Consider the following 56,595-nt stretch of genomic DNA (forward strand, 5'->3'; position numbering starts at 1 on the left):
CTGCAAGATTGTTCAAACGCCAAATAACCACTTTCTGTGGTCTACAGCAGAGTTTGAAGCCTGGGCCACTGCTCGCAAAAGTCTCCTGATGGAGTCGTTTTATCGGGAGGGGCGGAAGCGGTTTGATATTTTGATGGATGGCAAGAAGCCAGTCGGTGGACAATGGAACTTTGATAAGGAAAACCGTAAACCGCCAAAAGGCAAAATTTCGCCGCCGAAGCCACTGAGATTTGAACCAGACGAGATCACGCAAGCCGTGATGAAAACAGTACAAACGGCTGACTATCAAACCTTTGGCGAGTCTGATAGCTTTAGCTGGGCGGTGACTAGAGAGCAGGCGTTGCAGGTGCTAGACAATTTTGTGCGCGATCGCCTTACCACTTTTGGCCCCTACCAAGATGCCATGGTCACCGGTCAAGACACGATGTGGCATGCGCTACTCTCACCCTATCTAAACATCGGACTGCTGCAGCCCATGGAAGTGATTGAGGCGATCGCCACTGCCTATGAGTCCGCTGCCGATTCAGACCAGCCCATTCCGCTCAATAGCGTAGAAGGCTTTATCCGTCAGGTTCTTGGCTGGCGCGAATATATGCGCGGTATCTACAACCACGTAGACGCAGACTATCCCGCTCGCAACTACTTCGAGCATATCCATTCTCTACCTGACTTTTTTTGGACTGGCGACACCCCGCTAAATTGCCTTCACCAAACCATCGATACGCTCAAACGCACTGGCTACGCCCACCATATTCAGCGGCTGATGATCCTGGCCAATTTTTCTTTGATCTCTGGGCTTTCACCTCAAGCAGTAGAAGATTGGTTCCACGCCGCCTTCATTGATGGCTATGATTGGGTGATGCAAACCAACGTGATTGGCATGGGTCTTTTTGCCGACGGTGGGGTGCTAGCCACCAAACCATATGCCTCTAGTGCTAACTATGTCAACAAGATGAGTGACTATTGCAAAGGATGCCGCTATGACAACAAAGCTCGAACCGGGGAGAATGCCTGCCCATTCAACTTCTTCTATTGGGATTTCTTGAACCGTCATCGGGAGAAACTGAGTTCTCAGGGTCGAATGAACTTTATCTTGAAGAATCTAGATCGGATGACAGCAGAAGAACTATCTGAAATTAAGCAGCTTGCTAACCGCTGGCGTGAGGATAATTGAGTCCACTCACCTCTTAGACATCTATTACTCAGACATCTACAACCCAGACATCTATAACAATGAACAGTTCCTTAGAAACTAAGATTACTGCAGTAGGTCTTACTCTACTCATAGCGGGTCTAGCGGGCTGTGGTACTCGGGCTACAACCGGAGAAGATTCACTAGCAACAGAACTGTCAGCAGATGAGACGCCTGCTAGCGTTGTCGCTGTAGAAACAACAGAAGAGGCAGCAGGCTATCTTTTTGCGGTGACGGTGCGTAGTCTTGATACGGGATGCGATCGCTATGCCAACTGGTGGGAAGTCGTCACCGAAGAGGGCGACTTGATCTACAGGCGCATTCTTGCTCACAGCCATATTGAAGAGCAGCCCTTTACGCGATCGGGTGGGCCGATTGACTCTGACCTGGTGAGGAATCAGCCTGTGATTGTACGGGTTCATATGCACCCTGATGGCTATAGCGATCGCGCGATGGCTGGCACCGTTGGTGAACCCTTTAGTCAAACTACACTCCCAGCCGATTTTGCGACAGAGCTGGCCGAAATGATGCCCTGGCCCAAAGGCTGTGCATTTTGAAGCTTGACTAAGCAGATTGACTAAGCAGCCTGTTAATCAGGCGTTTCGTTAACCGGAAACCGGTTAAGCAAATAGGCAGCTTGCCTAGCACTGCTGCGAACGTCTTCAGAAAGATAGGGAACGTGGGGAATCTGAGAAAGAAAGTCTAGAGTCCGACGCAGCAACCTGACGATATCGCCTTCGTCGAGGCTGGTATTGTTACAAAGCTCTTGCCAGTCCGTTTCTAATGCCCACTGTTCTACGATGGCAATCAAGTCTTCTTCTAGCCAAACTGGAATCTGAATATCCTGTCTTCTTTGTTCTTGAAAAACACGCCGCCTAAGACCACGCAGGCCGCCTAGCGCGTCTAACACCGGACGAGTAGCGTGATAGCGAATCCAGGTGTCGGGGCGGTTGTTTTCCATCAAGATGCCAGCACAGGCAGCGGCAAACTGCTGAGGCTCTAGCGCGTCAAATTCTCCAGAAGCCAAGGCCATGCCTAGCCAGAGTTCGTTGTCGCCACGAATGGCCGCGCACATCTGGCCCATCTCAGTGGGGGCGTTGTCTTCTAAACACTCAAAGTTTTCGAGTACTTGCATGAGGCTAACGAATTCTAGCCAGTAGTGATGCGTGTGGTCCTCGTATTTTTGCAGGCGATCGCGTCTCTCTGCTTGCAATCGAAGCAATCGCTGCTGCTGCTTGACCACCGCCTTTGGATTTTCCAGTTGCGCCACCGGATTTTTCGCCAGCCTTTGCGCGACGGCTTCAGCCTTTTCTTGCTGTTCCTTGACTTCAGGGGCCTGCGTCTCTATTGTTGGAATTTCGGGTATTTTCGCAGCCACAGCAGCAGAGGCTTCGTCACCTTTACGAGATTTTCCAGGTGAATGGATCAACTCTACAGGCGGCGTCAGATCGTCTGCTGAGCGAAGGCGATTATCCGCTTGACTAGTAGATTCCTCATGTATCGCTACTACGTCCTTTACCGTCGCCACATACCAGCGATTGTTCGCCCCTAGACAGATCAAGAAAGGAAACTGGCCAGGCCCTGGCACTTTGCTAACTAGTACGGCAGGTAGGGGCGTTGCTACCTTAATATTCTTACCTTTCAAAGAAAGAACGGTTCCTGCCATCGCAAAAGAGATAGCAACCGGATCGCTGCTGCCCAGTCTTTCTTCTGCTTGCTGTCGCAGGATTTTCAACAATCTTTCTTCTTCTCGTAGCCAGCCGCGTAGCTTCTCATACTCTGCTAGTGCTGTCTCATCGATATAGGCTAGCTGATCTTGCAGCACAGCGATGTCTTGTTCTAACTTAGTAATTGCACCCTTTTGAGGAGCCAAATGCAGCGTTGCGAGATACTGCCCAAAGCTTCTCTCAATTAGCTCTTGGGCTTCTTCTACCGTATGAATCTGCAACAGATTTAGCACCATGCCATAGCTCGGCGTAAACTGACTCACTAACGGATCCGGCGGCGCAATGGCTAGTCCAGCGGCTTCTTTTGCGCCTTCAAAAGGAGATTCCACAGTAACCACATGGCCTTCTATGTCCATGCCTCGGCGACCTGCTCGTCCCGACATTTGCAAGAATTCGGACGCATGCAGCAGCCTGTGACCGTTGTCAGTCCGCTTAGAAAGGCTCGCAATCACCGTCGTTCGCGCCGGCATATTGATGCCCGCTGCTAGCGTTTCAGTCGCAAAGACAACCTTGATTAGCCCTGCTTGAAACAGCTCTTCTACCAGACTCTTCCAAGCCGGCAAAATGCCCGCATGATGAGCGGCAATGCCACGATACAGCGGCTCTAGCTGATTAGCACGGATCGCTTCTGGATTGCGATCGACAAACCTATCGATTCGCCGTTTCAACAGCTCGGCTTCAGCAGCACTGACCAGGTTCATGCTAGCGACGGTCTGTACAGCGTTGTCACACCCCTTTCGGCTGAAAATAAAGTAGATAGCGGGCAGCATGTCCTTGGAGCGAAGCTGACTGACAACGCCTGGAAGCGTCGCACCTGCTTTTTGTTTCTTTTGACCGCGCTGTCTACGAGGGGGTTTGCGATAGTTCTTCAGCCGAGGATGAATGCCCGTTTGCTGATTGTTCAAGAGCGGAAAGATGCCCTTTTCTACTGCAAAGTGAAAGTTGAGCGGCACCGGACGATAGTCTGAGTAGATTAGCTGAGTCGGGCCGTGAACTTCGTCGATCCAGTCAGTCAGTTGGCCGCCGTTGGCTACGGTAGCAGAAAGCCCTACTAGCTGAATTTCGGGTGGGCAATAGATGACGGATTCTTCCCAGACGGTGCCCCGCTGCCGGTCGTTCATGTAGTGGCATTCGTCTAATATGACTACTTGTACATCCTGCAGTGAGGTTCCCACTTCACCGATGGTGGTGCCATAGAGCATATTACGAAAGATTTCTGTGGTCATCACCACTACAGACGCATCGCGATTGACAGAGCTATCGCCTGTGAGCAACCCGACATTTTCTTCACCAAACTCTTGCTGAAAGTCTCGCAGCTTCTGATTAGAGAGTGCCTTTAGTGGCGTAGTGTAGAAAACGCGGCGTCCCATCTCTAGGGCACGGTGGATAGCATATTCGCCGACGAGAGTCTTGCCAGAACCAGTGGGCGCACAAACGATGACTGACTGACCCTGGTTTAGAGCCGCGATCGCGTCCAACTGAAAATCGTCTAACTGAAAGGGAAATAGGGTTTCAGGCGCTAACACGAAGGCATCTATCAATAGAGGAACCTCTCTATTGTGTCAGCCCCTGGAAAAGTCGGCGAAAAGTCCGCAAAAAATTAGCTCTCGATGTGAGTATCTAGCAGAATATCCGCATTCATCAGCCTAGAAATAGGGCAGTTCTCCTTGGCACTCTTAGCTGCCTTTTCAAAAGCATCTTTGCTATCAGCTGGTATTTTGGCAGTGATATCCAAGTGGATCTGAGTTACTTCAGGCTCGTTGCCTGCGGTACTAAGCGTTACCTTTGCAACCGTGGTAAGCTGCTCTGGCTCAATGCCAGCGCTGCCCATTTCATCCGCTGTCGCCATCGTAAAGCAAGCGGCATGAGCAGCGGCGATCAGCTCTTCTGGGTTCGTGCCAGGATTATCTTCAAAGCGAGTGCCGTAGGTATAGACAGACTCGGTTAGCACGCCGCTTTCGGTGGTAATTTTGCCTGTACCGGTCTTAGCGCTTCCCTGCCAAACAACTGTCGATTTGCTATCCATGAAAATTCCTTAGACTCCTTAATTTAATTGGCAGATGCGGGCGACAAAATCATTTCAAACTGTGCAGACTGTCTTGTCTAGCCCTTTCGGCTGGCCACTCAATCAGCCTTTTCATCAGTAGAGCAGTTGCTAGCTAAGCGACCATCCATCGTTGGAAAGACATCAGCGGCCAAACGTCCAGCGGCCAGATACCAACAAGATGCGTAGGTTTCACACGATCGCCACACCGTCGTCATCCCGTTGTCAAAACCACTCGGTATCTTGAGGATGTTCCTCGATAAAGCCGTAATTCATGACAGTTGATCGCTCCGAACATAAGTCTAGTCAGCCCTCCTCGCGAAGAGGCGCTAAGCTGGCCAAGTCATTGGCGTTGGTACTCTTGGGTGCAGGCACGGCGACGGCTGGCACCTACGCAGCCACCTCCACAGCCATAAGTCCACTAAGTCGAACTGCCGCCGAAAATTCTGCCATCGTTGAGCCGTCTGCCGCCGCCGTGCCCGTCAGCCTGACAGTCCCAGCCGAAGCAACCTCTGTAGCTGAAGTCGTTCAGGCGGTAGGACCCGCAGTGGTTCGCATCAACGCATCACGGACGGTGACTCAGCAATCGCCTAATGTGCCCGAGAGCTTCCGTCGTTTCTTTGGCGACCAGATGCGCCCACAAATACCTAGAGAAAGAACGCGAAGTGGCGTCGGTTCTGGCTTCATCGTCAGTGAGGACGGTCAGATCTTGACTAATGCTCACGTGGTAGAAGGCGCTGATACCGTACAGGTGACGCTGAAAGATGGCCGTACGTTTGAAGGGACAGTGCTAGGGAGCGATCCGGTGACGGACGTGGCAGTGATCGACCTAGAGGCCAACGATCTGCCGACGCTGGTGGTGAGTGAGGCGGAACTGCTGCCTGGAGAAGTTGCGATCGCCATCGGCAACCCGCTCGGGCTAGACAATACCGTTACTGTGGGCATCGTTAGCGCGACTGGTCGCACCAGCGGTCAAGTCGGCATTCCTGACAAGCGCGTAGACTTCATTCAGACGGATGCGGCGATCAATCCAGGTAATTCCGGCGGCCCTTTGCTCAACGCTCGTGGCGAAGTGATCGGCATGAATACGGCAATCATTCAGGGTGCCAACGGTATCGGGTTCGCCATCCCGATCAACGACGTACAGCGCATCTCGACTCAGCTAGTCGCTAATGGCCGAGTAGACCATCCCTTTATTGGTATCAGGATGGTGAATCTGACTGCTGATGTGCGTGACTCTATTAATCAAGATCCAAGTAACGGCTTTAGAGTTTCGGCTGACAGCGGTGTGCTAGTAGCAGACGTTGTGCCGGGTTCACCTGCAGCAAGAGCAGGCATGCGGTCTGGCGATGTCGTTAGCCAAGTAAACGGTACCGTCATCTCGACCGGGCAAGAGGTTCAGCAAGCGGTCGAAGACAACGGTCTAGACAGAGAATTGCGATTAGATATTGACCGCAATGGCGATACTAGAACGCTCTCATTGCGCCCACAGCCGCTACCTACCCAGAGCTAAACCGCTGAAGCTGGATCGCTGAAGCTGGATCGCTGAAGCTTTAGACAGCAGCGTCCTCTTCCCATCAGATCAAACTTAATTCCCACACTCCCAGCCGTGACCTGCTCTACCAGCGTCACGGCTTTTCTATAGCGTTGGTCACTAGCTGAGATATAGCAAGGAATAAGCAAACACCTCTCGGAAGTAGATCAAAGTGTTCACACAGGTGACATCTGCACGGCGTCTGCATGATAGAGGAAAATTAGTGAAAAAGTGGCTTTGGATAATCTCTGCAGTTGGTTTAATAACGATTGGTTGTAGCGGCCTACAGGCTGGTAGTTCATTGATTTCATCTCCAACTGTCAATCGGATTGTTGGTGAAAGTGACACCGAATCTGAATCTGCCGAAGCTGAAGTCGAACAGAATGAACAACGAGCGAAACAAGATGCTTTTCTATCTGGATCTAGCGAAGCTGAGACTGAGACAGTTCATAGCCCTGAGCCACTGACTGAGCTAGAAATCCGATACGACACGCCTAGTTTGAACAGTGTCACTCTCTCTAGAGGTCCGATAGAAGTCAAAGTCTCTTACACCGCTCGCGAAGACATTACACCAGAGAATCGTCCGCTATTGAGATATGAGATTTTTCATGAGGGCGAATTGAGTGTAAAAGACGCTGCGATCGCAGTCGGCAGCGGTAGTGTCTTGATTGGAGACTTCGATCAAGATGGGGGAATGGAGGTCGCCGTACAGGCGTTTACTGGGGGGGCGCACTGCTGCCTATCCACGACTGTCTACAGTTGGAATGGTCGCAATTTTAACAAGCTCAGTTTAGACGAGATGCTGGGCGGAGAATTTGAAGATATTGATGGCGATGGTTCGTATGAGTTCGTCACTATCGACAGTGATTTTCTCGCAAAATTTTCTAGCTACGCAGGCTCAGTAGCACCGCCCATGATCTTTTCTCTAGTCGATGGTGAGTTTATCAATTCAACTCAAGACTATCCAGACTATATCTACTCAAAAATTGCTGATCTTGAGCATCGAAATCAACAGCAGATGAATGCTCATAGCCTGCTTGCCGCCTACGTAGCAAGTAAGAGTTTAGTCGGCGAAGTAGAGTCGGGCTGGGCGTATATGCTCAATCACTACAGCCAAGATCCAGCGCTGGGTCTTGGCATGAGCATCCGCGATCAAAATGGTGAGGTAGTTGATCGACACCCCAATTTTCCTACTGCACTCGAAGCATTCTTGATAGAACAAGGCTATTTATGATGACAGGCTGTTTGTAACGAGGTAATCCACCTCGTCCCCTTTAGTTAAGTTTTCCTCGCACTCCCGTCGCGTTTCTCCTTCACTACTGAAGCGCGATGGGTTTCTTGCGATCGCATCCAAACATACGAAAAATCCCTCGCACTGAATCAGCTAGCTGACCCATCTATTCAGTAGTATCAGGCATTTCCTTTGTACTTTTGGACTCTCTAGGCGGGGAAAACTGTAGGCAGGCGTCTACTGTCGATCAGCTTCTCCTCGCTAACTAGGGATCTAAACTATGCATCTGCTTTCAGCCGCGAAGATCAAACAGCATCTGATGACGTCACCAAAAGCACTGCTAAGTACGTTCATTTGTCTGTGTATCAGCGGCTGGATAGTCTTTTCCACCCTGCCTAGCCTCGCTGTACCCATCAGCGCCGTACCCAACCCTCAGCAGCAAAACGGCACCTGGGTAACTGACATGGCCAACATGCTCAGCGACAGCGCCGAAGCTGAACTTAACTGGATGATCACCGCCTTAGAAGCGGCTGACGGCACAGAGATTGCGGTGGTCACCGTCCCAGATACCCAGCCGTCTCCGACGCCCAAAGCTTTTGCCACCGAACTTTTCAATACTTGGGGGATTGGCAAAGCAGGTGAAGACAACGGTTTACTATTCTTGGTTTCTAAAGGCGATCGCCGCAACGAAATCGAAACTGGCTATGGTATCGAAGGGCGCTTGCCCGATGCCAAAGTAGGTGCAATTCTCAACCGCGAAGTCACCCCTCAGTTCAAAGCGGGCAACTTTGATGCTGGGATTATTGCAGGCACTAGGGCAATGATTGTGGCCCTCAACAGTGAAGTTGATGTGACCTATACATCCTCGCAGCCTCAGTCCACCTCACCACCAGCATCCGACCCTGGCTCACAGACTGCCTCTCAACCTATCTCTCCACAACCTACCTCTCAACCGGTACAGCCCGCACCTAGCCCTGCGCCTGCCAGTCCAGAGCCGCGATCAGTTAATAGACCATCAAACCAAGGCTCCTTGGGCGGAGTGACGCTAGCTTTGATGCTGATTGCAGCAATACTAAAAATATGGCTAAAGTCGCTGTCTCAAAGAAAGCACCCAGAAATTGCGATCGCACCGACTGGAACAACCAGATTACGTGAGTCAGGCAATCCCATGGGCAACTGGTTTTATCGAATATCTCCTAAAATGCCTGGTAAAAACGGAAAGAGCCTGGTAGCTTGGATGACGCCAGAGCTAACTATTCGCGGTAGCGAAAGGCCTATTCAAGGTGGCTTTCTAGATGCCTATCACATGCACAAGCGGTTAGTCCATACAGGATGGTATGCCTTCTGGCTGTTGTTTTTGCTATCTATATTTACCTGGCCTTTCACCGGAATAAAAATCGTTTTTGTTCCAATTTGCTTTGGACTATGGCTAGGCTATGAGCTTTTCTTGAGCGCTAAATGGGATAAATACTTTTCTATTTCTCTCGCACCGAACCCGATAGTGCATACGATTGCACAGCTAACTCGCTTAGCACTTCTGTGTTTTATTGGCCTGTTTCTGGCGGTGTTCACAGGTCCACTCATTCTTCTGGTACCCCCTGTGTTAATTGGCTTTCTAGGGGCTTATGCGATCATGCTAAGGCTGTTGCGATCGCCCGCTTACCAAAGCGCTGTTGTCTGCGGAGACTGCGCTCATCCAATGCTCCCCCTAGACTTCGAACAGCTATATCCCTTACTAAGCAAAGCGCAAACGGTCGAATTCGGAATTAAAAGCAGAATGTACGAAGCATGGCATTGTCCATCCTGTTCTACCCATGCTCATATAGACGAGAGCAATACGCATCTTGTCTCTTTTAATTGCAAGAATCCTAAGTTCACGACCTGTGAAGTCGCTGCATGCGGTGCGCTAGCGGTAGAGACGACCTCCAAAGTAACCAAGTACGCCACAACCTATTCCACTGGCACCCGCCAGACTACTCAAAAATGCCACGCCTGCGGTCGTACAAAGAACACTTACTCCACGATCCCGAGAGTTCAGACTTCTTCTAGCAGCAGCTCTAGCTCTAGCAGTTCTAGCTCTAGCAGTTCTAGCAGTAGCTCCGGTAGTTCTGGCGGCAGCTACGGCGGCGGCTCTAGCGGTGGCGGCGGGGCTGGCAGTAGCTGGTAGATAGTCAGAAATCATATTTCAACAAAAACAATGAACTCAAATAGCGCAATTCCAGAAGAGTGGGTGCCTGCGGTTTTAGAAAAAGCTAGCAGGCTGTACCAGCAGCAAAATCAGTCCTATTCGCTAGAGCAGCTACAGGCGGCTGGATCAGAGGTCGAGATTCCAGCAGAACTGATGCAGCAGGCCCTCAAAGAGCTAAAAGCTGAGCAAGCAGCCGCTGAGCAAGCTCAACGCCAGAAAAAACAAGTGCTGAAAATAGCAGGGGTTGCGGCGATGGGACTGGCGATCGCTACGGCGGTGTGGATAGGCGGCGTGTACAATTCGCTAAACGCGGCGCGTTCTACCGTGGACGGCAAATGGGCACAGGTCGAGAACCAAATGCAGCGGCGAGCCGATCTAATTCCCCAGATCACTCAGGTTGCTCAAAATTTTGCGAGTCACGAAAAAGACGTGATTTCAGCGCTGAGCAGTGCTAGAGAAACTTTTTTATCAGCGCAGACGATCGCCGAACGCCAGGCCGCAGATGAGCAGATGAAAAGCGCGATCGCCCAGTTCCAAACCTTTGCAACCAACAGCCAGCAGCTTCAGTCCAGTCAGCTATTCGTTAATTTGCAATACGAAATTGCTGGCACCGAAAACCGCATCGCCACAGAACGCATGCGCTACAACCAGGCAGTCGCTGACTACAACCAATCCGTCACAGGCTTCCCAACGGTTATAGTCGCTAGCCTGCTGGGATTTGAGCCTCAGTCTTGACTTCCTGTCTAGGGAGCTATTACTCTTATACGCCTCGTGATCTGTCAATGCTAGTCTTCTGAGGTCGAGACCTGACGCTGCACTAGGCAACCAAATCTGGAAAAACCTTCTGCACAGCCGGATGCACTAGCCGATGGCTTTGCACGTTTAGCGCCGTTTTCAATCCCTTTCCGACTATAGAGGGCTGGTCTAGCGCCTTCATGCCAGAGGCTGCTAGCTGCAAAACGTAGGGCAGTGTGCTGTTGTTCAAAGCCTGCGTCGCTGTCCAAGGAACGGCACCTGGCATATTAGGTACGCCGTAATGCACGACACCGCACTCGGTATACACTGGTTCGCTATGCGAAGTGACCCTCAAGGTCTCAATGCAGCCGCCTTGATCGACAGCGACATCTACAATCACTGACCCAGTCCGCATATCACTTACCATTTCTTTCGTCACCAGCGTCGGCGCTTTGCGGTTGGGCACTAGCACTGAACCCACTACCAAATCAGCATCGGTCACAGCGGCGGCGATGTTAGGCGCATTGCTATACAGCAGATTCACTCTCGATCCAAATAGGGTCTCTAGATAAGACAGACGCTCTACGCTAATGTCGATTACGGTTACCTGAGCGCCTAATCCCACCGCCATCTTTGCGGCTTCTGTACCCACTACACCGCCGCCTAGAATGGCAACTTTACCTGCACTGACCCCTGGTATACCGCCAAGCAAGACGCCTCGTCCACCCTGCTGCTTTTCTAGAAAGCGCGCACCGAACTGTACAGATAATCTGCCAGCAATCACGCTCATAGGCATAAGTAATGGCAGCGTGCCGTCTTTTTCCACGCTTTCATAGGCGATCGCACTCACCCCACTTTCTACTAGTCTCTCTGTGAGCTGCCTACCAGCGGCCAAATGCAGATAGGTAAAGAGCAGTTGCCCGTTTTGAATCAGCTCATATTCTACCGGTAAGGGCTCTTTCACCTTGACCACCATTTCCTGCTGCCACGGCCCCGTCGCATCCGGCGCGATCGCCCCACCCGCTTCTACATAGTCCTCATCGCTAAAGCCTGCACCGACACCTGCTTGGGTTTCAACTACGACGCTGTGGCCGCGATCGCACAGCTCTTTTACACTTGCTGGACTTAGCCCCACCCGAAATTCCCTGTCCTTAACCTCTTTCGGAACGCCAATATCCATTGCTTCAATTCCTATGTGATCGGTAAACAAGAATTTATTTTAGACAACTCCATAACTAAGTACCCCTCGAATCAAACGATCCAAGGGGTAACTCAATGTATTAGGGGCGATCATACACACCAATCGCCTACAAGAATTGTCTAATAGAGCACTTACTGAGCGCCTGCTATCAAGCCGGTTAGTAGCGGCAGATTCGCGCTCAAAAAGTATGCAAAAATAGCACCACCGATGCCACCGATTAGAAAGCTGCCAGCGAACTCGCTCCAGCCTTCATCAGTGCTCAAAGCCTCAGGTGGTCTATAAGGCAGCGTATTCCGAGAAATCTCAGAGCTGACATTCGCTCCACTATAGATAGACAAACAGACGGTCAAAATCAGCACTAGACCAATAGCGGCAAGCAAACCCGCAATCCCAAGCACGTCGGTGTCCCTAAGTGGACCCAACAGCGCAAACGGGCCATACAGCAAATAGCCGTGGGCCATGCCGACTTCCAACCCTCGTCGCTGAGCGGAAAGCCCAGTGCGATAGGCCGGTAAATTCTCAAGCAAAGCTCTAGACAACCCAGACGAGTTTAAAGGGGTTTCTAGATTGCCAATTTGAGGATCGCCCGCGTAGGGCTTAATAAAATTCGATGATGCTGGCATATTTAATCTTTTAGTTCTCCAAACTTACTCAACACAGCTGCGTAATCACTAAAACAGACTACAGACTTGAAAGTCTGTCAAAGCCTACGGATGTAATAGCAAATCGGGAAAGAACCGATTGAATTCAATTAGGATGCCCGCTGCAACTACCGACGCAATAGTAGCCATTACAGGAGCGGTCGAAAGATAGCGCAAAAAATTGCTGCTCATAGATACTCCTCCTTGGAGTTCAACTGCTTAGTTCTATTAGAACTTCTGTATCTCTATTCTGTGATCCCCTGATAGAAAGACATTTGGTAAACCTAAGTACGTGCTTACACTGGCAAGCTAGTCAACCTAGGCTACCAAAAAGACTTTGCTAGCGAGGTGAAACTGTAATCTCGTCTTTCTTAGCAAACATTGCGCCAGACACAATTTCTTTGAAAGCTAATAGAGGCCAAGCAAACGCACCTAGAGTGCATTTAATAGCTAAAGGCACATCGATCACAATCTCCTTCTCCTCAGGGGACTTTTCACTGCGAACGGCAATGACATAAGACCGACCAGCCCAGCCAATCCAACCAGCAATCAGCAAGAACAATAGACTAGGAATCAAAAACTCACCTGCATGGGCTAGATCACCATCTACAACTAAATGAGGAAGTCCTTCAGGACCGCACAGAAGGCTAGTCCTGCCATAGAACTCAAAACGGGCTTTAGCTGAATCTGTAGGAGCGGCAGCGGCCCGCTTTTGGAAGGCGGGTGACTCGTTACAGGGAACTAGACCTGACACATCGTCACCTGCAATTCCGGCGGTTGCTGGCGCAGCAAAACCGAGGGAAAGGCAGAGAACTAAAGCCAGAGCAAACAATCGTCGCATATATAGGTTTCCTCTCTCATTAATAGAAGCTTTGGAGTAAGCTTATCTATTGATGAAATGCTTTCAAGAGCACGATGCCTTCAGGAGGTTTCATCAAAAATCCACAAGCCTAACCCAGCTTGTAGGCAATCATACTCCTCGGATGAGAGCCCCGTAAAGAAAGCGCTGCAACGCTTTACATCCCGATACATTCATCAACACATTATGTTAGGAACACTGGCATAGCCTGTCAAAACGTCTATCAAAAGACAGAATTTTCCTCGATTGAACGCCTGGACTATGGTTTCTAAATTCTCTTCTTTCGCTAAAAAACAACCTGCTAAAGAGCAGCTCATAGAACAAATCCAAACAGAACTACTGCAGTTAGAGCAATCTCAAACAACTGTTTTGGCTATCGAGACCAGCTGCGATGAGACAGCCGTAGCGATCGTGCGAGGCAGAACAGTATTGAGCAGCGTAGTATCCTCACAAATTGAGACTCATCAGCGCTACGGCGGGGTCGTTCCAGAGGTAGCTTCTAGGGAGCATGTGGGTGTGATTGGCGATGCGATCGCCCAGGCACTAGCTCAATCAGGACTAGCCTGGGAAGAAGTAGATGCGATCGCCACGACCTGTGCGCCGGGCCTAGTTGGCGCATTGATGGTAGGTATCACCGCTGCTAAAACTATAGCGATGATTCATGACAAACCGTTTCTAGGCGTTCATCATCTAGAAGGACATATTTATGCGTCTTATCTAAGTGATCCAAATCTGCAGCCGCCTTTCCTGTGCTTATTAGTATCAGGCGGACACACCAGTTTGATTCAAGTGCGCGATACGGGCGATTATGTGATCTTGGGCAAAACTCGCGACGATGCGGCAGGTGAGGCGTTTGATAAGGTGGCTCGGCTGCTTGATCTAGGCTATCCGGGCGGCCCGGTAATTGATCGATTAGCCAAGCAAGGTAATCCGAAGGCTTTTGCGCTACCAGAAGGGAAGATTTCGCTGCCGGGCGGTGGTTTTCATCGCTACGACGCCAGCTTCAGCGGCTTAAAAACAGCGGTACGACGGCTGATCGAAAAGCTGCAGGCCGAGGCGCTAGCCCAAGAAGGCAAAGTCGAAAAAGGCAAAGACCAAGAAGGCAGAGTACCGACAGCGGATGTAGCAGCGAGTTTTCAATTCACAGTGGTCAAAGCATTAGTTAAGAGAGCGATCGCCTGCGCGAGCGACTATAAGCTAGACACCATTGTGGTCGGTGGCGGGGTAGCGGCTAACAGCGAGCTGAGAAAGACATTAACTCAGGTCGCGACAGAACGCGGCATCAAAGTGCTCTTTCCACCCATGCAGTACTGTACAGATAATGCAGCAATGATCGCCTGCGCGGGAGTAGCACAGTTCGATAGAGGAGCGCGATCGCCGCTCACGCTGGGTGCCCAGTCAAAACTGCCGCTTACAGACATCAGCGAACTCTATGTAGCCGGACAAAAAGCCCTAGGCTGAAGGGCTGCTCGAACGATCTGTGCCACCCTCTCTGGCTGTTCAACCATAGCCATGTGGCCACAATTAGGTATCTCAGAGACCATTCGGCCTTGGGCAAATCCTGAATGAAAACTAGCCAGGTAGTCAACATAGCGCCGGGGCATGATGGTGTCTTCAGTAGCCGTAATAAAATGAAGCGGCTGCTCAAGCTGGCTGACGACTTGTGGCAATAGATAGACCTCCGCTGCGGTAGTAGATTCTAGCAGAGCACCTTTGGCAGCTTGTGCGTTGGCCCTGACGAAGTCGCGAACGCGCTGTTGACCCCAGCTAACCGATAGCGGCTGCTGAACCATCAGCCGGGCAAACGCTCTAGGCAGCAGCGGTAGCTGAGCTAGCCAGCCAGGTCGAAACTTCAGCATCTGCTGACCTGCCGTCCGAAACTTTTCAAATTCATCCTTAATATAGATACCGCCGCCAGCGTTGATACAAATAACGCCTTTGATCCGATCCGGTAGCAGATAGGCCGCCCAAAGCGCGACACTGCCGCCTAACGAATGCCCCAGCAGCCATACCTGATCGAGCGCTAGATGGTCGAGTAGAGATTCTAGATCTTTGGCGTAGGCGGCCAGACTGTAAGTAGACGCCTGATATGTTGCTTGCTTTGGACCATCGCGCCGCCCACGCAAAAAACGGCCCGCTGGTAAATCGATTGTCTGTAAGTTCGTTCCTGTCTGTTCATCGGACTGGTCACTGGGCTGTTCACCAGACTGGTCATCGGGCAAATCGGTAGGTAAAACTGACTCGCCAAACCCACGCATGTCATAGGTCAAACAGGGATAGCTTGTAGAAAGAGCTTGAACCAGAGGCTGCCAGTAAGTCCGGCTCAGCAGCCAGCCATGAATAAAGACTAAGGGACAAGCCCCTTCTTCAAGCTGGTCAGGCGGAAAATTGGTTCGCGCATCGGCCTTTGGATAGGTAAAGTCATAGGCGTGAGGAACGCCTCTAATACTCTTGGTCAGCATACTTCTATGCTAACGCCTCAGCGTATAGTCTCTGTCGAGACGCTGAGGACACTTTCATTGGCTAAAGCGTTACGAAGCGTGCCTAATCAGCTCATTTGCCCATCAGCCTTTGTCGTACGCCCTCTGCAATTTTTTGGCCTAGGTACTCTGGGATTACGCCTTCATTAGGCCCTAGTAGATAGAGAATTAGCCGGGTGCGGCCCCGCCAAACTAGCAGATTGGCGTTGAGCACCAGCAGATCTTCTTGCCAGATGGTGTACATCACCTTGTAGAACAGCCCTGGTCGATTCTCTGCCTCAATTAGCAGCGCGGGTAGATGAAAAACCGGATCGATATAGAATTCGGTTTCGACATCGGTTAGGCCATCTCCTAGGTTGAATTCTACGTTCAGCATCTCTTCGACTTCGAACCGACCAGACAAGGCTTCACGAACGGCACGACTGACGTTTTCAGCGGTTTTGGAGCTGAGTTCTTTTCCCCCTCTAGAGACTTCTAGCTTTGCGAAAACCAGCATAGGGGGATAGATCTGGCCGTAGAGACTGAGGCTGTGAATAGTGAGGCCGTAGGCAGCTAGCACGCCGAAAATATCGCTCAGGAGAAAAGACTGATTGCGATAGGCAAATTGAAGAATGGTGCGATCGCCCGCTGGGTGCAATTCGATCACCGCTTTTTCAGTTCTAAAAAGCTGATAGGCCAGCCGTAGATTTTGGAGCTGTATCTCGCTATCTACAAACTGCTCATAGAATTGAGGAAACGCTCGATTGAAACGCTTGAGCAGTTCCAAGGTAGATGGTTCTAAACCAGTTGCCATAGCTGGGCTAACGCTTTTTAGCTTGTTATTTATAAGGCTGATGCTGGGTTTAGATTGCCCGGATCTATGCGGATTAAGCAGTTTCTACAGAGCTGCCTTGAGGTTTTTCCTATACGACAACGATTATTACGTTCGATCAACTAGAGCAATATAGAGACGACAGAGCGCTTACTGCTCACAATTCTCACCAGTGAAAGTAAGCTTAATAAGTGAGCACTCAGACGATATACTTTTATCGAGCGCTGCTTAATTCGATCTTAAATCTACTCAAATTGCCTGCATGGGGTTCTGGAAAAGCCTGTTCACCACCTCTGATGCTGCTACGGCTTCCAAGCAAACTGCTGGTGTCGGATACATTGCAGAAGCTAAGAACACAGACGACAGTCGTATCTTTTTTAGCGTAGATCGCACAATCGACCTCTATGAATTGGAAGAGCTATGTGACGCTGTAGGTTGGTCTCGTAGACCCATCCGAAAGGTACGCAAAGCAATTCAAAACAGCTTTTTAGTGATCACAATGTGGGAGCAAAAGAGTAACCGCAAACGGCTAATTGGATTTTCAAGAGCAACCTCAGATCACGCTTTTAATGCCACTATTTGGGATGTTGTTGTCCACCCTGATTTTCAGGGCAAAGGGCTAGGCAGAGCTTTAATGAAGCAGCTGATCAAAAAGCTACGCAGCGAAGATATCAGCAATGTGACCCTTTTTGCCGACCCAGATGTGGTCAATTTCTATAAACAGTTAGGTTTTATGCCTGACCCTGAAGGGATCAAAGGCATGTTTTGGTATCCAGATTAGTTTATTCGTTTTGCCAAAAAATAGTGTTCTCAGGGCAGATAAAGTTCAGTCAGGCTAACTACAGTAAAGGCATAGCTGCTTCTGGTTTGGCCTGTTGCATCAATAGGCACCTATGCTTACGTCCGCTAGCGCTAGCGGACACAGATGCGCTTTTTGCCCTAACCGACGCCAACCGTAGCTATCTGAGGCAGTGGTTACCTTGGTTAGATTCAAACCTAAATTCAAAAGATACCCGTGCCTTCATCAAACAGAAAATCGAAAAAGCGTATCTATGCCAGGAGCTAGTGTCTGCCATTTTCTACGACCACATAATCGTTGGGCTAATAGGGCTTCACGACATCAACTGGAGTAACCGATCAAGCAGCATTGGCTACTGGCTAGATGCCGCCCACCAAGGCAAAGGCGTGATGACTCTGGCCTGTCAATCCATGATAGATTACGGCTTCACAACGCTGAATCTTAATCGGATAGATATCTGCTGCGCTGTAGGCAACGATCGAAGTGAAGCTGTTGCTAAAAGGTTAGGGCTGACCTATGAAGGCACCCTAAGAGAAGCAGAGTGGCTGTACGATCACTTTGTAGATCTGAAGGTGAATTCTATGCTGCGCTATGAATGGGATTTTTGCCTTTGAGCTAGCTATAGCAATTCGCTAATGCATAGTGAACTGCTATGGACTTAGCGTTTATACGATCAGGACTGTAGCTTCTATAGATGGCTGAGGCAAATAAGATGGCTGAGGCAAATAGCTAAGACGAAATGCGGACTGCCATATGTCAAGATCTACGGTTGGCCAGACCTATCGACATCAAGCTATCATCTGCTGAGCCTGCTGGATCCAGCTAGCAACCATGCCCATATCAGGTGCTAAATCAGCTCGCCGAAAAAGCTGAACCTGTAGTCGTAATAGCTGTGGATGCAGACGCTGCACAGTCATCTTTGCTAGCTGCTGAGGCGTACTTATCCCGGCATGTAGTAGCAGGCCACAGTGCTGACAACCTACACTCGGAACTCTGGCTAGATTCGCTAAAGCCGTCCACTTATTGATGTGCTTAATATTAGTGCTCAGCCGCGTAGATAGCTGCTGTCTTTGGGCCACGCTATTTCCGTGGCGTAACAGATCAAATGTCGTCAAAATACCCAGCTCGTTTAGCTGTTGCACCTGCACCTTTGTTAGTCCAGGTAGCTGATCGAGAGGATGGTTGATAGATGTCACCATACTGAGCGCTATTCTCACCTATTTCGTCTAGTCTAATTGCTTTAATCATCTCACTCGCTGCCGAAAAGGCTAATAACCCATGCTAGTATGAAGGCCGGGATGTAGCGCAGCTTGGTAGCGCGCCTGCTTTGGGAGCAGGATGTCGCAGGTTCGAATCCTGTCATCCCGATAGCTGCCATCTAGTGCTATCTTGCGACTGATATAGTTGACTGTGCCAATTATTTTTATTGTCTACCGCCGCTTGAGCGATATAGGGCGGCTCGACATGATAAGGGTGAAAATCTGCCTATATATGAGAACTTATGAAGCTGTCTATTCGCCGCATCTTCGCGCAAGCACTAGCTGTTAGCACTCTAGGTATAGGGTTAATAGGAACGAAATGGCTAAGTGAGCCAGTTTTGGCTTTAACAGAAGAGCAAATTGTTCAGCAGCGTGAAGCAGTTCTCTCTTTTATTCTAGAAGATGAGGAAGGGCCTATCGCTGGGCCAGATGGCATTCTAGTCTTTGTGTCTTTGCAAAGTGCCAGCGACTACATTGCCGCCAATCGGCCCGAAGACACTGAGACTCTCAAAGTAATTCCAACGAACTTAGAGCGCATTCATCAGGTAGCTGAAGAAATAGAGGGAGAGCCGCTGCGGATCACCCTAGTACCTGAAGAAGCAGAAGTCGCCAATGCTCGCACCATTGATCCAGACTATCAGGGAGGGGTGCCTCTATTCTATGCCCAGTTGCCTAACGGAGCTTTCGCACCGCTATGGCAGCCCGATGGCGAACCAGTTTTCCCAATGTATTTTTCGCGTTCTGACCTAGACGAGTCTCTAGCCGGCTTGCCCCAGGAGGATCTAGGCATTGAAGTTGCGGTCATTCCACTTCAGGTGATCCTGCAAGAGATCCATACTAGTGATGATGAAATGCTCAGCCGGATCCGGCTATTGCCTCCTCAAGTGGTTGACGCTATCAGGGCTGCAGAAGCAGAAGAAGCTGAGAGCGCTACGCCGCCAGAGGTACCCGATGCTCAATCACCTGACGCTCAGTAGAAATTCCTCAATTCAGCAGGCATGAAGATGTCATACCAAATCCTGACTGCGTAAGCTTTGGAGCGTCGAAGGGCGTACTAATTAGCAGGCGTCTTTGCGACCAAAGACGACTGCAACTGTCTTGAAGATAATTTGAAGGTCAAGCCAGATAGACCAGTCGGCTTGATAGTCTAGATCCATTTCAACAATTTGTTCAAAATCTTTGATGCTAGAGCGCCCGCTGGTTTGCCACCGCCCGGTTATGCCGGGTTTGACGGCCAGACGCTGCCAGTGGTAACGATTGTAGTGAGTGACTTCGTGAATCACGGGCGGACGGGTTCCAACCAGGCTCATATCACCGACTAGCACGTTAAAAAATTGAGGTAGCTCATCTAGGCTAGTACGGCGAAGAAAGCGGCCAATCCGGGTAATGCGGGGATCTTCTTCATTTTTAAAGATCAGTCCTTCGGCTTCATTTTTAACAGTGTGCTTTTGAGCTTCGGCGTCTGGAATCATGGAGCGAAATTTCCAGATGCGAAAAGGACGACCTCTGTAGCCGTAGCGAGTTTGGCTGAAGAAGATAGCGCCAGGATGATCGATTTGGATGGCGATCGCAATCGGAACTAGCAAAATAGCAACGATGCCCAGTCCGACCACAGCGCCAACAATATCGAGTAGTCTTTTGACTTTACTGGTCACAGGCGGTAGGGGCAGACCCCAGGCGATATCTCTAGCTGCGATCGCCACCTCTCGCTGCTCAAGTGAAAGTTGTTGTTGCCTAAAGCGAGTCAATATGCCACCCAGAAATCCGCTTGCCTGCTGATAGTCTGCATACGAGCTACTGACTGATGGACCTTTTAGTTTTGTATGAACCATGCCAAAAACTGAGCTAACTACCCGGTAAGTCACGGTCATCATATAAATTTTGTCTAAAGGTTAGTGCTTTACATAAGTGACTTCTTAGAATCTTAGAGATCGCTCCTGCTCATATAAAGCTATCAACAGGATCGAACAGTCATTACTTGACACGACTTTCCCTCAAAAGAGCTCATCAGAGGAGCTTATCAGATAAGCTTCGTAGCGATTGCTACAGTTATTCTACTTCGAGTTTCTATTGACAATACGTCGCTAGGCAGTCATAGAGCTGATGAGCAAAAGACAGCTTGCTGCCATTATCAATCCGCCTCTGCTGACCGTTTGCCAAGAGAATGACAGCCTGATTATTAGCGCTGCCAAACCCGCTGTCTGGTTTGTCAATAGGATTGGTGACGATAGCATCTAGCTGTTTACCTTTGAGCTTGCTAAGCGCTGGGGTGACAATATCACCTGTTTGGGCCGCAAAGCCGATAATTCGCTGGCCGGGTGACTTTTGTTGAGCAAGCTGGGCGACGATATCTGGAACGGGAGACAAAGATAGGTGAGTAGGGAGCTCTGCTTTTGGCAGCTTGTAAGTGGCGCTATGGGTAGGACGAATGTCGGCAACAGCGGCAGACATAATTGTCCAGTCGGCTGACGGCTGCGCCGATCGCATAGCGCTTTCCATGTCAGCGGCGGCGGTGACGGCAATCGTACGGATAGGCGCTGGAATTGTGTTTGCCAGATCGCCAGCAAGCGGTCCATGCACTAAGGTCACCTCTGCACCTCTATGACTAGCAGCTTGCGCCAGAGCAATACCCATGCGGCCCGTCGCCGGATTACCGATAAACCTAACAGGGTCTAAGTATTCTTGAGTAGTGCCGCCGCTGATCAACAAGTGTTTCCCTAGCAGATCTCTTCGCCCTTTGGTGTGGGACAGGGAGTAGATCGCGGTGACGATTTCGCTCGGCTCTGCCATGCGTCCAGTGCCGATGCGATCGCACGCAAGTCGCCCTACATCAGGCCCCACCGAGTGATATCGCGATGCTAGTTGGCAAGTCTCTAGCTGCTGCCAGTTGCGTTGAACGGCAGCCTGCTGCCACATATCAGTGTTCATAGCGGGCGCGAGTAAGACTGGGCAAGTCGAGGCTAGAACCGTGTTTGTCAACAAGTTATCAGCCAGTCCATGAGCTAGCTTCGCTAGCGTATTCGCACTCAAAGGCGCGATCACAAAGACATCAGCCCACTCACCTAGCTCGATATGTAGAGGTCTCGCCTGCTTAGCAGACCAAAAGTCATCGTCGGTATAAACCGGATGTCGAGACAGCGCCGCAAACGTAAGCGCGCTGACAAAGCTCTGAGACTGCCGCGTCATCATTACTCTGACCTCGATTCCAGCTTTGGCTAGCGTCGAGGTCACTTCGCACAGTTTGTAAGCGGCAACGCCACCCGTTATGCCAATTAAGATCTTCGAGGGCTTACTAGCTGCCAAGCCGCCATTTGCTGGACTACCTTTTGCAGAAAGGCTGATTGAAGAAGAAGCCTGCAGAGACATGGACAAAAGTGCCTGATAAAAGCGCCTACGACTCGTCGAAAGCTTCGAGATCGAGTAGGTGCATGTAGGGTTCTACCAGCTCTGAACGCTGGAAAGCAACGGCTCGCAGGCGGTGCCAATCTTGTAGCCCTTCAAACGGAGTCGCGTATTCGTCTTGCTCTAGTCGCTGGGCTAGCTGCGCTACGTCTTCTGGTGTCATCTGGGCAATATCTTGTGACCAGATGTGATTGTTGGTCTGGGGGGCTGAGTTGACAGCGGCCTCGTTGTGTGCGCTAGTGTCAAGCGATTCGGTGGATTGCATGGCGGCCCATTCCCTACAAGCTGGTATAAACGGAGTTGGTGTAAAGCGACTAGCAAGCGGAAATAATGTATCCAATGCCAGCCAATATACGTGTTTCAAGTGTAATCTTTCTCGCGGCGTCTGATAGATTCTATTAACTAAATAGAGTTAAACGTTATAGAGATAAACAAAACCGACTGGCGACTCTAAGGGCATCTATAGAGACTTCGTGGCCCATATCAAATTCGTGATAGGTCACAGCCAGTCCCTGATTCTCTAACTGAGATTTGGTCTCTAATGCTCTAGCGATTGGGACGACAGGATCTTGTCTACCATGCATTAGTAAAATCGGACGTGGCGTAATACACGTAGGAATAGGCGCATGGCTGTAGCTACTGAGGATCAGCATGGCAGCTAAAGGTAGCTGCGGCGCGATATCTAAGGTCATTGCGCCGCCCTGTGAAAAGCCGCCCATGATGGTTTTTTCGAGGGGAATGCCAGTCTTTTCGGCCAGCGATCGCATCCAGTACAAAAGCCGCTGACGACTCTCGCGCAAATCGGCTTGCGCCTCAAAATCATGCGCCTTGCGAAAGTCATAGTTTGCCGGAAAGCTATACCAGGCAAGTCCTCCTGGCACCATCGGATGGGCGAACGGAGCATCTGGTAACAGCGCCCGAGTCGGCGAGCTGACCATGTTAATGGCATTGATTAGCCCAGCTACATCCTGCGCGTTTGCACCCCATCCGTGAAGCAAGACAATTAGCCGTTCGCCTGCACCTTCTGGCGTAATTGCGATCGCATCCAAACCCAACTGCTCTACCATCGTTCTAGTCTCTTTAACCAATCTCTCAGGCCGGTCTTTCAGGCCGATATCTCAGACCGATATTTCAGGTCAATCTCTTAGGCACAGACCCAGCCAATCATATAGCAACCGCCGGATGCTAGCCACTTCTCCCCGCTCCCCCCTTCGATCCTCAAAGGCTGTACTCTTTAAACCTGTCCCATAGCCACGAAGATAGCCCATGTCCCGCCTTGCCCTGCTAAGTGTTTCAGATAAAACCGGTCTGATTGAGTTAGCCAAGTCGCTCACCGAAGAGCTTGATTTTGAAATCGTCAGTAGCGGCGGTACTGCAAAGGCGATTAGCGACGCGGGTATTCCAGTCATTAAAGTTGCTGACTACACAGGCTCTCCTGAAATTCTAGGAGGGCGCGTCAAGACCCTACATCCCAAAGTTCACGGCGGTATATTAGCCAGACCAGACCAGGCAGCAGATCAAGGTGATCTGACCGACAATGATATTCGCGCCTTCGATTTAGTCGTCGTCAATCTCTATCCTTTTGAGCAAACAGTCGCTCAGCCCGCAGTCACCTTAACAGCAGCCATCGAGAAAATTGACATTGGCGGTCCAACGATGATCCGAGCAGCGGCCAAGAATCACCGCTATGTCACTGTGCTGTGCAACCCCAACCAATATGACGACTATCTGACGGTAGCAAAGGCAAACCAGGGCAGGCCATCCCAAGAATTTCGCGCTTCCTGCGCCCAGCAGGCGTTCTGGCATACGGCAAGCTATGACTGTGCGATCGCGCAATATCTCACCGAGCAGCAAACCCTAGTAAATCAGCCAGACGAAGCGGCTGCCCTACCCGCTAGCTACGCCATCAACGGTCATTTGAAGCAGACCCTACGCTATGGCGAGAACCCTCATCAGAGCGCAGGCTGGTATCAAAGCGGTGCGATCGCCAGCGGCTGGGCAGCGGCCAAGCAGCTACAGGGCAAAGCGCTCAGCTACAACAACCTAGTGGATTTAGAAGGGGCTCGCCGAATTATTGCCGAATTTCCAAATGACGAGCGTCCGGCTGCAGCGGTCTTAAAGCACACGAATCCTTGTGGTGTGGCTATCGCCGACTCGCTATCAAAAGCGTATCAGCAGGCTTTTGACGCCGATAATGTTTCTGCTTTCGGCGGCATCGTAGCGCTTAACCAATCAATCGATGCAGAAACGGCTCAGGCACTAACAGGCACGTTTTTAGAGTGCGTAGTGGCACCAGCCTGCAGTGAGGAGGCCAAAGCAATTTTGGCTAGCAAAAAGAACTTACGGATATTGTTACTGCCAGATTTGGTGACTGGGCCAAGGCAGACTGTGCGAGCGATCGCAGGGGGATTTTTGACCCAAGCTTCAGACGACTTAACCGCAAATCCGACTCAATGGACCATCGTCACCCAAAAGAAACCTAGCGAAGCCGAGCTGGCCGAACTGCTTTTCTCTTGGCGAGTCGTCAAGCATGTTAAGTCTAATGCCATCTTGATTACTCGCGATCGCACCACTCTTGGCGTCGGTGCTGGGCAAATGAACCGAGTTGGAGCAGTCAAGATCGCCCTAGAGCAAGCGGGCAAACAGTCTGAAGGTGCGATTCTAGCGAGTGACGGATTCTTTCCCTTCGACGATTCTGTTAGAACAGCCGCAGCCGCAGGCATCAAAGCCATTGTGCAGCCCGGTGGCAGCATCCGCGATGAAGCGTCAATCACGGCTGCCGACGAACTAGGACTAGTTATGGCTTTCACAGGAACGCGCCACTTTCTTCACTAGAGGCTTTCCGCACTGAGGGCCTTCAAGCCAAAAACTCCAGGGCAAGCTTTGGACTGAGGATTTCGACCCTTCGTTCTCACTTTGCCGACGAAACAATACATCTGACGTACGTATTCAAGAATGCCAGAAGCATAAAAAAGATGATCTGAGGCGATAGCTGTCAATAATACGCATGTCTACGTGTGCCCAGATCTTCATAAGTATAGAATGCTGCTGGCGCTGGGTGCCTTCATACGCTAGCTAGCCGTTTTGCGCTAGGTATCCCCAATGGATAACACGTTAGGTTTCTTCGCTATGTTGACCTATGTAGCGACTCTTCTACCGAGTAACTTCAGGGCCGTTTTTCCTGCCTTCAGGTACACCTTTCTCTACAGGACTCTTCTAAAGAATCGTCGTTCTATTGGTCTTTGGACTTTTGCCCTCTCGGTTTGTCATGCGTGTGTTGTGTTCTATCAACACCACTCATCCCTAGCGGACATAGAGTTCTACCGCAAAAGCATCAGCGGTCTTTTGCTGCTATTCATTTTCGCGCTGCTCGCAGCTACATCCAATAACTGGAGCATTCGCAAACTTCAAAAGAACTGGAAGCGGCTTCATTCGCTAACCTATGTAGCAGCCTTTCTAATCCCCTGGCACATCACCGCTAAGATGTCCGACCAGTGGTCTGTAGTCACCGCTATCTGCATGACCCTAGCCATCAACGTCATCTGCCTATGGATGTTTAGAAAATATCAGGAGTTGCTTGGGTGAGACAGTATTGGACGAATCGTTAGACAAATCTCACTGGCCTCGCCTATCACAGCCGATGCAAAAAACTCCAGAACAGAAAGCTCAGTTCCGAGTCAGCCACTTCTGACCATTCAATCGCTGCAGCGTGTATAGCACCATCAGATCTAATGTAATTCGGCGCTCATCGCCCATGAACTGCTCAACCGTGCTGGGCACTGCACCGTTAGAGGTTAGCGTGAACACTTTTTGACCTGAGATGTCTTCGTCAATAAAGGCAATGTTGAATTGGCGATCGCCTTCACTGGCCTCTGTCCACTGCCCTTGAACCTGCCAATAGGGATCGTCACCGCTCTGACCCATCACCTCTAGCTTGCGCTTAGCAAACTCTAGGTTCAGCTCTTCAATGCCCTCCTTTGCCATAGCCTCTTTCAAACTAGGCAAATAGTGCTGCTCCATAAACTCATTAAAAGGTTTGTCCTCAAGCTTAGGCGGCTTCTTCTTCTTCGCAGGCTTTTTATCTGCGGTTTTGTCTGCCGCTTTCTTATCTGCCGGCTTTTTATCCGCAGTTTTTTTATCTGCCGGCTTTTTATCTGCGGGCTTCGCCTTAGAGTCAGCGGCTGGCTTTTTATCTGCCTCACCCGAGCCTTCCGAGCCTGCGGTCTTACCTGCTGGCTGATTGCCGGCCTTAGCGGTGTCCTCTCCAGAAGACTCTTCTACTTTGGCAACGGGTTCGTCTGGCTTCTTGTCATCCGACTGTTCTAGCCCCTTCGCATCGGCATCAGGCTTTGCAGTTTCTGCAACCGTATCTTCAGGCTTCGCACCTTCTACGATATTCTCAGCGTTTTGGTTCGACGGGTTTTGCTCTTCTGCCATGCTATTTCGCTTCTAGTTCGCTAGGGCACTGCGCCATAATTATAATAGACCCGCCTCACTTCGAGTAAAACCAAAATTCAATCTCGGAAGTCGCTTCATCGAACCGGGCAGAATGAGTAACCTGAGCCGGAACGTGATACCACTCACCGATTCTATAGCGGGTTTCTTTCCCATTCATAAGGAGTACAAGCTCACCCTGTGTAATCACACCGACATTATCCGTTTCATGGGTATGGGGAGGGATGACTGTTGCTGCTGGATATGATGCAAATAGCACGTCGCAGTCTTTCGCTTCCAATTTGAATGCGTCGAATGGTCCATCGAACTTTTGTAAAGACTGAAGCTGCTCTGGAAAATGCGTCATTTACTTTTCCCTTTTAGGCTGGCTGAAGCGTTTTTGCATGCTGGCGATACCACTCGACCGTCTTTTTTAGCCCTTCACGAAAATCGACTTGGGCTTCAAATCCAAAAGCCTGCTTAGCCCGCTCTGTGTCTAAGCAGCGACGAGGCTGACCGTTTGGCTTGTCAGCTTGCCAGACCAGATCACCTTCAAAGTCCATCACTTCACAGACTAGCTCTGCCAAATCTTTGATCGAAATCTCAGAGTTAGTACCTAAATTGACAGGAGCAGCATCTGAGTAGCGCTGAGTCGCCATCACGATGCCGCGAGCAGCGTCCGTGGAGTAGAGAAATTCGCGCGTGGGACTGCCATCACCCCAAACGGCCAGCGTCTTATCTCCGTTGACTTGAGCTGCGTGAACCTTGTGAATGAGCGCCGGGATAACGTGCGAGCTGCGCGGGTCAAAGTTGTCTTCAGGTCCGTAGAGATTGACAGGCAGTAGATAGATGCCGTCAAAGCCGTATTGCTGGCGATAGGCTTCGAGCTGTACAAGCAAAGCCTTTTTGGCGATGCCGTAGGGAGCATTGGTCTCTTCAGGGTAGCCTGCCCACAGATCGTCTTCTTTAAAGGGAACAGGGGTGAATTTGGGATAGGCGCAGATGGTACCGACGCAGACAAACTTTTCTGTGCCCGCCTGATAAGCCGCATGAATGAGCTGGGCACCCATCATCAGGTTGTCGTAGAACAGCTCTGCGGGCTTTTCACGATTAAGACCAATACCGCCCACGTGAGCGGCTAGATGAATGATCACATCTTGACCAACAACCGCGCGTTTACAGGCATCCATCTCAGTCAGGTCATAGTCGCGCGAGCGAATAACCTGGATCTGATCAGGGTTAGCCCCTGCTTGCCGCAGCTGATCTACTACCTGCTTGCCTAAAAAACCAGCTCCACCTGTGACTAGTATCTTCTTGTTTGCTAGTTCCATTGCCCTTTACCCCTGCCTTTGCAAAGCACTGCTTTCTATAGCTTTCCGCACTTTGCTTACTACACCACGAAAGGCTACAACCCTTGTCGTACAGCGCAAAGTGCCACAGCAAAGTGCGAATGCATCCGCGCTTTGCTATACATATGCGTACCATGCTATGAGCAGACCCACTAGAGAACACCACAGCTTGTGTGCAAAGTTTCATATACACAACTTATCTGCATAATGTCTGCAAGTGGACTGCGATCACATCGAAATCATCGATCGTGAGTCTTGCTAGTTTTGACTGAGGAACTAAGACATAGAGCCGATCATTTGGCGGCGAATAGTAGCTACGTTGAGACCGCCGTTGTTGCTGTTCATTGGCTGTTCACCAATTGCCTCTAAGTCGGCATCTACCATCAGCTTCACAAGTTCTTCAAAACTAACTTCTGGCTGCCAGCCCAAGACCTTATTTGCCTTACTTGGATCACCGATGAGCAGATCTACTTCAGCCGGTCTAAGGTAGCGCTCATCAAAAGCGACAAACTCAGTCCAGTCGAGGTTGACGTACTGAAAGGCAATATCTAGAAACTGACGGATAGAGTAGGTCTCGCCAGTGGCAATGACAAAGTCGTCGGGGACTTCATGCTGAAGCATTAGCCACATGGCTCTGACGTAGTCTTTGGCGTAGCCCCAGTCGCGTTTGGCATCCAAATTGCCAAGGTAGAGTTTCTTTTGCTGTCCGGCCACGATACGAGCGATCGCCCGAGTGATCTTCCTAGTTACAAAGGTTTCACCGCGACGGGGAGATTCGTGGTTGAACAAGATGCCGTTAGTCGCAAACATGTCATACGACTCACGGTAGTTAATAGTCTGCCAGTGAGCATAGACTTTGGCACAGGAGTAGGGACTGCGGGGATAGAAAGGCGTTTCTTCTGACTGAGGAACATGCTGAACTTTGCCGTACATCTCGGAAGAGCCAGCTTGGTAGTAGCGGACTTCGCTGCTGGTGCGCTGCTGGTAGTCGCGGATGGCTTCTAGCAGCCGCAGTGCACCCATCGCAACGGTATCTACAGTGTATTCGGGCGAATCAAAGCTGACGCGCACGTGAGACTGCGCGCCTAGGTTATAAACTTCGTTTGGCTGGACTTGCTCTAGGATGCGGCGAAGCATAGTGCCATCGTTGAGATCGCCGTAGTGCAAGAAGAGACTGGCATCTTCTTTATGGGGATCTTCATAGATATGATCGATCCGGTCGGTGTTGAAAGTAGACGTACGGCGGATGATGCCGTGAACTTGGTAGCCTTTGCTTAGCAGCAGTTCGGCTAGATAAGAACCGTCTTGTCCGGTGATGCCTGTAATTAGTGCCCGCTTCGCTTGGGTCATTATAAAAACGTTCCTCTATTTAATTAGGCTTAGATCAGCAGATATAGTGCTAAGTTTCGGACGCTACTTAGGACGTACAGCCAAAGCCTTGCCGTAAGTATGCCCAAAACTCAAATAGATAAAGAAAATTTGATGCCATTCACTTTTCTGCTTAACACTACAGGACTTAGCCGCTGGGACTAAGGCCCTTCTGTCAAGAGAATGTGATTTGTTGGCTGAATTGCAATGGCTAGATAAACCGCCAAAGAAGTGGCCAGGTAAATCTAGTTTTAAGCTCTGCGATCGCGCTCGATATCGTAAATAGCCTTCTCCCAGCACCACTGTTCTGGTCGATCAGGATTGCGATCGCTTACATCTTGTACTAGGCGCTGAGCCACAGAAGCATTGCCACCGACCAGTCTTAATAGCTGTTTGCGGGTGCTTCTAGAAACGCCTCTTTCACGGGGGAGGCTGGTGTGATGAGTGCCAGGCGCGCGCCGATTGATAGGCAAGCGATAGCCAGTAAGCCAGCTATAGACCGCTAGAAGTAAGGCGATCGCAATCACAATAGAAAGAAAAGACATATCACGTGAGTCGAAATATATGGCTTAGGTTAAGTCAAAAAACGTACAGCTGACATCCTTTTCAACACGGACGTGGAATTTCCTACAATCTTTTAGTCGCGGTTTTCTCATAGTGATTTTCTCCCAGAAGCTTGCCTAGGAGCTTATAAGAAGGCATAGAAGCACTAAAAAGGTGTAGAGCCGCTAAAACTAAATCACTAGGAGACTTGTTCTATTATGGTTGGTTCCGATATGGCTAGTTTGGATATTCCTCAATCCCGAGTCGAAGCTATTCTTTCTTTTTGGTTTGGCGATTCTACCGACCCAGACTACGGTCACTATCGCAAAAGCTGGTTCATCAAAGATCCAGCTTTCGATGAACAAATCCGTCAGCGATTCCTTACCGATACTCAAAAGGCCGCTGAGAGAGCCTATGAGAATTGGCAAGCACTCCCGTCAGCAGCGGTAGCGCTGATACTGCTGCTCGACCAGTTTCCCCGCAATCTCTACAGAGGTCAACCGCGCAGTTTTGCAACGGATGCACAGGCACTAGAAGTAGCTCAGCATTTGGTCAACGCTGGCCGCGATCGAGATCTAATGCCCGCACATCGTTTCTTTGTGTACTTGCCCTTTGAACACAGCGAGGATATGCACCACCAAAACCGCTGCGTTGAACTGATGGAGCAGATGATCGAGAACTTTCCCGATCTAGATCCAGGACTTAAAGGCGGTTTGGACTATGCAAAGCGTCATCGAGAGGTGATCGAACAGTTTGGCCGCTTCCCCCATCGCAATAAAATTCTAGATCGCCAAAGTACACCAGCAGAGATAGCTTTCCTACAGCAGCCAGGTTCGAGCTTCTAATCAGTCAGCACTACTGACGATTTGTGACGTATTCTAGCCAGATAGAGGCACACAAACCGATGTAGTGGGCAAAGATAGCGTTAATAACCGAGAAGACTACGGCAATATCTGCAGCGTTGATAAATGCTGATGAATCTTGAGTAGTCACACCGATTGCTACTTGCCTTAGTGAGCGAGTCCAAAGATCGGCAATCACGACTTCAGCACCAAAGATAGTGATCAACATACCAATCAAGCTGATAGAAATGCCGATGCGAATCGCTCTGATAGCGTCTTTGGGTTTGGGGCGCAGATCGGGATTGGTAGTACTGAGCTTGCGACCCAAAAGGACGTAGCGAAATCCCCAGAACGCGCTGATAAAGATAGTCAGAAGTCCTATTGTGGTAAATAGATCAGCAGAAGCGCTAGTGAATCCTGCATTTGGCTCTAATGCATTGAATATAAATAGAATGCTAGCAATAACGCCGACCACAACCTGTATCCACACGCTAGCCCACCCTACGCGCTTAAAATTCGCGGCAATACGGCGAATAGCGGGCGGCAGGGAGTAACCAAGTTCACCAGTCATAGGTGTGTTGCTCTAGTAGGAAGGGCATTAAGCTTATGGTAGTACGAATGACGGGCTGTGATTAGAGTTTGGGTATGGAAAGGTACAAGAACCAGGTAAGTGATCTGATTGCTCGATATCGGCATCGGGTGGACTACTTAGCGGTGCGGTTGGAGAAATCGCAAGGCTGTGAGATTCGGCTGCGAGGAGACGTGCCAGAGGCGCTGAGTGAAGGCGTAGCAATCGGTGGACAGGTTCGCGCTTGTTATCAGGGCGGCTGGGGATTTGCGAGCTTTAACCGACTGGGCGATTTGCCAGAGCGGATGGAAGATGCGATCGCGGCTGCTCGGTTAGTCGGCAACGACACGACTCGGCTGGCCCCTATCGATATCATCCAGACCACCTGCACGCTACCCCTGACCGGAACAGATCCGAGAAATGTTTCGTTAGCTGATAAAAAAGCGCTGTGCCATCACTACATCGACGTGATCAAAGGGCAGCATCCTGAGATTGCTTCGACAACTGTACGCTACGAAGACAGCTATCAGCAGGTTTTGATTGCGACTTCTGAAGGCACTTTGATCGAGCAGAACTGGACCGATCTAGAGATGCGATTTTCGGCAACGGCCAGACAGGGCGAGAAAGTCCAAACTGGACGAGAAACGGTCGGATCTCGGCGAGCTTATGAGGATGTATTAGGGCTAGAAGAGCAGGTCAAAGCAGCGGGCGATCGCGCTGTCAACGCCCTGACGCTGCCACCTGCCAAAGGCGGCATCTACACTGTGGTCATCGATCCGATTCTCAGCGGATTGTTTGTCCATGAAGCCTTTGGCCATTTGTCTGAAGCCGACATGATCTACGAAAATCCAGAGCTGCTAGAAACCATGTCGCTCGGGCGCAGGTTTGGACCCAAAGCGCTACAGATTTTTGACGGCGCTGCACCCGCAGGCCATCGCGGCAGCTATTTATATGACGATGAGGGCACACCCGCGACCACTACTCAGCTAATCAAAGACGGCGTATTGACAGGTCGATTGCACTCGCGCGAAACGGCAGGAGAACTGGGTGAGATGCCCACTGGCAATGCCCGCTGTTTGAGCTATCACTATTCGCCGCTAGTGCGGATGACCAATACCTGGATTGAGCGGGGTGACACGCCTGTAGCCGATTTATTTTCTGGAATTGACGAAGGCATCTACGCCCGCAACTGGATTGGAGGAGAGACCAACGGCGAGCTGTTTACCTTTACCGCTGGTGAAGCCTGGATGATTCGCGAAGGTGAAATTGCCGAGCCTGTACAGGATGTGACCCTTTCGGGCAACGTGTTCAGTACGCTAGCTAATATCGAAGCGATTGGTGACGACTTTTATTGGGACGAGTCAGGTGGCTGTGGCAAAGGCGGACAAAGTGGCCTGGCAGTCGGCTGTGGTGGACCCAGCTTGAGAATTAGAGACGTTGTGATTGGAGGGGAGGGTGAATGAGTCCTTCAAACACCTCAATAAGCTCCCCAGAGAAAATTGGTGAGACTGATAGCTTGCCGAATCTGCGTCTCTTTTTAGATACTGCTGATACGGCGGCTTGGGAAAAGTGGCTGCCGACTGGCATGTTCTACGGGGTAACGTGCAATCCGCTACTGCTAGAAAGAGCGGGCGTCGAATGTGAGCCCAGCGCATTAAAGTCCATAGCTCAAAAGGCTTTTGACTTGGGCATGCAAGAAGTTCACCTACAAGCCTGGGGCGATTCGGTGCCAGCGCTTTTGAACATCGGCAATCTGCTGAGCAGCTTTGACAAGCGGATTGTGGTCAAGCTACCCGCGACCCAGCCGGGTACGACGGCGGCCAAAATGCTGATCCGTTCGGGCATTCCGGTGACACTGACCGCTGTCTACTCTATTCATCAAGTCCTGATTGCAGCCGCTATTGGTGCGAGCTATGTCGCCCCTTATCTAGGCAGAATTGATGATTTAGGTCGAGACGGCTTTGCGGAAGTGGCGACAATGCAGCAGGTGCTAAAGGGTGTGGGCTCTACCACTCGGGTGTTGACCGCGAGCATTCGTAACGTGGAGGATATTCCTGAGCTAGCAGAACGTGGAGTGGATACATTTACGTTTTCTGATGCGATCGCCCAAGCGTTTTTCGACGTACCCGAAACCATTGCGGCAACTGCCGATTTTGAAAGAGCCGCTAACAGCAAAGCTATTAACAGTACTGTGTGATCTTTCAAGTGTTCTTCGGCGTTCTTTTGGGGAGCAATATCCGTGACTATCTACGAACAATCTGTCTTTATCCGTGCAAACTCCACCACCGTAGAACGCTGTTTTACAGAGCAGCACCTGATGCACCAATGGTTAAATCCGGCTTTGGTCTGTGAGCCGATAGGAGAGTGGCGAATGACCCTGGGCAGCGAATTTGATTTTAAGCTGAAGATTCCGGTGCTGGCACCTTCATTGCATAGCACTGTGATTGAACGGCAGCCGGGGCTGGTGGTTTGGGGATTTGATGGGTTTTTCGAGGGGCGCGATCGCTGGGAGTGCCAGCCCGAATCGAACGGAACGACACTGCTAAACCAATTTGAATTCACCATTCCCAATCCGCTAGTCAGCTTTGGCTTCAACCAGTTTGCAGCGGGTTGGACCAAAAAAGATATGGAAGCTCAACTACAGCGCCTAAAACAGGTTGCCGAACGCCTGTAGAAAAAGTGATATTCTCATGGCAAGCGCTAGCTAGCTGATACTTACCGTCATGAAATCTTTTGTTGCAACCACTAAGATTGCGCGTCCTCCAGAAGCGATTTGGGCTGTGCTGACGGATGCGACTAGCTATTCAGACTGGGCAACTGGCGTTCATCGTCTAGAAGGACGAATTGAGAATGGCGCAGTCTTGAAACTGTTCACGGTCTCTAAACCTGAACGCCCAATGAAGCTTGAGGTCAGCCATTTAGAAAGCCCTAAAACGTTTACCCTCAGCGGTGGTTTGCCGCTCAATCTCTTTAGAGGCGATCGCACCGTTACCTTAACCCCCCAACCCGATGGCACAACTGAGTTCAAGATGAGTGAGGTATTTAGCGGCTTGCTCTCTCCTATCATGAACCGCATGATTCCCGACCTTACGGACTCGTTTAAGGCATATGCTGAGGGTCTCAAGCAAAAGTGCGAGGGCTAAAAGTACGCTTTTCTCAACAATGAAGGTCTGAGCCTGTCAGAATCGTTGCGCTTGCTTAAAACTGTACTATGGGTCTCTTCCTAGGTCAGTTAACTCTGTTCTTCAAGAAGCTACTATAGCTCTCTGCACTTTGCTTGCTACACCACAAAAGGCTGAAACCCTTATTCCATAGTGCAAAGCGCCATAGCAGCGGTGCGACCCCGCGTCGTCGTACGGCGCTAGGGAACGCGCACCAAGACAGCGGTAGGAACCCGCGTCATCGCACGGCGCTAAGGGAACGCCTACCAAGACAGGGAACGCCTACCAAGACAAAGTGCGTAGGCTTTGCCTTCTCGAAGAGTATGCATCCGCGCTTTGCTATATCTATCAATTGCTCATGAGTTTTACTCAGTTAAGCTTATGGCTGTTTGTGCAATCTGATTTTGACTGATGGATCAGTAGTGCTCATGCAAACAGAATATGACCAAAGCAAAGATAGCAATACTCAAACACGGTCAGAGTAAAGCTTTTACTGTTGGAACGCTAATTGCATTTATTTGCTTTCTCGCACTACAAAGCTGCGGTGGAAACAACAAAGTTGCGACAGAGTGCTACCAACTACAAGAAACTACCAATACGCAGCAGCCCTCTTTGTCAGGAGCCATCAATAAAGCTTCTGAAACCGCGAAAGCTCCAGGATCGAAAAAGATTAGCAGACACTCTGAGCGCTGTAGAACTCTCTGATACTGAGTTACAAGAAAGACGCGATCGCATCGTGTCTTTCAATCAGCAGCTTCATACGCTGGGCCTACAAGCTGCTGAAGTGATGACCGATGATGGCTATCTCTCACGAAACAGCAGATCTGTTGTCACGTCGAGCAGCGATGCTCTTTTTGAGCTTAGCGACGATCTCATATTTAGGGCGCGACACGCCGCCTTCGAGCCTACGGCAGATAGTTATACTTGGAATCGCTGTGGCGATGATTGGACTGCTTAGCGATGGCATTTATGAGTTTTTTCGCGGGACAGCAGGTTCTGGCATTTGGGTAGCAATCGTTGGTGAGGCGATATTTGCTGGTCTCTATCTGGCTGTTTGGCTTGATGGCCGACGGAGGTGACGCTCGATCGCCGCCTCGCGTAATGCCTTAGGTGCTTTGTTGGTAATCTCTTTGGTCGCCTCACTCTCAACCGTTTACTACGGTCTAGTCATCTCACACAGAGCTATTCCATTAGCTGAAGTTCTATTGCTTGCAGCGGCCTCGACGGCAATTGTGACTTTGCCTTTAGCTAGCTTAGGCTTGTGGTCACGCAGCAAGCAACGTGCTGAGGATTTGAGCCTATCTGAGCTGCTGGTAAGAGATAAGTGGCTAAGCTCGGTAGTACTAGCACTATCTTTAGGTGTTATGTGCGGAGCCTTTGTTGTTGTTTCCGACAAAACATTTTATGATTTCCTTCCAGTCGGCGTAAGAGATATTGAACTACCTGGTTCCTTTCCCGGACTACTGGCAGCAATAGGCGCAGGCATTAATGAAGAGATTTGGTTTCGCTTAGGTGTACTGACGAGTTTGACGGCATTAGGAAGTTGGTCGTTGAAGATAGAAAACTCAAGCACAGCGTTGTTCTGGAGTGCTAACGTAGTTGCTGCGATTCTCTTTGGAGCAGCACACTTGCCTCAATTTGCGCTTATGGCGAATGGATTGTCGTTAAATGTTATTGGTGTAGTATTGCTTCAAAATGGGTTGGTTGGCTTGATTTTTGGTTGGCTTTATTGGCGTCAGGGACTTTTAGCTGCAATGCTGGCCCATTTCACAGCTGATATTGTGATTCATGTTATTGTGCCAACGTTTTTTGTGTAGATGTCAGCTACGCTCCTCGACTAAATATTCTGGAAGAAGCCACTCTTACTGTCACTCATGCAGCTGGCCAACCCCCACACATCAGACTCGATAAAGAAACCTCTAGTTCATGGTCAGCCTGCAAAGGCGAGAAACGTAAACGTCCAAATAGCAAGATGCTCAACTCATACCGTATCAGTCCTCCATCGAGATAAGATCGCAATGAAGGCAACAAATTTTCTGACTCTACCTGACGATCGGCAGCTAGCCTATGCAGAGTACGGCGACCCTAATGGGCATCCCGTTTTCTATTTTCATGGAGGTGGAACTTCTCGTTTAGAGCCCCTGTTGTTAGGCAATGAAGCATTTACTCGATTAGGCTTACGACTGGTTGCACCAGATCGTCCAGGAATAGGACAGTCAGACTTTCAACCGAATCGCGGCTTTTCTGATTGGACGAAGGATGTCATATTTCTCGCCAATGCCTTAGGGCTAGACAAGTTTTCAGTGCTGGGTATTTCGTCGGGTGGCGGCTATGCTGCGGCCTGTACTGCAAAGATTCCTCATCGATTACATTCAGCCGTCATCGTTTCAGGCGCATGGGAATTTGCAACTGCGGATTGGCTGGAATACAAGCGCTGGGGTTTTCTCTTAATCAAGTATTTTCCTTGGCTGTATCAAGCCTCAATGAAATTCACGCAGCGATCGCTTAATGGTCCTCCTGACAAAATATTAAAAACACTTCAGAAAACACTTCCAGCGGCAGATTACGCGGTACTAAAATCACCAGGTCGGATAGAGCAAAGCTGTGAAGCTTTGAACGAAGGACTTCGTTCAGGCACACGAGGAACCGCATATGATCTTCAGCTTTACTTTAGAAAGTGGGACTTTAGTTTAGATGAGATTCGGATGCCGCTGACTCTGTTCTATGGGGAAGAGGATAGAAATGTTCCGCTTGAGCTAGTAAAGCGAACTGCTGCGACTCTCCCGACGGCTAAGCTGGTGATGTATCCAAATGAAGGACATATCTCGGTGGTGGTAAATCAGATCGAAGCGATCACCAAAGCGCTTAAGACCTATCAGAATTAAAAGTCGCCGATCTAGTGGCTCAATAAGCCTAAGGCCTTTTAAGAACGATATTTTGAGCCATCATTTGAGACACATATTTTACAGTGGCCCAAAAGGTATGAGATTTGATACGACTACTGAGCATAATCACCGCTGAGTCATGACCACGCTCTGACATATTGCCGTAATCACTCTGTGAGTAGGAAGCTAGCTAAAGGTTTGTTTGCCTAGTTGATCACTGTGCAGCTAGGCAGATAATACGAGCAAGATGTTCTTAAATGGTGGCTTTGCCACTCTGATGACTTTGAGAGCCATAGTACATATGGTTTTAGGCGCACGACGCTGACCCAGTTGAGGAATAGTCAGATGCCGCTACGAGTGGTCAAATAGCTATTGGCTTCTAAATCAGCCTGCAACCCCTATCCTATAAAGTTCTTGCGAGTCGTCCTGCAAATTCTCATAGCTTCTGAAAATTAGAGGGATATCTATGCAGAAGCCAGGGCGGAACCGTCGGAGGGCTGACTTTCTGGTTCGGCGATCGCATCAGGTGAAGGCGAAGGCGGAATCTTTTGATCTTCAAAGATGCTCTTGATCGAGCTAGCAACTGGCACGGCAACGATCAGCCCTAAAACTCCGGCAATCTTGGTGCCTAGCAGTAGCGAGACGAGTATCCAGACGGGATTGAGGCCCACGAAGCCGCCGATCAGCTGCGGGGCGATCGCATTTTCCACTACCTGATCGATCACCGCTGCCACCGTCACCACCCGTACCCCCAGCCAAATGCTCTTCAGCGCTGTCAAGAAGCTAATAATCGTAATGCTCAGCGCTGGGCCAAAAGGGAAAATCGCCATGACGCCGACCGCGATCCCAAACAGCAGGCCGAACGGCACCTGAATCACTACAAAGGCGATCGTCATCGCGGTGCCCATCAGTAGAGCAACCGTAAACTGTCCTAAAAAGTAATTTTGAAAATTTTGCTTGATCAGAGGTCGAGCCCTAGCATTCCAAGAGTCTGGTAGCCACTGATAAAGCCCATCCCATAGCCTTTCACCATGCAGCAACAGATAAAAAGTCAGCACTACCGTCAGACCTAGATCTACCACGCTACTAATGGCATCTGGCAGTAGCGCTAGAATTCCAGCACTAAGTGTTTGAACCTGGGTCGTGATTCTGGCTTGAAGCTGGGCTGATAGCCGGGAAAGATCGATTGGCAGATTCAGACTGACCGCCCAGTTCTGGAAAGCAGCCAACTGAGACGTACTAGAGTCTATCCAGGAAGGCAATCTGCCAGACAGCTCGTTGAGCTGCTCCACCAGCGGCGGCACTAGGATAACGCCTAACACGCCTAACACAGAGACAGTAATTAGCAGCACTAGCAAGATGGCAAGCGATCGCCGTAGTCGAAACCGTGATAGCCACTGAACAGGATAGTTCAGCACAAAAGAAAGCAGCGTTGCTGTCAAGAAGATCGTGAACTGGGTCCGAAAATAGGCAAAAATCTGTAGCGCTACCCATCCATTTAGCGCCAAAATCGGTAGGGCTAAGCCCCAGACCATCCAGCGCGGCAGTCGATTTAACCAGTCCATTAATAACGTATGCCCTATCTTGCGGTTTCTTGCGGCAGAGTCTTATCACCGTACAACTTCGCTAAGCAACAGCGCACTGACCTTCAATCAGGATAGCGGATCATCCGAAGCGCCTCCTCTCTCCTAGGTGACTCTATTCAGGAAAAACATCTGCCTAAGGTATCTACCTAGGGTAGCGCTAAGGTAACCCTGCTAGACATACCTACACCGTCTGTTGCTAGCCGCCTACCGACATATACCAGTAGTAAGTTGCCATTGGAATCACAGTCGCTGCAATCAGTAAAACAATCACAACCGTAGTAGAAGATCCGCGAGTTGCCTCCGTTTCCTCAGCAGTAGCGTAGGTTCGATCGACGTCAACAGTGTCGTCATACGCTTCCGGGGGGCCTGGATCGGGCTCGCCGGAGAGCACGGCGACGAGTCGATCGGTTGCGCCTAAAAAGGATTGATTGTACTGGTTACCTTTGAGCAAAGGTGTCTTCATTGTTTCGCCGACGATGCTCTGCGCCAGTTCTGGGTCGATGGTTTCAGCTGTGCGATCGCCAACGCTAATACCAATAGTGTTAGTGACATCGTCTAAGACAATTACCGTCTGATTGCTACGCGCTTCGGGAGTAGGGAACCAGCGCTCAGCTAGCTCATCGGCAAAATCCTGAATAGTCTTGCCATAGTCTAGCCGGTGAATGGTGACAAAGCGAATCTCGTTGCCCGTTTCCTCAGCCAGTTGCTCCAGTGAGCTCTCAATCTTGCCTTCGTTTAGCCGCGAAACCTGAGAGGCTTCGTCGATAAACCATTTGCCATCGGGGCTTTGCGGCATGCTGTATAAGCTCGTAGCCAAGGCAGGAGCGCTGCATAGCTGCAGAGTGAAAAAGGCGATCGCGCTAAGGCAAACGAGCTGACGGAACCAGCCAAGAAGTCGTCTAGACATGGGTATATGGGGGAGTTTCTTAATCTTTTTTGTTGTTTCTATAGTTTATAAATGATAGAGGAAATTGGCATAGAGAATGTTGGCATACCCAATATCCATTTCAAAACTCGCTGGCCTAATCCGATGGTGATACCCAGAAAATGGCATCAGGCAGAGAGGGTATCAGGCAAAAATTTCTGTACCCGCAGAATCTCCGCCAAATCGGTTTTGCTCTCGATCAAACAGGCGTGACCGCTCTCGGGTAGCAGCGTCTTCTTGGCGTTAGGAAACCGTGCTACTAGGCTATCGGCTTCGCGCTTAGAAGGTAGCAGCCGATCGTTTCCACCAGCAATCACTAAAACAGGATGCGTCATCCGTTCTAGCGGCAGCCGCTCTATATCGAATTTGCCTAGCAGATCCATGCGCCACGCGGCGGTTTTAGCAGGAACTGAACCCATTGCCTCAATCAGGGCAGTGCGATCGCTTTTCTCTACTCGAAAGGGCTCTATCAAAAAAGGAATGATCCCTTGCGCGCCATAGCGATAGACCAAACTGGGCATCCGATGGGTAATTAATGCGCCTAGCTGCATCCAAGGCAATCGCCTAAAAGAAGAGGCTGGATTAATTAAGATCGCTTTTTCAAATAGATAAGGTGAGTGGGTTAGTACTTGCATTGCTAAGCAGCCGCCGAAAGATTCCCCACACAAATAAACCCCTCGTCTGCGGCCTGAAGGGGCGAGATCTTTCCCTAGCTCTTGATCGATCAGCACGCTGACTTGATGGGTCAGCGTCGGCCAATCAGCCCGCTCCTGAGGTGGCAGCGATAGACAGCGCAAATCGAACCAGCGTGATAGCTTGTTAGCCTGAGCACGAAACAGCTTGCCGGTACCATCCATTCCCGGTAAATAGATAAAGAGAGGACGCAAAAGCGCCCGGCCAGGCTTTGTAACAGGGTCCGTATTCGGTTTTATTAGCTTGACGGTGTCCAATCTTCCTCGCCTAGTCAGGGATGAAACCTGAGCTTGCCCGGCTAGCTGCCTATTTTAAGCGCTACCTGTTTTAAGTAGTGTTTGAACCTTATCTCGACAGGTGTCGGTTAGCATAGCGGCAACTTGCGCGGCCTGTTTGCCATGATAGTGTTCCTGTAGATCTGCTATTGAGATCGGGCTACCAATCACGATTGCGACTTCTCGATAGATTACAGCCGGATGGCGTCCTGCCTGCTGGAATAATGGCTCGCTAGGATCAAACCAGCCAAGCAGCCGAAAGGGAATTGTGTCTTGCTGCTTCTCTTTGAGCGCGATGATAGCAGTAGGCACAATTTGGAGGTTGTCGACAGGGGCACGCAGAGCGAGGTGAGCGAAGCCTCGATGAAAGTCGTTGACCTGATCGGGAGAGGGAATTTCAACCATGGGATGGGTGCCTTCGGGAAAGACGCCAATGGACTGCTGCGATCGCAAGAAACTAGTCGCCTGCTTAAAAAATGTTCGCCCGCGCTGCTTCGGTCCATCGAGTGGAAAACAGCCGAGCGCATCGACAATATCGCTCATCACCGGCACCTGAGACATGTAGTGATGGCAGGCGAAGTGAATCGGCTGAGCCGTTGCCGTCATCAGTAGCGGCGTATCTAAAAAACTACGATGGTTAGAAATTACCAAAAAAGGCGATCGCGGCAAGGGTGCGAGCTGATGGACATGGATACGGATACCCATAGAGAAGAGCATCCATCTGGAAAGTTCAAGGGGGTTAGTCAAAGGTATTGTACAGAGCGCACTAGAGAGGTGGTCAAAGAAAAAGGCTAGCGGAAATGTAAGATCAGCCAAAGAAAAAGGCTAGAGGGGTCTTACTTGGCCCACTAGCCTCTTATCCTATACAACTTCAACATCAAAGCATCGCCGAAAGGGGTGAACTAGATCGCGCTATAGAGCAGTCTACGGGATGAGATTGCCGCTGCAGAAAGCTCGACTGGCAGATCAACTGGAACCACATGGCCACCTGCGATCGCATCATCCAAGATAGCGAGCAGCCGACGCTCTCGGCAGGTGAGCTGACCGCTTCGATACCGATCAATCTGAGCAGCGACACCAGGAGATAGTTCCCTGTGGGTTATTGCTGTGCGAACCAATAGTTCGAGGGCTTCCTCGCTGATGCTAGAGCTCGACTGCTCAAGACCCAATGACTTAAACATGAATTTTGACCTTCAATCGCTTACGTATCTATCTTCTTTGAATAGAGTTTTAACCCGGACAAAACAACTTTTGTAGATTGACATCAGACGGTACTTAAGCGTTTTTACGTATCTATAAAATATAGCAGTTATTTTTAGTAATCCAATCCGTTTAAGAAACTATTTCGCTTTACGAGTTTGGAATTTCGGGCGTTACCTTAATCCGTAAAAGTATTGATCTAGAGATGTTGCAACGAGTACGCTATCCGTAATAGCAGTTAAAAGCTTTTCCCCCATTTCAGGCCAGCTTTTCATTTGAGTCAACGGCATTTGCTAATTGCGACATAAATCTTTAAAGGCAGCTTAATTATCAACTCAAACCAACACAAACTGAATAGGTAATTCACTCAAACTTGTGCAAGTAGAGATGAATAAATACTGTTAGCAATAGCAAACTCTAGCGCGTCATCGAACAATCCGCTCAAGCTATCGAGATCTACAGAACTAAGCTACAGGACTAAACCTACGGAACTAAAGCTGTTTGTATAGATTATTTCAGCTTCAAGACGGCTTCTAGACGGCTTCTAGATTGATTCGCTAGACTGCCCAGTGGCAAGGGCGATCGCGCGCGGGAAGATCAAATGTTCTTGCACCTGAATTCGGGCCTGCAGCGTTTCGACACTGTCATCAGCCAAGACGGGCACCGCCGCCTGCATAATGATCGGTCCGCTATCGACGACTAACTCCACGTGGTGAACGCTACAGCCTGTGATCTTGACTTTGGCTCGAAGCGCTTGTTCTACCGCACGAGTCCCTGGAAAGCTAGGCAGCAAGCTAGGGTGAATATTCAAAATCTGCCCTGGGAAAGCAGAGATCAGGCGCTGCGTGACCCGGCGCATCCAGCCGGCCATAATGATCCAGCTCACATTGAACTGGCCAAAAGTACTGATAATAGCTTCATCTAACTGCTCTCTACTATCGAAGGTACGATGGTCGAGCAGCTTAGCTGGAATACCCAAACGCTGAGCCCTTTTAGGGGCCTTAGCGTTTGGATTGTTGTAGATGACGACTTCGATAGTGGCATTGAGCGTACCAGCGGCGATCGCAGCAGCAATTGCCTCAAAGTTGCTACCGCTGCCAGAGGCCATAATGCCCAGTCTAATCGGTGAGGGGGCAGCAGTAAGCGCGCTCGTTTCGGGAGAGACCAGCGCCCGAGCAGAGGCTGGGATTGATGGCTGAAGAGGCGGCATAGCTTAAAGGTAGCAGAGGCTATATAAAACGATAGTGGCCATGTAGTGGTCTTGTGTGATTGGGTTAGTAGAATTGCACGTGATTACACTGAAATATGCTTTGGCAAGGCTTTAACCAATCAAGAATGATCTATATTTTGAGGGTTCAACCAGGCATCTTATCAGTACTCGGCATCGGTCGAATTGCGTAATGAGCTTATCAACTAGTCCATCTGAATCGACCACTATCTGGCAGATGTTAGATGCGATCGCCCAGCCCGTCTATGTAAAGACGGCTGAACATCAATGGATCTATGTCAATGAGGCTGGCGCGGCGCTTGTGGGTCTACCCATTGATGCCATGATCGGTCGCAGCGAAGCCGACTTTCTACCCCAGCAGCTAGCAAGACAGCTCGCTCAGCAAGACCAGTTTTTTTTGGACAGCGCTCGACAAAGCGACGCCCCGCTGCTGTTTGAAACGGCCAGCGGCATCCAGCAGTTCGTAGGACATCGGCGACTGTTTAATATAGATGACTCGAACGAAGGTACAAACAGTACGAACAAAGCTGCTGTCACCCTAGTTAATACGCTACAGAATATGACGGCACTAGCCTGCGCCCGTGAGGAAAACAGTGTTCTCCATCGGCGGCTAGCGTCAAATCGAGCCGAGCTGCACAAGGCCCAACAGCTAGAATCTACGCTAAAGCGAATTACCGACCGCGTTAGAGAAAGCCTAGACGAGCAGCAGATTCTACAAACAGCGGTTAATGAGCTAGTAGAAGTCCTCAATGCCAAAGCTGCCAACACCGCACTTTACGATTTAGAGCAGGGCACCTCGACTGTCTTGCACGAATGCGCGGCAGGGCTAGCTCCTATGCGCGGTCGAGTATCTTCTCTAGAGGCTTACCCCGAGGTCTATCAGCTCTTACTAGCAGGGCAGTATCTACAGTTTTGCTCGATCTTTCCTAATCCAGAGCGGGGGCGAGTGTCTATGTTTGCCGCACCCATCGAGGACGATAGGGTAGTGCTAGGCGATCTGTGGCTAATTAACGATCAGGGCAGATGGTTCTCTGAATCAGAAATTCGGCTGGTGCAGCAAGTGACTAACCAGTGTGGAATCGCCATTCGCCAGGCTCGGCTCTACCAAGAATCGCAATCTCAAGTCCGCGAGCTAGAGCATGTCAATACGCTAAAAGACGACTTTTTAAGCACCGTTTCTCACGAGCTGCGTACGCCCGTGACCAGTATGAAAGTTGCCATCCAGATGCTGGGTATCACCTTGCAGCAGGAATATGGCATTGACCAAGAGGCGCTGAAAAAACCGCAGGCACAAAGAGGATTAGCTCGCTATTACAGCGTTTTGAACGAAGAATGCGAACGTGAAATTAGTCTAATTAACGATTTGCTCGATCTGCAGCGTCTAGATGTGGGCAATCATCCCATGATGATCCAGCCGATTAACATCTCTGCTTGGCTACCGGGTCTGGTCAACAGCTTCAAGCCTAGAGCAGCTAACCGGCAGCAGGAGCTAACGCTGCAGATTGATGAAAAGTCACCTGAACTGACTTCCGATCTCGCTAGCCTTGAGCGAATTATGACAGAGCTAATCAACAACGCCTGTAAGTACACGCCGCCTGGGCATTCCATTTTGGTTGATATAGCAAGCGGGCCCCATTCGATGAAAATTCGGGTAGCGAACACAGGGGTAGAAATAGCTGAAGAAGAGCGCGATCGCATTTTTGACAAGTTTTATCGAGTTCCTAGCGCTGATCCTTGGAAGCAGGGGGGCACAGGACTCGGATTAGCCCTAATCGAAAAGCTAGTAGAACATCTAGAGGGCACGATTACCGTCGATAGCGGTATGAATCAGACCACCTTCATCGTTGAGCTACCTTTGCTACATTCAGCCGCTTAACTTCGAGAAAGCGCTTGGAGAATAGTCGCCGAGCAGATTGAGAATCTTGCGATCGCTATACGCAGAGCTATCAATTAGTAGAATTAGGGGCGTTCAGCAGGCGAGTAGCATCGTCGATAGTGCGTAGGACTTCTTCTGCCGACAGCGGACTGCTGAACTGATCGGTATCGGCAATACCAGGGGCGGCATCGGTCACTTCGCCATTAGCTTCATCGATATCCGTTTCAGGATCTGGCTCTAGGGCTGCTTCCTCTAAAGCCGCTTGTTCAGCTTCGCCAGCCTGGGTATCAGAGGCACCACAAAGCGCGCTAAGATCATAGTGCCGACCGTCTGAGCCGTGAAGATAGCAAACGTAATCGGCGGTATTGACCTGAGCTAGAGCAGTAGGCGCAATGCTCAACCAACTGGCTGCCCCTATAGATACACCGACTGTTGCCCAAAGGACATTCACCGGGGTGCTGATTGAAATGCCGAGCGTAAAGGCTTTGTGAGCAACGGCGGGAAGACTCATGATTTTTCAGATGAGAATGCTGACTTTCTTAAGCTATAGCCGTCGTTCAGATGCATCCGAACGACGGCTGCTACTTAGCTCTATATGTATCAACGGTATGTATCAACGGTTTCACACTCTAGAAATGTACAGAGCTAAGTAGCCAAAGCTATATAGGCTTACTATGCCCGCTTCTTGCTGACTAATTTCGACCGCACTGCGAGTAGCCTGCACCAGAGGATCGTTTAGGGAGAAAGCTCACATTTTCAAGCGATAGGGATATACTTTTTGAGTCAAACGTGTTAACTAGAGAACACACAGCTAGAGAGCACACTTGTAGAGTTTCCACTCATGGTTTCGTCAATTCTGGCCATTCTTTCTTTTTTGATTGCTGGATACACCGTCGGCTCAGTGCGAATTATCAAAGAAGGTAATGCTGCCCTAGTAGAGCGATTGGGCAAATACAGTCGCCGGCTCGAACCAGGAGTGAATATGATTGTGCCGCTGGTAGAATCGGTGGTGCTAGAAGATTCTTTGCGAGAGCAGACGCTAGATATTAAGCCGCAAAGGGCTATCACCAAAGACAGCGTTAACCTAGAAGTGGATGCTATCATCTACTGGCGAATCTACGATCTAGAGCGAACCTACTATGCCGTTGAGGACGTTGAGTTTGCGATGCAGGAGCTAGTGATTACAACGCTGCGCTCTGAGGTCGGCAAGATGGATTTTCAAAGCCTGTTCTCTTCGCGCGATGAGATCAACCGCGCTTTGCTAAAGGAGCTAGACCAGGCGACTGAGCCCTGGGGGCTAAAAGTAAACCGGGTTGAGATTCAAAAGCTAGACCCGCCGCAGAACGTACTAGATGCGATGCAAAAAGAGCGGGCGGCGATCTACGAGAAGAATGCCAAGATTTCGGAAGCGCAGGCAGATGTCGAGTCAATGCGCCTGCTTTCTGAGGCGATCGCAGCGACAGGAAACGGCAAAGAAGTCCTGCACTACCTGCTGGCTCAGCGCTATGTCGCGGCTAATCAAAAGATCGGCGAAAGCGACAACTCCAAAGTCCTGTTCATGGACCCCAAGGCACTGACAGAAGGACTCGTCGATCTGATGAATGACGGCGATATTAGTAGAGCTAACAAAGAATAAGATCACGACAGGAGCGCGATGACAGCAGCGATGACGGAGCCGTTACTGGATTCAAAATTTGATCCGCCAGCCGATGAATTCTCTTCTGGAGAGATAGCGGTCAAAGAAATAGCATTAGTCCCTCTGCTAGGGCGTTCTGTCGAATCTTTGACTGAGTGGGTAGTGCAGTGCGGTCAGCCTGCTTACCGGGGCAAGCAGTTGCATCAGTGGATCTATCAAAAGGGCATTCGCTCCTTAGATGAGGTGACTGTCTTTTCCAAGAAATGGCGAGCCGAGGTAAAGGATTTTCCGGTGGGGCGATCGCATATCCATCACCGATCCGAATCACCTGATGGCACCGTCAAATATTTACTTAGGCTCAAAGACGGCCTGATTATAGAAGCGGTCGGCATTCCTTCGGATAAGCGCCTCACGGTCTGTGTCTCCTCGCAGATCGGCTGCCCAATGGGCTGTGACTTCTGCGCGACGGGCAAAGGCGGCTTTACGCGCAACCTAGAAACCTACGAGATTGTCGATCAGGTGCTGACGGTTCAAGCAGACTTTCAGCGGCGGGTAAGCAACATTGTCTTTATGGGCATGGGTGAGCCGCTGCTGAATACAGAGGCGGTGGTGGGGGCGGTGCGATCGCTCAATCAAGATATCGGCATTGGCCAGCGGATGATCACCGTCTCGACCGTCGGCATTCCGGGTCATATTCGCAGACTGGCCGAGCAGCAAATGCAGATCACCCTAGCAGTAAGCCTGCACGCCAGCAATCAAGTTCTGCGAACTCAGCTAATTCCCAGCGCTGAGAAATACCCACTATCCACACTGCTAGACGAGTGCCGAGACTATGTCAAGATGACAGGTCGCCGAGTCACGTTTGAATATATCTTGCTAGCCGACCTCAACGATCGACCCGAACATGCCGCAGAACTTGCCAATGAATTGCGCGGCTTTCAAAGCCACGTCAACCTAATTCCGTATAACCCCATCAGCGAAGTAGACTACCAGCGCCCCAGCAGAGCCAGGGTCGAAGGCTTCACCCAGCAGCTCAAAGACAAAGGCATTGCCGTGAGCGTTCGCTATTCTCGTGGATTAGAAAAAGACGCCGCCTGTGGTCAACTGCGGGCATCAAAAGCCGCCGAAGCTATTCAACCTAAGAGCTAGTTTTCACAGGTTGCTTGAACGCCGCGAGCTGCTTGCACTCCCGTGGACGGAGCGAAGTCGAAGGTCGAATCTCACGCTTTGATCTACAGCGCTTGGTCTACGGCGTGATCCAAACGAAATCAGTAAAGTTAGGCGTTATCGGTTGATCAACCGTACTCAGTCGAACGCTAGCCTGATCGATATCAGGCAGGCGACGCTCTACGCGGCTAGGAATGCCGTAGTCAAAAGCAATATGACCTTCCCCCGACAGGACGACTATCTGCCGCTCAGGCTCCTTCTCTAGCTGCCTGACGACGCTCTCAGCCATTGTTTCGTCCCACAGCACCTGCGCTGCAAAAAAGTTTTCAAAGCTAAGGCTGCTGCCATGGCCATGTGCGCCAAAAACGCGGGCTACAGAAGCTCGATACGCCTCGTCTGTGGTGTCGATCTCAGCCACTGGTGGGACATACTTCAGCAGATCTCCCTCCAAGCTTTCTAGCCCTTCGCGGGCAACTTGCCGGGTGGCTTCTGTCGGTGCATTTAGTGCAATTACCGGGATTTGATTGTCCTTGGCATAGCGAATAATCGGCGCATAGAACTCCCAATCAAAGCCCCAGCGAGTCTCGTATTCACTCTGCTTCACTAGGTCTGCTTCAGAAATGATGCCAGCGAGGTAATCGTCTAGAACGGACTGAAAAGGTCGCTGGAACATCTCTAGGCCGATGGCGAGTTCATTCGTTTCATCTAGCGCCTTGATGATATCAAGCTGAGCAATATGGTCGGCTCTACTGTCGTGAGTTTCTGCTAGATAGATGACTTGGGAAGCTGCGATCGCGTCCAGCACGCCAGCATTAGCGGCCTCAGCCTTAGTGCTCGTTGCGTTTTGTGCGATCGCCTCTCCTGCCTTTTCTTTTGAAAGCAGTGAAGCATTGTCTTCAATTCCACTTTCTAGAGCAATAGCGCTCTGCCCGTTAATAGAGGCTAAAGATAAAGCTGCCAGCATCAGCCCTAACCGCGCACAGGCTTTAGCAGACCAGCGCGCAGAGAAAGTAGAAAACGTGGAATTCTTTGACGTGGAATCCCTTGATACAGATGGTCTTGATACAGATGACATAGAAGGCTATAAGCGAACTGCTGCAAAGAACAATTTTCTGGAACTACATGTACTTTATAAAAAGTGCATACATCCTATATCAAGCAACTGGGCGTAGTATGTGACTTCGATAGGAATTGCACGTATCGGCGCTAAAAACTTAGCAACTAATCTAACGGGCTCTTCTACAGTTCACACCGCAAATCTACCCGGTTTCTACCCTGATCTAGCTTAAAGTGACTCTCTAGAACCCAGGCCCAAGTCAAAACTAAACAGTTAGAAAAACTGAGCAATCAAACAAGGATAGGTAACTATGGACAACATCTTTCCCGGTCGCTACACAGCAAACGTCTCCGAGCCCTGTGTCGTCTTTCTCATTGGGATGAGAGTCAATCGCTTTTGGGCGATCAAGAAATGGTTTTCTGTTGCAGCGGCGATGGGGCCAATGCTAGCGACCCTCATCAAACATCCAGACAAAGGGCTGCTGGGTGCTAGGCCATTCTTTCGGGTATGGCCGCTGGAGACCTGCATGGTTACGTACTGGCGCTCTTTTGAAGATTTGACGCGCTTTGCCCGGAGCGATGACGATCCGCACTGGCAAGCTTGGCAAAAGTTCAGAAAAGAGGTGGGCGACGACGGCAGCGTTGGCATTTGGCACGAGACCTACAAAATCGATCCCGCCAACTGTGAATGCATCTACGCCAACATGCCGGCTCATGGACTCGCCGCAGCCACAGAGCATATTTCAATCTCTGAAAAGACTCGCAGCGCCGCCCAAAGAATGGCAATTTCCGACCAAAGAGCGGCCTATTAGGAGATGGCTGCAATTCGTTCTTAGCGTCTTGCTGTAGTACGCTACCAACCGTGACGCTGTCTCAAAACAACGGCATCATTCAGCTTACAGGTGTCGGCAGTCGATACATTGAGTTTTACGTGGCGGGTATTCTCGCTTTTCTAGGCTTCTTTCCGATTATCGGAGGCATGCTTACGGCCATTCCAGCACCGGTCTTTGGAGCCGCCATTATGTTGATGTTTGGCACTGTTGCAGTTGCCGGGTTCCACATTTTGCGAGAGATTAATATGACTAACCGGGCGCTGGTGATAGTGGGTGCATCCTTAGCAACAGGCTTAGGCGTAACCTTTGTTCCAGAAGGTCTAGCTGGATTTCCTGACCAGGTTCAGACTGTCTTATCGTCGGGTATCTCAGTCGGGTATATCTGCGCGCTCGTTCTAAATCTGGTCTTACCTAAGTCTGAAGAAGATCGCCTGCCTGCTAATGCTCAGATCATAGAGAGCGAAGCCCCAGCGCTGTCTAGGGTAGAGTAGGTTTTGGGAAGCTTTCTTGCGATCGCAGCCCTATCAAAACCGAGCTAACAAAAAGAGAGATCTGCTCGTAGTGACAGATCTCTCTTCTTCGTTGATTCAATCCTGCGAGCATAATGTATCGCTCAGGAATAGGGCTGACCGCAGCGGCTAGCTGAAAAGATTCTTTGAATTGGACAGTGCCAACAGTTGCGTGGTCGTCCAGCCCTCATCGGCTTTAGCTTTCTGCTTGGAGTTAGCTGTCATCACACCAGCGCCATAGGCACTCTCAAGCGCTGTAGAGAGACGCAGCAAATGAGTGAAGTTGGTTCGCTCTTGGAGAGAATTAGCGATCGCAGCAAATTTCATATGATTTACACCCTCTATAGTTTTTCTTTGAACATCTTCATTTTAAGAAAGCGTAGCGAAATATACCAAAACCAAACCGCATCCTTTCCATGAGAAGATCAGATGCAAGAAATATTGAGCAACTTCTTCGCCGCGAGAAGTTACCTATCCTTTTTCGTCGCTATTCTTATCCCGAACTGACGTTACTTAGCGTCAAAGTAAGGAAAAAATACTGCATATGCTGATCACCTCTAGCCGATGCAGCCATTTATCCTTAGCCCACTGAATTCTCCGTCAATCCTCTGGGTTAGCCGTCGGTACGGTGATGGTACACCTGCCGATGTCGCTTTAGGCAATATTGAGTTCTGTGGTTAGAGCGTGATTTGGCATCATCACTCTAGTGATTGAGAATAAGCTGATTTTGAGATGTCGTCAGGCGGTTGTCTTCATCGCCTCTTTGTCACTTTGGAGCGCCGTGGGTCTATCTTTGGTTTTCAGCCGCAGACTGCTCGTTAGCTCGCTGGGTTGGGTCGAATGCTGGGCTGTAGTTCCAGTCTAGGGCTGCTTGGTAGCGTGCGATCGCCTCATCAATTTCGCCTCGTCCTGCCAAGACATCGCCCTGGCGTACATAGGCAGGCGCGGCAGTCAGCTTACGCGCTGGCGTATGGCAGATGGTCAATGCTGCCAGCTCTTCAGGATGGTTAGTGAAGTAAGGCGTCAGATAGTCGCAGCCAGCAGCCAGCAGCCCATCCAAATCGGAAACAACATCCCACACCCGCGCGGTGTTGTCATCGCTGGCAGTCACAATACGGCTGCCGTCCGGGCTGAAGCTGGCGTTTGTGACCCTGGATTGATGGCCTTCTAGTGCTTGGATTTGCTCGCCGCTCTGGCTATCCCACACCCGCGCTGTATTGTCATCGCTGGCAGTCACAATACGGCTACCGTCCGGGCTGAAGCTGGCGTTTATGACTAAGGATTGATGGCCTTCTAGCGCTTGAATGAGCTCGCCGCTCTGGCTATCCCATACCCGCGCTGTGTTGTCATCGCTGGCAGTCACAATACGGCTGCCGTCCGGGCTGAAGCTGGCGTTTGTGACTAAGGATTGATGGCCTTCTAGCGCTTGGATTTGCTCACCGCTCTGGCTATCCCATACCCGCGCTGTGTTGTCAAAGCTGGCAGTCACAATACGGCTGCCGTCCGGGCTGAAGCTGGCGTTTCTGACCCTGGATTGATGGCCTTCTAGCGCTTGGATTTGCTCACCCCTCTGGCTGTCCCATACCCGCGCTGTGTTGTCATCGCTGGCAGTCACAATACGGCTGCCGTCCGGGCTGAAGCTGGCGTTTATGACTCTGGATTGATGGCCTTCTAGCGCTTGAATGAGCTCGCCGCTCTGGCTATCCCACACCCGCGCTGTGTTGTCAGCGCTAGCAGTCACAATGCGGCTGCCGTCCGGGCTGAAGCTGGCGTTTGTGACCCTGGATTGATGGCCTTCTAGCGCTTGAATGGGCTCGCCGCTCTGGCTGTCCCACACCCGCGCGGTGTTGTCAAAGCTGGCAGTCACAATACGGCGACCGTTGGGGCTGAAGCTGGCGTTTGTGACCCTGGATCGATGGCCTTCTAGCGCTTGAATGGGCTCGCCGCTCTGGCTATCCCACACCCGCGCGGTGTTGTCATCGCTGGCAGTCACGATGCGGCTGCCGTCCGGGCTGAAGCTGGCGTTTATGACACTGGATTGATGGCCTTCTAGCGCTTGAATGAGCTCACCGCTCTGGCTATCCCATACCCGCGCTGTGTTGTCATCGCTGGCAGTCACAATGCGGCTACCGTCCGGGCTGAAGCTGGCGTTTGTGACACTGGATTGATGGCCTTCTAGCGCTTGAATGAGCTCGCCGCTCTGGCTATCCCATACCCGCGCTGTGTTGTCATCGCTGGCAGTCACAATGCGGCTGCCGTCCGGGCTGAAGCTGGCGTTTCTAACTAAGGATTGATGGCCCGGAAGCTGATTGCGCTCTCGGATATTTCGCAAAATGCTGTCTAATATCGTTATCGGGCTGTAGGTAGGATACTTATCTTTTAGATCGGCGGATTCTTCTGCTTTTAGCCGCTGTCCTGCTAACATTGCCAAGTGCAGACCGCTCAGGGGCTGACGCTCAAATCTTCGTAGGGCAAAAGTGCTCTCTCGTCCCAGTTCTAAGCCGGTTTTGGCTCTTTCTAGGCTAGCGGTTACTCTGATTTGCTCTGTTTCAGCGGTTGCTAGCGCTACATCGGCTTCTGCCAGGGTTTGCTCAGCCTGCTGTGCCTGTGTTTCTGCTGTTCGCTGTGCCTGCTCTGCTGTGCGAGTTGCCTGTGTGGCTGCCTGCGCCTGCGCCTGCGCCTGCTGTTTCTCAGCATTCACAGTGGCTAGCTGCCTCTGAGCGGTTTGTACCTGCGTCTGCGCTGCCTGGGCGGCTTGCTCTGCATCTATGGCCTTTTTATCAGCCGTTTGCAGCTTTCTCTCAGCCGTCCCGACATCCCCCTCCGCCCGCTTCAAGTCTTGCTCGGCATCGTCCATTGCCAGCTCAATCTCTGCTTTTTCGTCTTGCGCTGCCTCGGTTGCTTCCCTAGCGCTTTTTGCTGCCTGCCGAGCAGAATTTGCCTCTAGTCCCCGTTGCCCGCCCCACAGCGTCGCCAGCGTTGCTGCCACAATCGCAATCCCGGCAACCAGCGTCGTTTTTCTCCGGGTTTTTCTACCCTGTACGACTAATTGCTCCGTCTCCGCCTGCGTCTCCGCTAGCTCCGTCTCCGCCTGCGCCAGCTCCGTCTCCGCCTGCGCCCTAGCCTCACTCAAGATCCGGTTCGCTTCCGCCTCTGCCTCTAGCTGCGTCTGAGTATCCGCTTGTTCTACTGCCTGACTTGCTGACAAAAACAGCCGATCCTCATCGTCTAGGCTTCGACTCTCATTTGCCCATATCAGCGCATCTCTCAGCGCCTGCCCCTGCAACAGCCGCGAGCTATCTGTCTGCTCAGACGCCAGCCAAGCGGCAATCGCTGCCCCATAGGGCCGCAGCTTCAGCAGCACCTGATCCACCCACCCCTGATCGAACACCGCCGCGTAGATCGGATTCGCCACCCGCAGACAGCCCGCCTCTTCTCGAATCAGACCCGACAGCCGCAGCTCGATCTGTTCATCGCTGCCCTCCGCAGACACCTCTCCGCGCTGTAATATCCGCTGATACAGACCCAGCAGCCGCCCCGACCTAGCCTCATTGGCCAGCAGGCGATCGCGAATCGTCTTCAAATGCACCGACACATCCTGCGCTTCCCAATCCTCAATCACCCGAGATTGCACCAGCTGTGCCACCAGCGCCTGCTCACTTCCTGCCACAATCGAAAAGCTCGACTCAGCAATCAGCTGACACAGCCGCTGCGTCAAAAACGGCTGCCCCTTCGTCCATGCCAATACCTCATTTAGCACCGCCGTCGGATTCTCTGCTTGCTGCGCTAGCCCCGCCGCCAGCGGCCTCACCTCCGCCAGCTCAAACCCCTTCAAATCAATCAGCCGCCCGCCAATATTAAAAGACGTCCGCTGCTTATCCCTGATCAAATCTCCTGGCGTTGCCACCCCCAGCAGCACAAAGCTCAGCCGCCGATAGTCCTCATGCTCGGCCCGCTCCTGATAAAACGAGCGAATCAGCGCAAAAAAGTCGTCGTTAAACTCAAACTGAAACAGACTGTCAATCTCATCAATAAAAACAACAATTGGCCGCTCTATCGTCGCCAACAGCACATCTTCAACAAACTCACTAAACCGCTGAATCGGCGATAGCCCATCCCGCTCCCGCCACCAGGGCAGCACCTTCACCCGCAGCCCCAGACTCCGACTCAGCCGCCGAATTACCCCCAGATACCACTCATCGGCGCTCATCCCCGCCCCGACAATACTAGAAACCTCCACGACGCCACAGGCCACCTGCTCCGCTAGCAGCCGCTGCATCACCTGCACCCGCAGGCTCGACTTTCCCATCTGCCGCGAATTAAACACATAGCCATACTCCCCCGCCTTCAGCGCCGCATACAGATCCGCATCCGCCTGCCGCGTCACATAGGTCGGCGCATCCCGCCGCAGCGCCCCGCCTGTCACATATTGATAAGCTGGAGTCATACTCATCTGCTATTTCTTCACCTTCTGTTGCTGATTGCCGCGCTTTCTCTATCTATCCTGTAGTCCAGATACCTAAAACGGTAAATATTGAACTTGGTTCATAGCCTCTTCCAAAGTGCTTGCCTTGGCAATGATTTCTAATTCCTTAACGCAATCACCAATACTCATACTTTGAGGATGAGTATAGACAACTCCTGTGAAAGCGATGCCTTCCCTTTGCCTCTGATGCGCTAATACTAATAGGTCATCATCCATAGAAAACAAAACTCTTTGAAGCTCAGTAGATCGCTCTATCACCTGTGAATCGGCCATTCCAGCACGCTCGTCTTCCTGTACTGTCAGCACATCGACACCGCGCAGACGCAACCCGACCGTAATTTGACGAAAAACATTCTCATCCATATAGAAGGGTATGCTCAAGAAATGACGCCTCGTTCCCTAAGGCCCTGGACAATACGAGAGTGTGGCGACTGATGCTGAAGAGTTTTGACTTTCTCTAGCCGCTGTTTCATGTCTTCATCTAGAGCCACCTGATGATCCCAATAATAGGCCAGCGCTGAGTAGATCTTGCCAAGGGCGATGTGAGGGTATTGAAAGTGGAGTTCTTCCGGACTCCAGCCATAGGCAAAGTGCGAGGCGATTAGCTCTACCACTTTCATAGTGCTGCCTTCGATAACGGGCACTTTGCCATCATCAAGCTGAATGTGCTTGTAGTCTGTTGCTAGATAGGTCATGTCATCCCTCCAAATGATCGCGGAAATATTCTCGATATACTTCACAGCGCGGCGACGCCTCATTCCCACTCAGCCGCACTAGCCCCATACTCTCCAGCTTAAACGACGCCTCCGCATCAATCTCTATTGGCCTGCTTTTGCTCACCACCTGCCGAAACGACTCTGCCAGCACCGGATAGTCGCGCAGCACATACAGATGCCGCCGCAGATGATCGCTGTATATACCAGACTCTGTCGCTGCCATCTCCGCCAGCGCATTCAGCGTCATATCCTCTCGTCGCAGATGATACAGCGCCTTACGAATCAGATACGGGTGCCCGCCCACCAGCGCCATCAGTGCCTCTGCATAGCTCGCGATCGCGCTCAGTTCATAGCGCCCCGCCAAATCTTGTACCTGCGCTAGATCAAACTCTTCTAGCTCTATATTCGTCCCCACATTAAACGGCGACTGATTGATATTTAGCGGCACATACGCCTCAGTAGAATGCACCATCACCAGCCGTAGCTTTTCCCACAGCTCGCTACCAAAATCGCCATACCGGGCCGACTCGTACCAAGAGCGCACCAGCGCAAAAAAATCATCTGCCACCGCCGGATGCGGAAACACCATATCCACCTCATCCAAAGCTAGCACCAGCGGCACATCCAATTCTTCTAGCAAACACTCCTCAAAATAAGCATTGCACTTGTCCTTGCTACCAAAGCCCACCCAATAATCTTCTAGATCGCTCAGCTTCTTCAGCCGCCTGCCCACCTGCGAACAAAACCACTTCAACAACAGATCCAAATCATTAAACAATCGGCTATCCGCCCGCTGAAAGCTGATCGGCACCGTCTGATAGCCCTGCTCCCGCGCATGGCTTAATATCCGTGCCATCAGCGACGTTTTGCCCATTTGCCTCGGCGCTTTGATCCGAATCAACGCCCCCGGCTGCTCAATCTCCGCAAAGCAGTCTGTTTCAGTCGGTGGCCGCGCCACGTACAGCCCCGTCTTGAACTGCACCGCACCGCCCGGCTCGCGCTGTAGCTCCGGCTCCGCCACAGGCAAAGGTGGCCTATCCACACTCTCCACCAGACCTACGCCCGGTTCGACAGATGCCTCCGAGGCCAACTGCGCTGCCTGCAAATCCTCACGCTCTATCCAAATATCTCGCTGCGTCGCCGACAGATTCTCTCT

General features: G+C 50.7%; 56 protein-coding genes, 1 tRNA gene and 1 pseudogene (1 of these 58 only partly in view). 26 read left to right on the forward strand and 32 right to left on the reverse strand.

What is annotated here, in order from left to right:
* Positions 1–1,174 (forward strand): cryptochrome/photolyase family protein (locus IQ256_RS03070; RefSeq protein WP_193854093.1); only part of this gene is annotated, 1,174 nt, incomplete at its 5' end.
* A 59-nt stretch (positions 1,175–1,233) separates the two neighbouring features.
* Positions 1,234–1,749: a hypothetical protein gene (locus IQ256_RS03075; RefSeq protein ID WP_193854094.1), complete on the forward strand. Its 516-nt coding sequence runs from the start codon at positions 1,234–1,236 to the stop codon at positions 1,747–1,749.
* Between the two features lie 32 nt (positions 1,750–1,781).
* Here IQ256_RS03075 and IQ256_RS03080 read toward each other — a convergent pair whose 3' ends face one another.
* Entirely contained in the window at positions 1,782–4,460 is a 2,679-nt protein-coding gene (locus IQ256_RS03080; protein ID WP_228024524.1) for an RNA helicase, read from the reverse strand.
* A 59-nt stretch (positions 4,461–4,519) separates the two neighbouring features.
* Complete coding sequence (locus IQ256_RS03085; RefSeq protein ID WP_193854095.1) at positions 4,520–4,945, reverse strand: OsmC family peroxiredoxin; 426 nt, start codon at positions 4,943–4,945, stop codon at positions 4,520–4,522.
* A 292-nt stretch (positions 4,946–5,237) separates the two neighbouring features.
* Here IQ256_RS03085 and IQ256_RS03090 point away from each other — a divergent pair, with 292 nt between their 5' ends.
* The 4 genes from IQ256_RS03090 (at position 5,238) to IQ256_RS03105 (ending at position 10,651) form a co-directional block, all read left to right on the forward strand.
* Positions 5,238–6,476, forward strand: a complete 1,239-nt coding sequence (locus IQ256_RS03090) for an HhoA/HhoB/HtrA family serine endopeptidase (RefSeq protein ID WP_193854096.1) — start codon at positions 5,238–5,240, stop codon at positions 6,474–6,476.
* Between the two features lie 322 nt (positions 6,477–6,798).
* Positions 6,799–7,731 (forward strand): hypothetical protein, encoded by a 933-nt coding sequence (locus tag IQ256_RS03095; protein ID WP_193854097.1) that lies wholly within the window; start codon positions 6,799–6,801, stop codon positions 7,729–7,731.
* Between the two features lie 277 nt (positions 7,732–8,008).
* Positions 8,009–9,895 (forward strand): YgcG family protein, encoded by a 1,887-nt coding sequence (locus IQ256_RS03100; protein WP_228024525.1) that lies wholly within the window; start codon positions 8,009–8,011, stop codon positions 9,893–9,895.
* A 30-nt stretch (positions 9,896–9,925) separates the two neighbouring features.
* Positions 9,926–10,651 (forward strand): LemA family protein, encoded by a 726-nt coding sequence (locus IQ256_RS03105; RefSeq protein WP_193854098.1) that lies wholly within the window; start codon positions 9,926–9,928, stop codon positions 10,649–10,651.
* Between the two features lie 82 nt (positions 10,652–10,733).
* Here IQ256_RS03105 and ald read toward each other — a convergent pair whose 3' ends face one another.
* From ald to IQ256_RS03125, 4 genes are all read right to left on the reverse strand, one after another.
* Positions 10,734–11,831 (reverse strand): alanine dehydrogenase, encoded by a 1,098-nt coding sequence (gene ald, locus IQ256_RS03110; protein WP_193854099.1) that lies wholly within the window; start codon positions 11,829–11,831, stop codon positions 10,734–10,736.
* 152 nt (positions 11,832–11,983) lie between these two features.
* Positions 11,984–12,475 carry a photosystem I reaction center subunit XI gene (locus IQ256_RS03115; protein ID WP_193854100.1) on the reverse strand — a complete coding sequence of 164 codons (492 nt, stop codon included), beginning with the start codon at positions 12,473–12,475 and terminating at the stop codon, positions 11,984–11,986.
* Positions 12,476–12,559: 84 nt separating this feature from the next.
* Positions 12,560–12,685, reverse strand: coding sequence for a photosystem I reaction center subunit IX (psaJ, locus tag IQ256_RS03120; protein ID WP_193854101.1), 126 nt, complete (start codon positions 12,683–12,685; stop codon positions 12,560–12,562).
* A 148-nt stretch (positions 12,686–12,833) separates the two neighbouring features.
* Positions 12,834–13,334, reverse strand: a complete 501-nt coding sequence (locus IQ256_RS03125; RefSeq protein WP_193854102.1) for a Photosystem I reaction center subunit III — start codon at positions 13,332–13,334, stop codon at positions 12,834–12,836.
* A 279-nt stretch (positions 13,335–13,613) separates the two neighbouring features.
* Between IQ256_RS03125 and tsaD the strand changes: the two genes are divergently transcribed.
* Positions 13,614–14,813, forward strand: a complete 1,200-nt coding sequence (gene tsaD, locus IQ256_RS03130) for a tRNA (adenosine(37)-N6)-threonylcarbamoyltransferase complex transferase subunit TsaD (protein ID WP_193854103.1) — start codon at positions 13,614–13,616, stop codon at positions 14,811–14,813.
* Here tsaD and IQ256_RS03135 read toward each other — a convergent pair.
* Together IQ256_RS03135 and IQ256_RS03140 are read right to left on the reverse strand one after the other, a co-directional pair.
* On the reverse strand, positions 14,783–15,814 hold the full coding sequence (locus IQ256_RS03135; protein ID WP_193854104.1) for an alpha/beta fold hydrolase: 1,032 nt from the start codon (positions 15,812–15,814) through the stop codon (positions 14,783–14,785). The genes tsaD and IQ256_RS03135 overlap by 31 nt on opposite strands.
* A gap of 91 nt (positions 15,815–15,905) precedes the next feature.
* Complete coding sequence (locus IQ256_RS03140) at positions 15,906–16,625, reverse strand: hypothetical protein (protein WP_193854105.1); 720 nt, start codon at positions 16,623–16,625, stop codon at positions 15,906–15,908.
* Positions 16,626–16,905: 280 nt separating this feature from the next.
* Between IQ256_RS03140 and IQ256_RS03145 the strand changes: the two genes are divergently transcribed.
* Positions 16,906–17,424 carry a GNAT family N-acetyltransferase gene (locus IQ256_RS03145; protein WP_193854106.1) on the forward strand — a complete coding sequence of 173 codons (519 nt, stop codon included), beginning with the start codon at positions 16,906–16,908 and terminating at the stop codon, positions 17,422–17,424.
* Positions 17,425–17,447: 23 nt separating this feature from the next.
* Positions 17,448–18,056, forward strand: coding sequence for a GNAT family N-acetyltransferase (locus IQ256_RS03150; RefSeq protein WP_193854107.1), 609 nt, complete (start codon positions 17,448–17,450; stop codon positions 18,054–18,056).
* Positions 18,057–18,230: 174 nt separating this feature from the next.
* On the opposite strand, the gene IQ256_RS03155 is transcribed toward IQ256_RS03150, so the two are convergent.
* On the reverse strand, positions 18,231–18,641 hold the full coding sequence (locus tag IQ256_RS03155) for a DUF4332 domain-containing protein (RefSeq protein ID WP_193854108.1): 411 nt from the start codon (positions 18,639–18,641) through the stop codon (positions 18,231–18,233).
* A gap of 95 nt (positions 18,642–18,736) precedes the next feature.
* Here IQ256_RS03155 and IQ256_RS03160 point away from each other — a divergent pair.
* Positions 18,737–18,810 (forward strand) — tRNA-Pro (locus tag IQ256_RS03160).
* 133 nt (positions 18,811–18,943) lie between these two features.
* A complete protein-coding gene (locus IQ256_RS03165) occupies positions 18,944–19,678 on the forward strand; it encodes a Tic22 family protein (RefSeq protein WP_193854109.1) in 735 nt (244 codons plus the stop codon).
* Between the two features lie 81 nt (positions 19,679–19,759).
* Here the strand turns inward: IQ256_RS03165 and IQ256_RS03170 are convergent, their stop codons facing one another.
* From IQ256_RS03170 to IQ256_RS03185, 4 genes are all read right to left on the reverse strand, one after another.
* Positions 19,760–20,575 (reverse strand): sugar transferase, encoded by an 816-nt coding sequence (locus IQ256_RS03170; RefSeq protein WP_370623334.1) that lies wholly within the window; start codon positions 20,573–20,575, stop codon positions 19,760–19,762.
* A 193-nt stretch (positions 20,576–20,768) separates the two neighbouring features.
* Positions 20,769–22,067: a bifunctional phosphopantothenoylcysteine decarboxylase/phosphopantothenate--cysteine ligase CoaBC gene (gene coaBC, locus IQ256_RS03175; protein ID WP_193854110.1), complete on the reverse strand. Its 1,299-nt coding sequence runs from the start codon at positions 22,065–22,067 to the stop codon at positions 20,769–20,771.
* A 25-nt stretch (positions 22,068–22,092) separates the two neighbouring features.
* Entirely contained in the window at positions 22,093–22,368 is a 276-nt protein-coding gene (locus IQ256_RS30005; RefSeq protein ID WP_255516183.1) for a DUF2555 domain-containing protein, read from the reverse strand.
* 154 nt (positions 22,369–22,522) lie between these two features.
* Positions 22,523–23,170, reverse strand: coding sequence for an alpha/beta hydrolase (locus IQ256_RS03185; protein WP_193854111.1), 648 nt, complete (start codon positions 23,168–23,170; stop codon positions 22,523–22,525).
* A 199-nt stretch (positions 23,171–23,369) separates the two neighbouring features.
* Here IQ256_RS03185 and purH point away from each other — a divergent pair, with 199 nt between their 5' ends.
* Complete coding sequence (gene purH, locus IQ256_RS03190) at positions 23,370–24,938, forward strand: bifunctional phosphoribosylaminoimidazolecarboxamide formyltransferase/IMP cyclohydrolase (RefSeq protein ID WP_193854112.1); 1,569 nt, start codon at positions 23,370–23,372, stop codon at positions 24,936–24,938.
* 267 nt (positions 24,939–25,205) lie between these two features.
* Positions 25,206–25,688, forward strand: a complete 483-nt coding sequence (locus IQ256_RS03195) for a ferric reductase-like transmembrane domain-containing protein (protein ID WP_193854113.1) — start codon at positions 25,206–25,208, stop codon at positions 25,686–25,688.
* 81 nt (positions 25,689–25,769) lie between these two features.
* Here IQ256_RS03195 and IQ256_RS03200 read toward each other — a convergent pair whose 3' ends face one another.
* From IQ256_RS03200 to IQ256_RS03220, 5 genes are all read right to left on the reverse strand, one after another.
* A complete protein-coding gene (locus tag IQ256_RS03200) occupies positions 25,770–26,540 on the reverse strand; it encodes a DUF2996 domain-containing protein (protein ID WP_193854114.1) in 771 nt (256 codons plus the stop codon).
* 55 nt (positions 26,541–26,595) lie between these two features.
* Entirely contained in the window at positions 26,596–26,817 is a 222-nt protein-coding gene (locus tag IQ256_RS03205) for a cupin domain-containing protein (protein WP_370623335.1), read from the reverse strand.
* A 100-nt stretch (positions 26,818–26,917) separates the two neighbouring features.
* Complete coding sequence (locus IQ256_RS03210) at positions 26,918–27,868, reverse strand: GDP-L-fucose synthase (protein WP_193854116.1); 951 nt, start codon at positions 27,866–27,868, stop codon at positions 26,918–26,920.
* Between the two features lie 294 nt (positions 27,869–28,162).
* On the reverse strand, positions 28,163–29,236 hold the full coding sequence (gene gmd, locus IQ256_RS03215; protein ID WP_193854117.1) for a GDP-mannose 4,6-dehydratase: 1,074 nt from the start codon (positions 29,234–29,236) through the stop codon (positions 28,163–28,165).
* A 269-nt stretch (positions 29,237–29,505) separates the two neighbouring features.
* Positions 29,506–29,799, reverse strand: a complete 294-nt coding sequence (locus IQ256_RS03220; RefSeq protein ID WP_193854118.1) for a hypothetical protein — start codon at positions 29,797–29,799, stop codon at positions 29,506–29,508.
* A 216-nt stretch (positions 29,800–30,015) separates the two neighbouring features.
* On the opposite strand from IQ256_RS03220, the gene IQ256_RS03225 reads away from it, so the two are divergent.
* On the forward strand, positions 30,016–30,642 hold the full coding sequence (locus tag IQ256_RS03225; RefSeq protein ID WP_228024526.1) for a DUF924 family protein: 627 nt from the start codon (positions 30,016–30,018) through the stop codon (positions 30,640–30,642).
* A 10-nt stretch (positions 30,643–30,652) separates the two neighbouring features.
* On the opposite strand, the gene IQ256_RS03230 is transcribed toward IQ256_RS03225, so the two are convergent.
* Positions 30,653–31,210 (reverse strand): DUF3611 family protein, encoded by a 558-nt coding sequence (locus IQ256_RS03230; RefSeq protein ID WP_193854119.1) that lies wholly within the window; start codon positions 31,208–31,210, stop codon positions 30,653–30,655.
* 74 nt (positions 31,211–31,284) lie between these two features.
* On the opposite strand from IQ256_RS03230, the gene IQ256_RS03235 reads away from it, so the two are divergent.
* The 7 genes from IQ256_RS03235 to IQ256_RS03265 all read left to right on the forward strand — a co-directional run bounded on the left by IQ256_RS03235 (position 31,285) and on the right by IQ256_RS03265 (position 37,253).
* Entirely contained in the window at positions 31,285–32,670 is a 1,386-nt protein-coding gene (locus IQ256_RS03235; RefSeq protein ID WP_193854120.1) for a TldD/PmbA family protein, read from the forward strand.
* Positions 32,667–33,404 (forward strand): transaldolase family protein, encoded by a 738-nt coding sequence (locus tag IQ256_RS03240; RefSeq protein ID WP_193854121.1) that lies wholly within the window; start codon positions 32,667–32,669, stop codon positions 33,402–33,404. Before IQ256_RS03235 ends, IQ256_RS03240 begins: the two co-directional genes overlap by 4 nt.
* Positions 33,405–33,446: 42 nt before the next feature.
* Entirely contained in the window at positions 33,447–33,881 is a 435-nt protein-coding gene (locus IQ256_RS03245) for an SRPBCC family protein (protein ID WP_193854122.1), read from the forward strand.
* 49 nt (positions 33,882–33,930) lie between these two features.
* Entirely contained in the window at positions 33,931–34,350 is a 420-nt protein-coding gene (locus IQ256_RS03250) for an SRPBCC domain-containing protein (RefSeq protein ID WP_193854123.1), read from the forward strand.
* 754 nt (positions 34,351–35,104) lie between these two features.
* Positions 35,105–35,326, forward strand: a complete 222-nt coding sequence (locus IQ256_RS03255) for a hypothetical protein (RefSeq protein WP_193854124.1) — start codon at positions 35,105–35,107, stop codon at positions 35,324–35,326.
* 172 nt (positions 35,327–35,498) lie between these two features.
* Positions 35,499–36,185, forward strand: coding sequence for a CPBP family intramembrane glutamic endopeptidase (locus tag IQ256_RS03260; RefSeq protein WP_193854125.1), 687 nt, complete (start codon positions 35,499–35,501; stop codon positions 36,183–36,185).
* 201 nt (positions 36,186–36,386) lie between these two features.
* A complete protein-coding gene (locus tag IQ256_RS03265) occupies positions 36,387–37,253 on the forward strand; it encodes an alpha/beta fold hydrolase (RefSeq protein WP_193854126.1) in 867 nt (288 codons plus the stop codon).
* A gap of 464 nt (positions 37,254–37,717) precedes the next feature.
* Here IQ256_RS03265 and IQ256_RS03270 read toward each other — a convergent pair whose 3' ends face one another.
* From IQ256_RS03270 to purN, 6 genes are all read right to left on the reverse strand, one after another.
* Positions 37,718–38,818 (reverse strand): AI-2E family transporter, encoded by a 1,101-nt coding sequence (locus IQ256_RS03270; RefSeq protein WP_193854127.1) that lies wholly within the window; start codon positions 38,816–38,818, stop codon positions 37,718–37,720.
* Positions 38,819–39,035: 217 nt separating this feature from the next.
* The gene (gene psb32 / locus IQ256_RS03275; RefSeq protein WP_193854128.1) at positions 39,036–39,746 is read right to left on the reverse strand and encodes a photosystem II repair protein Psb32; all 711 of its coding nucleotides are present in this window, start codon (positions 39,744–39,746) and stop codon (positions 39,036–39,038) included.
* 146 nt (positions 39,747–39,892) lie between these two features.
* Positions 39,893–40,714, reverse strand: a complete 822-nt coding sequence (locus tag IQ256_RS03280; protein WP_228024527.1) for an alpha/beta fold hydrolase — start codon at positions 40,712–40,714, stop codon at positions 39,893–39,895.
* Positions 40,715–40,768: 54 nt separating this feature from the next.
* Positions 40,769–41,437 carry a 1-acyl-sn-glycerol-3-phosphate acyltransferase gene (locus IQ256_RS03285; protein ID WP_193854129.1) on the reverse strand — a complete coding sequence of 223 codons (669 nt, stop codon included), beginning with the start codon at positions 41,435–41,437 and terminating at the stop codon, positions 40,769–40,771.
* Between the two features lie 197 nt (positions 41,438–41,634).
* Positions 41,635–41,913, reverse strand: a complete 279-nt coding sequence (locus tag IQ256_RS03290; RefSeq protein ID WP_193854130.1) for a hypothetical protein — start codon at positions 41,911–41,913, stop codon at positions 41,635–41,637.
* A 563-nt stretch (positions 41,914–42,476) separates the two neighbouring features.
* Complete coding sequence (gene purN / locus IQ256_RS03295; RefSeq protein ID WP_193854131.1) at positions 42,477–43,142, reverse strand: phosphoribosylglycinamide formyltransferase; 666 nt, start codon at positions 43,140–43,142, stop codon at positions 42,477–42,479.
* A gap of 190 nt (positions 43,143–43,332) precedes the next feature.
* On the opposite strand from purN, the gene IQ256_RS03300 reads away from it, so the two are divergent.
* Positions 43,333–45,036: an ATP-binding protein gene (locus IQ256_RS03300; RefSeq protein ID WP_193854132.1), complete on the forward strand. Its 1,704-nt coding sequence runs from the start codon at positions 43,333–43,335 to the stop codon at positions 45,034–45,036.
* Between the two features lie 70 nt (positions 45,037–45,106).
* Here the strand turns inward: IQ256_RS03300 and IQ256_RS03305 are convergent, their stop codons facing one another.
* The gene (locus IQ256_RS03305; protein WP_193854133.1) at positions 45,107–45,547 is read right to left on the reverse strand and encodes a hypothetical protein; all 441 of its coding nucleotides are present in this window, start codon (positions 45,545–45,547) and stop codon (positions 45,107–45,109) included.
* A 330-nt stretch (positions 45,548–45,877) separates the two neighbouring features.
* On the opposite strand from IQ256_RS03305, the gene IQ256_RS03310 reads away from it, so the two are divergent.
* Together IQ256_RS03310 and rlmN are read left to right on the forward strand one after the other, a co-directional pair.
* Positions 45,878–46,672, forward strand: coding sequence for an SPFH domain-containing protein (locus tag IQ256_RS03310; protein ID WP_193854134.1), 795 nt, complete (start codon positions 45,878–45,880; stop codon positions 46,670–46,672).
* Positions 46,673–46,690: 18 nt separating this feature from the next.
* Positions 46,691–47,821, forward strand: a complete 1,131-nt coding sequence (gene rlmN, locus IQ256_RS03315; RefSeq protein WP_228024528.1) for a 23S rRNA (adenine(2503)-C(2))-methyltransferase RlmN — start codon at positions 46,691–46,693, stop codon at positions 47,819–47,821.
* A 97-nt stretch (positions 47,822–47,918) separates the two neighbouring features.
* Here the strand turns inward: rlmN and IQ256_RS03320 are convergent, their stop codons facing one another.
* Positions 47,919–48,803: a ChaN family lipoprotein gene (locus tag IQ256_RS03320; RefSeq protein WP_193854135.1), complete on the reverse strand. Its 885-nt coding sequence runs from the start codon at positions 48,801–48,803 to the stop codon at positions 47,919–47,921.
* Positions 48,804–49,206: 403 nt separating this feature from the next.
* Between IQ256_RS03320 and IQ256_RS03325 the strand changes: the two genes are divergently transcribed.
* Both IQ256_RS03325 and IQ256_RS03330 read left to right on the forward strand, forming a co-directional pair.
* Positions 49,207–49,707 carry a DUF4188 domain-containing protein gene (locus IQ256_RS03325; protein ID WP_193854136.1) on the forward strand — a complete coding sequence of 167 codons (501 nt, stop codon included), beginning with the start codon at positions 49,207–49,209 and terminating at the stop codon, positions 49,705–49,707.
* Positions 49,708–49,724: 17 nt separating this feature from the next.
* Positions 49,725–50,219 (forward strand): annotated as a pseudogene (locus tag IQ256_RS03330) (solute carrier family 23 protein); the annotation flags it as partial.
* Between the two features lie 147 nt (positions 50,220–50,366).
* Here the strand turns inward: IQ256_RS03330 and IQ256_RS03335 are convergent.
* From IQ256_RS03335 to IQ256_RS03355, 5 genes are all read right to left on the reverse strand, one after another.
* A complete protein-coding gene (locus IQ256_RS03335) occupies positions 50,367–50,564 on the reverse strand; it encodes a hypothetical protein (protein WP_193854137.1) in 198 nt (65 codons plus the stop codon).
* A gap of 460 nt (positions 50,565–51,024) precedes the next feature.
* Entirely contained in the window at positions 51,025–54,684 is a 3,660-nt protein-coding gene (locus tag IQ256_RS03340; protein ID WP_193854138.1) for an AAA-like domain-containing protein, read from the reverse strand.
* Between the two features lie 72 nt (positions 54,685–54,756).
* Entirely contained in the window at positions 54,757–55,086 is a 330-nt protein-coding gene (locus IQ256_RS03345; RefSeq protein ID WP_228024529.1) for a DUF5615 family PIN-like protein, read from the reverse strand.
* Positions 55,087–55,100: 14 nt separating this feature from the next.
* Positions 55,101–55,418 (reverse strand): DUF433 domain-containing protein, encoded by a 318-nt coding sequence (locus tag IQ256_RS03350; RefSeq protein WP_193854140.1) that lies wholly within the window; start codon positions 55,416–55,418, stop codon positions 55,101–55,103.
* A gap of 1 nt (position 55,419) precedes the next feature.
* Positions 55,420–56,595, reverse strand: partial view of an AAA-like domain-containing protein gene (locus IQ256_RS03355; protein ID WP_193854141.1) — the 3' portion only. 1,119 nt of this gene lie beyond the right edge of the window; 1,176 of the gene's 2,295 nt are visible here — the last part of the coding sequence; the start codon falls outside the window, past its right edge — the gene reads right to left on this strand; it ends in the stop codon at positions 55,420–55,422.

It is taken from the genome of cf. Phormidesmis sp. LEGE 11477 (assembly GCF_015207105.1).
GTDB lineage: Bacteria > Cyanobacteriota > Cyanobacteriia > Phormidesmidales > Phormidesmidaceae > Phormidesmis.

Excerpts from the sequence above, each read along its gene's own strand:
- IQ256_RS03075 (WP_193854094.1), top strand. The coding sequence starts at position 1,234 with ATGAACAGTTCCTTAGAAACTAAGATTACTGCAGTAGGTCTTACTCTA.
- IQ256_RS03085 (WP_193854095.1), bottom strand. The coding sequence starts at position 4,945 with ATGGATAGCAAATCGACAGTTGTTTGGCAGGGAAGCGCTAAGACCGGT.
- IQ256_RS03090 (WP_193854096.1), top strand. The coding sequence starts at position 5,238 with ATGACAGTTGATCGCTCCGAACATAAGTCTAGTCAGCCCTCCTCGCGA.
- IQ256_RS03100 (WP_228024525.1), top strand. The coding sequence starts at position 8,009 with ATGCATCTGCTTTCAGCCGCGAAGATCAAACAGCATCTGATGACGTCA.
- IQ256_RS03105 (WP_193854098.1), top strand. The coding sequence starts at position 9,926 with ATGAACTCAAATAGCGCAATTCCAGAAGAGTGGGTGCCTGCGGTTTTA.
- ald (WP_193854099.1), bottom strand. The coding sequence starts at position 11,831 with ATGGATATTGGCGTTCCGAAAGAGGTTAAGGACAGGGAATTTCGGGTG.
- IQ256_RS03115 (WP_193854100.1), bottom strand. The coding sequence starts at position 12,475 with ATGCCAGCATCATCGAATTTTATTAAGCCCTACGCGGGCGATCCTCAA.
- psaJ (WP_193854101.1), bottom strand. The coding sequence starts at position 12,685 with ATGAGCAGCAATTTTTTGCGCTATCTTTCGACCGCTCCTGTAATGGCT.
- IQ256_RS03125 (WP_193854102.1), bottom strand. The coding sequence starts at position 13,334 with ATGCGACGATTGTTTGCTCTGGCTTTAGTTCTCTGCCTTTCCCTCGGT.
- tsaD (WP_193854103.1), top strand. The coding sequence starts at position 13,614 with ATGGTTTCTAAATTCTCTTCTTTCGCTAAAAAACAACCTGCTAAAGAG.
- IQ256_RS03135 (WP_193854104.1), bottom strand. The coding sequence starts at position 15,814 with ATGCTGACCAAGAGTATTAGAGGCGTTCCTCACGCCTATGACTTTACC.
- IQ256_RS03140 (WP_193854105.1), bottom strand. The coding sequence starts at position 16,625 with ATGGCAACTGGTTTAGAACCATCTACCTTGGAACTGCTCAAGCGTTTC.
- IQ256_RS03145 (WP_193854106.1), top strand. The coding sequence starts at position 16,906 with ATGGGGTTCTGGAAAAGCCTGTTCACCACCTCTGATGCTGCTACGGCT.
- IQ256_RS03155 (WP_193854108.1), bottom strand. The coding sequence starts at position 18,641 with ATGGTGACATCTATCAACCATCCTCTCGATCAGCTACCTGGACTAACA.
- IQ256_RS03165 (WP_193854109.1), top strand. The coding sequence starts at position 18,944 with ATGAAGCTGTCTATTCGCCGCATCTTCGCGCAAGCACTAGCTGTTAGC.
- IQ256_RS03170 (WP_370623334.1), bottom strand. The coding sequence starts at position 20,575 with ATGATGACCGTGACTTACCGGGTAGTTAGCTCAGTTTTTGGCATGGTT.
- coaBC (WP_193854110.1), bottom strand. The coding sequence starts at position 22,067 with ATGTCTCTGCAGGCTTCTTCTTCAATCAGCCTTTCTGCAAAAGGTAGT.
- IQ256_RS30005 (WP_255516183.1), bottom strand. The coding sequence starts at position 22,368 with ATGCAATCCACCGAATCGCTTGACACTAGCGCACACAACGAGGCCGCT.
- IQ256_RS03185 (WP_193854111.1), bottom strand. The coding sequence starts at position 23,170 with ATGGTAGAGCAGTTGGGTTTGGATGCGATCGCAATTACGCCAGAAGGT.
- purH (WP_193854112.1), top strand. The coding sequence starts at position 23,370 with ATGTCCCGCCTTGCCCTGCTAAGTGTTTCAGATAAAACCGGTCTGATT.
- IQ256_RS03195 (WP_193854113.1), top strand. The coding sequence starts at position 25,206 with ATGGATAACACGTTAGGTTTCTTCGCTATGTTGACCTATGTAGCGACT.
- IQ256_RS03200 (WP_193854114.1), bottom strand. The coding sequence starts at position 26,540 with ATGGCAGAAGAGCAAAACCCGTCGAACCAAAACGCTGAGAATATCGTA.
- IQ256_RS03210 (WP_193854116.1), bottom strand. The coding sequence starts at position 27,868 with ATGGAACTAGCAAACAAGAAGATACTAGTCACAGGTGGAGCTGGTTTT.
- gmd (WP_193854117.1), bottom strand. The coding sequence starts at position 29,236 with ATGACCCAAGCGAAGCGGGCACTAATTACAGGCATCACCGGACAAGAC.
- IQ256_RS03220 (WP_193854118.1), bottom strand. The coding sequence starts at position 29,799 with ATGTCTTTTCTTTCTATTGTGATTGCGATCGCCTTACTTCTAGCGGTC.
- IQ256_RS03225 (WP_228024526.1), top strand. The coding sequence starts at position 30,016 with ATGGTTGGTTCCGATATGGCTAGTTTGGATATTCCTCAATCCCGAGTC.
- IQ256_RS03230 (WP_193854119.1), bottom strand. The coding sequence starts at position 31,210 with ATGACTGGTGAACTTGGTTACTCCCTGCCGCCCGCTATTCGCCGTATT.
- IQ256_RS03235 (WP_193854120.1), top strand. The coding sequence starts at position 31,285 with ATGGAAAGGTACAAGAACCAGGTAAGTGATCTGATTGCTCGATATCGG.
- IQ256_RS03240 (WP_193854121.1), top strand. The coding sequence starts at position 32,667 with ATGAGTCCTTCAAACACCTCAATAAGCTCCCCAGAGAAAATTGGTGAG.
- IQ256_RS03250 (WP_193854123.1), top strand. The coding sequence starts at position 33,931 with ATGAAATCTTTTGTTGCAACCACTAAGATTGCGCGTCCTCCAGAAGCG.
- IQ256_RS03265 (WP_193854126.1), top strand. The coding sequence starts at position 36,387 with ATGAAGGCAACAAATTTTCTGACTCTACCTGACGATCGGCAGCTAGCC.
- IQ256_RS03270 (WP_193854127.1), bottom strand. The coding sequence starts at position 38,818 with ATGGACTGGTTAAATCGACTGCCGCGCTGGATGGTCTGGGGCTTAGCC.
- psb32 (WP_193854128.1), bottom strand. The coding sequence starts at position 39,746 with ATGTCTAGACGACTTCTTGGCTGGTTCCGTCAGCTCGTTTGCCTTAGC.
- IQ256_RS03285 (WP_193854129.1), bottom strand. The coding sequence starts at position 41,437 with ATGGGTATCCGTATCCATGTCCATCAGCTCGCACCCTTGCCGCGATCG.
- IQ256_RS03290 (WP_193854130.1), bottom strand. The coding sequence starts at position 41,913 with ATGTTTAAGTCATTGGGTCTTGAGCAGTCGAGCTCTAGCATCAGCGAG.
- purN (WP_193854131.1), bottom strand. The coding sequence starts at position 43,142 with ATGCCGCCTCTTCAGCCATCAATCCCAGCCTCTGCTCGGGCGCTGGTC.
- IQ256_RS03300 (WP_193854132.1), top strand. The coding sequence starts at position 43,333 with ATGAGCTTATCAACTAGTCCATCTGAATCGACCACTATCTGGCAGATG.
- IQ256_RS03305 (WP_193854133.1), bottom strand. The coding sequence starts at position 45,547 with ATGAGTCTTCCCGCCGTTGCTCACAAAGCCTTTACGCTCGGCATTTCA.
- IQ256_RS03310 (WP_193854134.1), top strand. The coding sequence starts at position 45,878 with ATGGTTTCGTCAATTCTGGCCATTCTTTCTTTTTTGATTGCTGGATAC.
- rlmN (WP_228024528.1), top strand. The coding sequence starts at position 46,691 with ATGACAGCAGCGATGACGGAGCCGTTACTGGATTCAAAATTTGATCCG.
- IQ256_RS03320 (WP_193854135.1), bottom strand. The coding sequence starts at position 48,803 with ATGCTGGCAGCTTTATCTTTAGCCTCTATTAACGGGCAGAGCGCTATT.
- IQ256_RS03325 (WP_193854136.1), top strand. The coding sequence starts at position 49,207 with ATGGACAACATCTTTCCCGGTCGCTACACAGCAAACGTCTCCGAGCCC.
- IQ256_RS03335 (WP_193854137.1), bottom strand. The coding sequence starts at position 50,564 with ATGAAATTTGCTGCGATCGCTAATTCTCTCCAAGAGCGAACCAACTTC.
- IQ256_RS03340 (WP_193854138.1), bottom strand. The coding sequence starts at position 54,684 with ATGACTCCAGCTTATCAATATGTGACAGGCGGGGCGCTGCGGCGGGAT.
- IQ256_RS03345 (WP_228024529.1), bottom strand. The coding sequence starts at position 55,086 with ATGGATGAGAATGTTTTTCGTCAAATTACGGTCGGGTTGCGTCTGCGC.
- IQ256_RS03350 (WP_193854140.1), bottom strand. The coding sequence starts at position 55,418 with ATGACCTATCTAGCAACAGACTACAAGCACATTCAGCTTGATGATGGC.